Below are 56,960 nucleotides of genomic sequence, written 5' to 3'. Positions count from 1 at the left end.
GCGGGTCGGCCTCCAGCAGTTGCGCCAGCGCCAGCGCGCTGGCGCAGGAACGCTCCATACGCAGGGCGATGGTTTCGGCGCCGACCGCCAGGTGATGCGCCGCTTCCGGCCCGAGCGCGGCGCCGAAGTCGCGCAAGGCCTTGGCGCGGATCTGCGCAATGCCCCACTGCGGCGGCGCGAAGCGCTTGTAGGTTTCGTAAATGTTCGGATAGACGCTCCAGTCGTACAGCCCGGTATCGGTCAGGCTGCCGCCGAGCGCGATGCCGTGGCCGCCGATCGACTTGGTCAGCGCATTCACCACCAGCCCGGCGCCGACCGTCTTCGGCTGGAACAGATAGGGCGACGTCATCGTGTTGTCGACCACGTACAGGATGCCACGCGCGCGGCACAGCTCGCCGATGCGCCGCAGGTCGGCCACCTGGGTGCGCGGGTTGGCGATGGTTTCAACGAACACCAGGCGCGTTTGCGGCGTGATCGCCGCTTCCACCTGGGCGACATCGGTGGCATCGACCATCGACACGCTCGCGCCCTGGGCGCTGACGGTTTGCCACAGGCTGTTGGTATTGCCGAACAGGAAGGCCGACGACACCACGTGATCGCCCGCGCGCAGCAAGGCCAGGGCGACGGCGCCGATCGCCGCCATGCCGGTGGCGAAACAGATCGTGGCCAGGCCGCCCTCCATCTTGGTGATCTTGTCTTCCAGCGCCGAAACGGTCGGGTTGCCCTGCCGGCCGTAGCGGTAGCCGGGCTGCTTGCCCTGGAACACCGCCGCCAGTTCACGCGCATCCTGGTAGCCGAAGGTGACCGAGGTATGCACCGGCTTGTGCACCGAGCCATGCTCGATTTTCTTTTGCCGGTCGCTATGCAGGATGGTGGTGGTGAAACCGTAAGGCTGGGTGGTAGTCATCGTCGTCGGTATGAATGGACGCGCAAGAGGAAAGGCGGCAGGCGTGCTTCCGGTTGGTGGCGTTCGGGTTGGGTAGTGGATGCAGCCCGGCGTCGGGATCAGTCGACCTGCGCCAGGTTCAGGTTGAGTTGCGAACGCACCATGTCCTCGCTCTCCGGTTTCGGATTGTTGCGGGCGAATTCGATGCGGTCCAGGTATTCGGGTGAAATGTCGCCGGTCACGTAGCGGCCATCGAAACAGGAAGCCTCGAAGTTTTTCAGCGCCGGATTGACGTCCGAAATCGAGCGCTTCAGCGCTTCGATATCCTGGTACACCAGCGCGTCGGCGGTGATTTCGCGGCACACTTCATCGTCGCTGCGGCCGTGCGCGATCAGTTCGTTTCGGGTCGGCATGTCGATGCCATACACGTTCGGGTATTTCACCGGCGGCGCGGCCGAGGCGAAGATCACCTTGTTGGCGCCGGCGTCGCGCGCCATCTGCACGATTTCGCGGCTGGTGGTGCCGCGCACGATCGAATCGTCGATCAGCAGCACGTTCTTGCCCTTGAATTCGAGCCCGATCGCATTCAGTTTCTGCCGCACCGATTTCTTGCGCTGCGCCTGGCCGGGCATGATGAAGGTGCGGCCGATGTAGCGGTTCTTGATGAAGCCTTCGCGGTATTCCAGGTTCAGCTTGCCGGCCAGTTGCATCGCCGCCGGCCGCGACGAATCGGGAATCGGCATCACCACGTCGATCTCGCCGGTGGACAGTTCGCGCCGGATCTTGTCGGCCAGGTATTCGCCCATCTTCAGGCGCGTGGCGTAGACCGAGGCGCCGTCGATGATCGAATCCGGGCGCGCCAGGTAGACGTATTCGAAGGCGCACGGGTTGAGCGACGGATTGTCGGCGCATTGCTGATGATACAGCTTGCCCTCGGTATCGATGAAGATCGCTTCGCCCGGCAGCACGTCGCGCAGGAAGCGGAAACCCAGACCGTCCAGCGCCACCGATTCGCTGGCGACGATGTACTCGATGCCGCCCTCGGTATCGTTGAACCCGATGCACAGCGGCCGGATGCCGAACGGATCGCGGAACGCCAGCAAGCCGTAGCCGGCGATCTGCGCCACCACCGCATACGAGCCGCGCACCCGCCGGTGCAGGGCCGAGACCGCCTGGAACAGCGTCGACGGCTCCAGCGAATAGCCGGTGGTCGCCTGCTGGATTTCGTGCGCCAGCACGTTCAGCAGCACCTCGGTATCGGAATCGGTGTTGATGTGGCGGCGGTCGTTCTTGAACATCTCGATCTTGAGTTGTTCCCAGTTGGTCAGGTTGCCGTTGTGCGCCAGGATGATGCCGAACGGGGCATTCACGTAGAACGGCTGCGCTTCCTCGGCGCTGTCGGAACCGGCGGTCGGATAGCGCACCTGGCCGATGCCGGAATTGCCCGGCAGCGAACGCATATTGCGGGTGCGGAACACGTCGCGCACCAGGCCGTTGGCCTTGTGCATCGAAAATCCGTTGCCGTGGCTGGTGGCGATTCCGGCTGCATCCTGGCCGCGGTGCTGCAACAGCAGCAGCGCGTCATAGATCAGTTGATTGGCGGAATGATGGGAAAAAACGCCGACGATGCCACACATGGTGGACTCCTAAACTAAATGATGTGAAAACGCTTTAAAACTGGATACGCTGCGCAAACTCGCCCGGCAAGTACGGCTGCACGGTGCGCGCCGCCGTTTCCGCCAGCGGGGAAAACAACGCGTTGCGCCAGAAATCCTGCTGCGGAATCGCGGTCATGCCGCACAACAGCACCGTGGCCACCACGATCAGCACGCCGCGCGCCAGTCCGAACAGGCCGCCCAGACCGCGGTCGGCCAGCGTCAGCCCGCTGGCCTTGATGAGCGCATCGACCGCCAGCATCAGCAATCCCATCAGCAGGCGGCAGCCGATGAACAGCACGATGAAGGCGACGATCAGGCGCGTGGTGCCGCCGGGAATCATGTCCGGCAACAGGCGCGCCAACTCTTCGCCATAGGCGTTGGCGACCACGAAGGCGACGATCCAGCTCAGCAGCGACAATATTTCCTTCACCAGTCCGCGCACGGTGCTGATCAGCACCGAACAGACCAGCACGAACAACACCAGGTAATCGAAACTCGTCACCGTCAAAACAGGGCGCGGATGGCTGCCATGGCGCCGATCAGGCCGGCACCAGGGTGCCGCTCAAGCCCAGCTTGCCGAGCCGGGCGCGCATCTGCTCGGCTTCGTCCTTGCTGGCAAACGGGCCGACCCGGATGCGGATGCGCTCGCCCGACGCGGTGGCGACTTTTTGCGTGTAGGACGTAATGCCGGCATGCGTCAGCTTGCCGCGCAATTCGTTGACCTTGTCGGCCGACGCCAGCGCCGCCACCTGCACCACGAATTTGCCGGGCTTGGCGTCACCCGCCTTGGCGACAGCAGCCGGCGCATCGAATTTCCCTTCGAGGATCGCTTTGGCGCGCGCCGCCTCGTCCGCCCGCGGCACGGCCGGCGCATGGGGCGCAGCATGCGCTTCAGGCTTGTTCTCCGGCTTGGCGGCCGGTTTGGCCAGCGCCACCTGCGGCGCAGGCGCAGTCAGGGCGGCCTTTTCGACCGGCTTGACCGTCACCGGCGTGCTGACCTCCTCGCGCGCGGCAAGCGGGGCGGCGGCCACCACAACCGGCTTGACGGCCGGCGGTTCGATGATTTCTTCGGCCGCATCCAGGCCGTTGGACTTGGCCGGCGCTGCTGCGGGCAGCGGTGGCACGTCCGCCGGGGCCGGAGCCGGGGTCTTGTTTTTCGAGGGAATCTGGATCGAAATATCCTCGGCCAGCGGCTTCGGCTCCGAATCCAGGATCATCGGCAAACCGATCACCAGCGCCAGCACCAGCGCCACCGCGCCCACCAGGCGCCGGCGCGCGCGCTTCTTTTCGGGGAGGGCTGGATCAACCGGCTCGCGTTTGGCGGCGCTGCCGTTGCTGCCGCCACGTTTGGCGCGGCCGCGCGCCGCAGTGGACTCCTGTTCGGCGCGCGAGTAGAACTCATCGCCGCCAGCGGCGGATTCCGGCTTGCTTTTGCGGAAAAACGGAAACCAGCTCATGCGTTGTCGAAACAATCCGTCAATGGTGTTCCTCGGCACGACGCGCCTGCAGGACGCCGGCAACCGTCACGAATGAACCGAAGACCACAATTCTATCATTCTGCCCGGCACGCTTCCGCGCATCGGCGTAGGCCGCCGCCGGGTTTGCAAAGCGCGTGATCGAGACCTTGGCCTGCGGCTGGTCGCACGGCGTAACGCCGGCCGCCAGCAGTTCCTGCTCGATGGTTGCGGCCGAGGCGGCGCGCGGCAGCGGCAGATCGGTCACGCACCAGTGATCGATGCGATCCTTGAAGGCGGCGGCGATGCCGCGGATGTCCTTGTCCTGCATGGCGCCGAACACCGCGTAGGTGTAGGGGAAATAGCCCATGTTGTCGAGGCTCAGGGCCAGCGCCGCTGCCGCATGCGGATTGTGGGCGACGTCCAGGATCACCAGCGGCTGCCCCGGCAATACCTGGAAGCGTGCCGGCAGATCGACCATCACCAAACCGTTGCGCACCTCCTGGCCACTGACCGGCAGCCGCAGGCGCAGTGCTTCCAGCGCGGCCAGCGCAGCCGAGGCGTTCAGCAACTGGTTGGCGCCGCGCAGCGCCGGGAAATCGAGCGCGTTGCGGCGCTGGCCGCGGCCGCCGTAATTCCACTGCTGCTTGTCGCCGACATAATTGAAGTCGCGCGTGACTAGCCAGAGGTCGGCGCCGATCGCCTGCGCATGGTCGATCAGCGACTGCGGCGGCACCGGATCGCTGCAGATCGCCGCGCGGCCGGGGCGGAAGATGCCGGCCTTCTCGAAGCCGATCGCCTCGCGCGTATTGCCCAGATAGGCGGCGTGGTCGATGTCGACGCTGGTCACGATGGCGACATCGGCGTCGATCACGTTCACCGCGTCCAGCCGCCCGCCCAGGCCGACTTCCAGGATCACCGCATCCAGCTTGGCGTTGGCGAACAGCTTCAGCACCGCCAGCGTGGTGAATTCGAAATAGGTCAGCGAAACGTCGCCGCGCGCCGCCTCGACTTGCGCAAAAACGGTCATCAGCTCCTGATCGGACACCGACTCGCCGTCGATGCGCGCGCGTTCGTTGAAATCGAGCAGGTGCGGCGAGGTGTACAGGCCGACGCGGTAGCGCGCGCGCAGCAGGATCGACTCCAGGAACGCGCAGGTCGAGCCCTTGCCGTTGGTGCCGCCGACCGTGATCACCGGGCACTCGAAGCGGATGTCGAGCCGCTCTTTGACTTGCGCCACCCGCTCCAGACCGAGATCGATCGCGGTCGGATGCCGGGTTTCCAGAACCGCGAGCCATTCGGCCAGGGTGGCGGGGAGAACGGTGCTTGCTTGGGTTGGCATGATGGCTTTGCGTACTTCGGGTTCGGGTGGGGGCGCGCGGCGGCTTGTGCGCCGCGCGCGCTGCGGATCAGCGTATTTTCAGTGCTTCAGGTGATGGCGTCAGCCGCCTGGTTTTGCAGCAACGCCAAGAGGCGCGCAATTTCCTCGCGCATCTTGCGGCGGTCGACGATCATGTCGACCGCGCCCTTTTGCACCAGGAATTCGGCGCGCTGGAAACCTTCCGGCAACTTCTCGCGCACCGTGTTTTCGATCACGCGCGGGCCGGCAAAGCCGATCAGCGCCTTCGGCTCGGCGATCACGACGTCGCCCATGAAGGCGAACGAGGCGGATACCCCGCCCATGGTCGGATCGGTCAGGACGCTGATGAACGGCAGTTTCTTTTCCGACAGCCTGGTCAGCATCGCGGTGGTTTTCGCCATTTGCATCAGCGACAGCAAGCCTTCCTGCATGCGCGCGCCGCCGGTGGCGGTAATGCAGATGAACGGCACCTTCTGTTCCAGCGCGGTCTGCGCGCCGCGCACGAAACGCTCGCCGACCACCGAACCCATCGAGCCCCCCATGAATTCGAATTCGAAGCACGCCACCACCACCGGCAAGGTCATGATGGCGCCGCCCATGACCACCAGGGCGTCGGTTTCGCCGGTGGCTTCCATGGCCGCCTTCAACCGGTCCGGATACTTCTTGCTGTCCTTGAATTTGAGGGTGTCGACCGGCAGCGCGCTCTGGCCGATTTCATAGCGGCCGCCCTCGTCCAGCAAGGCGTCCAGGCGATCGCGCGCGCGAATCCGCATGTGGTGATTGCATTTGGGGCAGACGTGCTGATTCGATTCCAGGTCGGTGCGGTACAGCACCGCTTCGCAGGACGGGCACTTGACCCACAATCCTTCCGGAACCGATTTGCGCGTGCCGCCCGCTTCGCTGCGCTGAATGCGCGGCGGCAGTAGTTTTTCAAGCCAGCTCATGGTGCTCTCTTTCTGTTTTTTTGCCTGCCGAATTGTACAACGGGCGCTGTTTGCAGCGCCTGCCCCGGGCCGGCCGGACGGGCGGCCTGCTTCCGGCGCGGGCGGCGCTGCCGGCCCGCAAGCCGAGCCGCCGCGCCCTGTTTTTCAAAAACGGGGGTATATTCAAAAAATCGATATTTTATCTGCGAATTTCAGTTCTGATATCTGGAGTATATAAAACGATCTGGCTGCGCGGCGGGTATCCGGCTAGCGTTGCGGCTGGTCCAGCGCCTGGCGGATGGCTGCCAGGAAGCGCTGCGCCGCGGCCACCGCTTCGGCGCGCGGCGTGTTTTCCATTTCCTGGATGATGCGGCTGCCGATCACCACTGCGTCCGCCACCGCGGCGACCGCCTTGGCGGTAGCGGCATCGCGAATCCCGAAGCCGACGCCGATCGGCAGCGTGAGCTGCTGGCGGATGGTGGCGATCCGCTGCGCCACCTCGACGGTATCGATGTGGCCGGCGCCGGTCACACCCTTCAGCGACACGTAATACGTGAAACCGCTGCCAAGCCGCGCCACCTGGCCGATGCGCTCGGTGGTCGAGGTCGGCGCCAGCAGGAAGATCGGGTCCAGCCCGGCCTGCTGCATCAGCGCGGTGAATTCCTCGCATTCCTCGGGCGGGTAATCGACCACGATGGTGCCGTCCACGCCCGCCGCCTGCGCCGCCTGCACGAAGGCGGCCTGCCCCATGCGCTCGATCGGATTCGCATACCCCATCAAGACTATCGGCGTGATTGCATTGGTTTTGCGGAATTCGGCCACATACTCCAGAACATGGTGGAGGGTGACGCGGGCCGCCAGCGCCCGTTCGGAAGCGCGCTGGATCACCGGGCCTTCCGCCATCGGGTCGGAAAACGGCACTCCCAGTTCGAGGATGTCGGCGCCGCCGGCCACCAGCGCATGCATCAGCGGCACCGTCAGTTCCGGCGCCGGATCGCCGGCGGTAATGAAGGGAATCAAGCCTTTTTTATGGCTCGCCGCCAGCGCGGCGAAGGTAGTTTGGATTCGGGACATGGATTTTCTCGGGAAGGTGGAGGGTCGGCGCGAGCAGGAGAGCGCTGCGCCCTCTCCCGAGCCGCGCACCGCGCATTGGTTCAGACAGCTCGCCCGGCGCGCTGCGCCACCGTATGCATGTCCTTGTCGCCGCGCCCGGACAGGTTCACCAGGATGGTTTTATCCGCCGGCAGGGTCGCCGCCAGCTTGGCCGCGTGCGCCAGCGCATGGCTCGATTCCAGCGCCGGGATGATGCCTTCGATGCGGCAGCAGGTATTGAACGCGGCCAGCGCCTCGTCGTCGGTGATCGAGACGTACTGCGCGCGCCCGCTATCCTTCAGCCAGGCATGCTCGGGGCCGACGCCGGGATAGTCCAGCCCGGCCGAGACCGAATGCGTTTCGCTGATCTGGCCGTTCTCGTCCTGCAGCAGGTAGGTGCGGTTGCCGTGCAGGACGCCGGGCGAGCCGGCCAACAGCGAGGCCGAGTGCCGCCCGGTGGCGATGCCGTCGCCGGCCGCCTCCACCCCCACCAGTTGCACCTCGGGATAGTCGATGTACGGATAAAAAATCCCCATCGCGTTCGAGCCGCCGCCGATGCAGGCCACCACATAGTCCGGCTGGCCCCCGGTCATTTCCGGCATCTGCGTCAGGCATTCGGTGCCGATCACCGACTGGAAATCGCGCACCATCATCGGGTACGGATGCGGCCCGGCCACGGTGCCGATGATGTAGAAGGTGTTTTCGACGTTGGTGACCCAGTCGCGCATCGCTTCGTTCAGCGCGTCCTTCAGGGTCTTGGAGCCGGATTCGACCGGCACCACTTTCGCGCCCAAGAGCTCCATCCGGTACACGTTCTGCACCTGACGCTTGACGTCCTCGCTGCCCATGTAGACCACGCATTCCATGCCGAAGCGGGCGCAGATGGTGGCGGTGGCGACGCCGTGCTGGCCGGCGCCGGTCTCGGCAATCACGCGCGGCTTGCCCATGCGCTTGGCCAGCAGCGCCTGGCCGATCACGTTGTTGATCTTGTGGGCGCCGGTGTGGTTCAGGTCTTCGCGCTTGAAGTAGATCTGCGCGCCGCCCATCTGCTCCGACCAGCGCTTGGCGTGATACACCGGGCTGGGACGGCCGACGAAATGCTTCAGTTCGCGCTCGAATTCGGCCACGAATTCGGGGTCGCGCTGATAGCGCGCATAAGCGTTTTTCAGTTCGGTCAGCGCCGGCGTCAGAGTTTCGGCGACGAAGCTGCCGCCGTACGGGCCGAAATGGCCGCGCGCGTCCGGCAGCGCATAGTGGGCTGCCTGGCGCAGGGCGCTGGTGGCGAGCGGCTGGCGCTCGAACTGCTGTTCGAGCGGAGTGAATTGGGTCATGGTCATTTCCTGCTGGATTCGGTATCGGGAGCGATGCCGGCGTCCGCCTGCCGTACTGCCTCGACAAAGGCGCGGATCCGCTCGGCATCCTTGATGCCCTTGGCCTGTTCGACGCCGCTGCTGACGTCGACCGCGTAAGGGCGCACGCGGGTCACCGCGTCAATCGCGTTGTGTGCGCTCAAGCCACCACTTAAAACGACCCGAGGCGCGAGCTCTTCTGGGATGAGAGACCAATCGAATACCTTTCCACTGCCGCCATAGCCATCCGCATGGGCATCCAGCAACAAACCGGCAAACAGCGGGCTGGCGGCGCGATAGCTTCTCTCGCATTCTAGCAAATCCGGGAGGGCCCGCGTGCCGTCGATCCGTAGCGCGCGGATGAATGGCCGCCGCACGCGCTCGGCCAGCGCGCAGCACTGCTCCAGGCTTTCGTCGCCGTGGAATTGCAATAAGCCCAGCGGCGCCTGTGCCACGACCTGCGCCACTTGCTCGGCGTCGGCGTTGACGAACAAGCCGACGGCGGACACGAAGGGCGGCAGCCGCGCAATCAGTCGTGCCGCCGCCTGCGGCGCGACGTGGCGCGGGCTGCGCGGATAAAACACGAAACCGAGCGCATCGGCGCCAGCCGCCACCGCCGCGTCGACGTCTTGCGGCCGCGTCAGGCCGCAAATCTTGATCCGGGTGCGCGTCGTCATGCGCGGCATCCCGATGAATTGCCGCCACGACATCCGGATATTTCAGACTTCCTCATATACCCCTTGCCAACATAGTCGGATACGGGCGAATCAATTTCCGATTATCCATATACCCCAGTTTTTTTTCCGATTCCGCCTCAGCGCCCGGATAGCTCGAAATCCTCTTGCGGCAAACCCCATGCCGCATCGTAATCGACTTTCGCCAGGTATAGCCCATCCGGCATGAAGGTCGGCGCGGCGCGCGAGCGCTCGCGTTCCTGCAGCAGCTGGCGCAGCCATTCCGGCGGCCGCTTGCCACTGCCGACGAACACCAGCGAGCCGACGATGTTGCGCACCATGTGGTGCAGGAAGGCATTCGCGCGCAGCGTAAACACCAGGCTATGTCCCTGGCGCTCGATGCGTAGTTCATGCAGCGTGCGCACCGGCGACGCGGCCTGGCATTCGGAGGAGCGGAACGCCGAAAAATCATGGGTGCCAAGCAGATGGTTGGCCGCCTCCTGCATCGGTTCCACCGCCAGCGGCCGGAACACCCACCCAGCCCGGCCAGTCAGCAGGGGCGAGCGTACCGGGTGGTTGTACAGCAGGTAGCGGTAGGTGCGGTCGCGCGCGCTGAAGCGGGCGTGGAACGGCTTCGGCACCTCCGCTTCCAGACTGTGGGCCCAGCGCACCGCGATCGAGGGCGGCAGCATTGCATTCAAGCCGCGCACCCAGGAAAACGCTTCCCGCTCGATCGCGGTGTCGAAATGCACCACCTGCTCCAGCGCGTGCACGCCGCGATCGGTGCGGCCGGCGCAGGTGGTGGCAAGCGGCTGCTGCGTGAATTCGCGCAGCGCCTGCTCGAGCCGGTCTTGCACCGTATGGCGATCGGGCTGGGTTTGCCAGCCATGCCACTGGGCCCCGTCGTATTGGATGCCGAGAACGATTCGTTTCACTTCGCTTCCCGTTTCAAAAACCGCCCCTGAAATACAAAACGGGCGCCAGCATCATGCTGCGCCCGTTTCACGATTACTGCAGTGCTGGCGGCGGAGCGACGCCTCAGGCCAATTCGGCCAAGAGCGACTTGGCCCTTTCGGCTTGCTGCTGCGAGCCGCTCTTGACCACTTCGTCCAGCAATTCACGCGCCCCTTCGCGGTCGCCGATTTCCCGATAAGCCAGCGCCAGGTCCAGCTTGGTCGACATTTCGACGCTGTACGGATCGCCCCCCTCGGCTGCGCCATCATGGCCGAGATCGAGGTCGATCCCCTCCAGATCGAAAGCAGGAGAGGCCGCGACTGCGGGCGACGCCGACATTTCGGGCAACGCCTCCAGCTCGCTTTCCGCCACTTGCACGCTGTCCTCGGCAGGCGGCGGCAGATCGGCACCATTGTCGGTGCTCGCCATCGCGGGCGCTGCGTCCAGGTTGAAATCGATGACGCCGAAATCCAGGGCCGGCGCTTCAGCCGAGGGTGCTTCCGCGGTGACTTCCACTTGCGCAGGTATTTCCGCGGGCGCTGTTTCCATTTCCTTGCCGAAGTCGCCAAGATCGAAATCCAGATCGGCGATTGCCGTCTGCTCGACCGACGGCGCGGCCACGCTGGCAGCCGGTATCACCGGCGCGTCCTCGAACGGCTCCGGCTCGTGGCTTGGCGCCGCTTCCGGCAGATCGGGCTCGGGCATGACTGAATGCGGCTGGGTGGCGGCCAGCAAGGCATCCAGATCGAGTTCTTCCAGCGGCTCGGTCGGCGCGATCATCACCGCCGCCTTGGCCACCGCCTCGTCGTCCAGTTTGCCGCCGGCGTACAGCGGATTGGTCGGATCGATGGTCAGCCCCAGCGTTGCTGCCTGCCTCCATTCGTCGCCTGCGCCCTTGGTCATCGCGTACAACTCGCTGGCCAGCAATTCGAAGGCGCGCAGGTCCTTGCGATTGGCATAGATTTCCAGCAGCTTCAGGCGCACCGGATTGCGCTCGGGCTGGGTGCGCAGGGCTTCCTTGAGGATTTCTTCGGCCTGGGCATCGCGGCCATAGGCGATATAGACATCGGCTTCGGCTACCGGATCGACTTCATTGGTGTCCAGATGGCTGGCCGAAGGCGAATAGCTGGAATTGAACACGCTGTTGTTGGTATCGACACTCTGGCCGCCGGTTGAACCGAACAGCGAATTCGCCTTCAGGCTGGAATCGGCCAGGATGCTGTCGGAAAACGACTTCTGCTTTTTCTTGCGCGAGCTATAGATGCCGAACGCACCCAGCGCCACCAGCAGCAAGCCGGCTCCCGGCAGCAACAGCGCGTTGTCCAGCAGGCTGTCGATGAAGCTCGGCTCTTCCACCACCGGCGCTGGCGCTGGAGGCCGCTTGGCTGGCACCGCCGGCTTCTCGGCGCTGGCAACTGCCGCGCTGGCGCCAGCAGGGACCGGTTCCTGTTGGGCACTGTCCTTGTCCGCAGCGGCCGGCTGCGCCGCCGGCGCTTCGACTGCCGCCGCTGCGGCGGGCGCAGCGCCGGCACTGGTGGCGACGGCTTGCTGCTGGCCAGCCAGGCTCTTGTTCTTGATTTCCAGCAGCTTTTGCAGGTCGGCCAGATTTTTTTCCAGTTCCTGAACGCGGGCGTTGGCGTCGGCCAGCGCCTTGTCCTTGGCAATCAGGTCTTCCGTGCTGGCGGCGGCCGGGCCACCGGCGCTGCCGCCGCCCCCCACCTTCGACAGCGTCAGCTTGTCTTTTGCCTCGCCGGCGGCGCCCGCCGGTTCTTGCACCGTACTGGTGACCTTGCCGGCAGCGCTCTGCCGGGATGCGGCCGCCGGCTTGGCAGGGCCGGCTGCAACCTGGCCCGCCAGCCGGTTGCGGTATTCATTGAAATCCCTGGTCTGCGCCACCACGATGCTTCTTGCTTCGGCCGGCGCCACATCGGCGGCGGCCTGCGCATCCGGCACCGACAGCACCTGCCCGCTGCGCAGTCGATTCATGTTGTTGCCGACGAAGGCTTCCGGGTTGGCCTGATACAACACCACCAGCATCTGGTCCAGCGACACGCCGGCCGGCTTGAACTGGTGCGCGATCGCGGCCAGCGAATCGCCTTTCTTGACTTCGTAGCTACGGGCCTGGCCAGTGCCGCCATCCGCCGGCACGGCGTTTTCCGGCACCGCTTTACGAACCGCCGGCGGCACGCTGGCCAATGGCGTAACGGCTTCCGTGCGCGGCGTCTGCACCGCAACTGGCGCCGCCGTCTGCACTGGCTGTGTCATGCGCAAATCCGCCGGGTCCAGCAGGAATGTGTATTCGCGCACCAGATGCGAGCCACCGCCGGAGAGCTCCAGCAGCATGTCGATAAATGGCTCATTCATCGGTTGCGCCGATGTGACGCGGATGATCGGCCCGCTGCCACGCTGTTCAATCACAAAGCGCAACGACAGCAGCGCCGGGTTGAAATCGATATTGGCCTGACGGAACGCCGCCTGCGAGGCCAGCTTCGCCGTCAGCGTCCCCACCTCATCCTTCGACACCGAGTTCATCTCGATCTCGGCGCGCAGCGGCTGGCCAAGCGAGGACAGCACCGTCAACTTGCCCAATCCCGCCGCATCGGCACCGGAGATCAGGATCAACGCCGAGGCAACCGTAACGCTCAGCGCTTTCAGGTTACTGGCGAGCTGCCTGGAGGATTTGTTTGAACGCATGTTGGGTGACATAGATAGGCATTCCCGGCAGTGCCATGGGCACCGACGCCTCCTCTATATTTATCGTTGTGGCAGGAACTTTCAAAATATCATCAGGAACTTAGGTGCGCAAGCGCAACTATCTTCTCAACATCTGCAAAACTCGCCATTCAGCCCCGTAACAGGCCAATATGGCGAGCTTTTGTTGCGATTTGACAACGAGCGACAAACGCGCCAGCGCCTGCCGCTCGCCGCACTCAGTGTTCCAGCACGATACGCAGCATGCGGCGCAGCGGTTCGGCGGCGCCCCACAGCAGCTGGTCGCCAACGGTAAACGCCGACAGATAATCGTTGCCCATCTGCATCTTGCGCAGGCGTCCGACCGGGATTTCGAGCGTGCCGGTGACCGCGGCCGGGGTCAGATCGCGCATCGAGGCCTCGCGGTTGTTCGGCACCACCTTGGCCCATTGATTGCCGGCCGCCAGCATGTCGCTGATTTCGTCCAGCGGCACGTCTTTTTTCAGCTTGATGGTCAAGGCCTGCGAATGGCAGCGCATGGCGCCGATGCGCACGCACAAACCGTCGACCGGGATCACGGCCGGGGCAGCGGCGCCGAAGGTGGCACCGCGACCGAGAATCTTGTTGGTTTCGGCGCCAGCCTTCCATTCCTCGCGCGAAACGCCATTGCCGAGGTCCTTATCGATCCACGGGATCAGGTTCCCCGCCAGCGGCACGCCGAACTGGCGCGTTTCGTCGGCGCTCAGCGCATGCTGTTTGGCCAGCACCTTGCGGTCGATTTCCAGGATCGCGGAAGCTGGATCATCCAGCAGCGCCCTGACTTCGGCATTGATGGTGCCGAACTGGGTCAGCAACTCGCGCATGTGCTGGGCGCCGCCGCCGGAGGCGGCCTGGTAGGTCATTGAGCTCATCCATTCGACCAGGTCGTGCTGGAACAGGCCGGACAGGCCCATCAGCATGCACGACACCGTGCAGTTGCCGCCGATGTAGTTCTTCACGCCGCGCTTGAGCGCGTCCTGGATCACGTCGGCGTTCACCGGGTCGAGCACGATGATCGCATCGTCCTTCATGCGCAGGGTCGAGGCGGCGTCGATCCAGTAGCCGCTCCAGCCGGCGCCGCGCAGTTTCGGGAACACCTCGCTGGTGTAGTCGCCGCCCTGGCAACTGATGATGATGTCGCACTTCTTCAGCGCGGCGATGTCGTTGGCGTCCTGCAGCGTGCTTTCGTTGCGGGCCTCCGCCGGCGCCTTGCCGCCGGCATTCGAAGTCGAAAAGAAGACCGGTTCGATCTCGTCGAAATCGCCCTCTTCGCGCATGCGCTGCATCAGGACCGAACCCACCATGCCGCGCCAACCAACCAATCCAACCAGCTTCATCATGCTTCCTTCAAGATAGAAAAACCAATGCCGGCCCGTTATTTTCGACGGGCGGGCATCACCGACTCACATACTCCAATAGCCGGCAATCAATTACGGGCGAAAAATGGCGTTTTTTACGTCATACTCCGCCATTTTTAAATCTACTGGGCGCTCGGCCTGGCTATTGCAGCGCTTTCAAGACCGCAGCGCCCATATCCTTGGTGCCGACGCGTGTGGTTCCGGCTTCGTAGATATCCGGCGTGCGCAAGCCCTGCGCCAGCACCGCCTTGACCGCCGCCTCGATGCGGTCGGCCTGATCGGCCTTGTTCAACGAATAGCGCAGCATCATCGCCGCCGACAGGATGGTCGCCAGCGGATTGGCCACGCCCTTGCCGGCGATGTCCGGCGCCGAGCCGTGCGACGGCTCGTACAAACCCTTGTTGTTGGCATCCAGCGAGGCCGACGGCAGCATCCCGATTGAACCGGTCAGCATGGCGGCGGCATCGGACAGGATGTCGCCGAACATGTTGCCGGTCACCATCACGTCGAACTTCTTCGGCGCCCGCACCAGTTGCATCGCGGCGTTGTCGACGTACATATGGTCGAGTTCGACGTCTGGATATTCCTGATGGACGTCGGTGACGATATCTTTCCAGAACTGGAAGGTTTCCAGCACGTTGGCCTTGTCGACCGAAGTCAGGCGCTTGCCGCGCTTTTGCGCCGCCTGGAAGGCGACGTGGGCGATGCGGCGGATTTCCGGCTCGGCGTAGCGCATGGTGTCGAAGCCTTCGCGCGTGCCCTTGAACGGGCCGTCCGGGCATACTCTTACACCGCGCGGCTGGCCGAAATAGATGTCGCCGGTCAGTTCGCGGATGATCAGGATATCGAGGCCGGACACGACTTCCGGCTTCAGCGTTGAGGCGCCGGCCAGTTCCGGATACAGGATCGCCGGCCGCAGGTTGGCGAACAGGTTTAAGTTCTTGCGCAGGCCGAGGATCGCCTGTTCCGGCCGCAGCGCGCGTTCCAGGTTGTCGTATTTCCAGTCGCCGACCGCACCGAACAGCACGGCGTCGGCTTCCTTGGCCAGCTTGAGCGTCGCTTCCGGCAGCGGGTGGCCGTGCGCGGCGTAGCCGGCGCCGCCGACCGGCGCGGTTTCCATCTCGAATTTTTCGCCCAGCGCGTTCAGGACGGCCACCGCCTGCTCGACGATTTCAGGGCCGATGCCGTCGCCCGGCAGGATTGCTATTTTCATGTGTTTCTTCAATCAGTTGGAGACAGAGTAACGTCTGCCCCGCAATGCGTTAAATGGTATTAGCCAGCCACGGATACTGCGCCAGATGACGTTCCTCGAAGGCGCGGATCTTGTCGGCCTGGCGCAAGGTCAGGCCGATGTCGTCCAGTCCGTTCAGCAGGCAGTACTTGCGGAATTCGCCGATCTCGAACGGATAGCTCAGGCTGCCGTTGGCGCTGCCGACGGTCTGCCGTTCCAAATCGACAGTCAGGCGAAAACCGGGAAAGGCCTTGACCTCGTTGAACAGATGATCGACCTCAGCTTCCGCCAGAACGATCGGCAGCAGGCCGTTCTTGTAGCAGTTATTGAAGAAGATATCGGCGAAACTCGGCGCGATCACGGCCCGAAAACCATACTGCTGCAACGCCCACGGCGCATGCTCGCGCGACGAGCCGCAGCCGAAATTCTTGCGCGCCAGGAGGATCGAGGCGCCCTGATAGCGCGCCTGGTTCAGCACGAAGTCCGGATTCAGCGGCCGCCGCGAATTGTCCATGCCCGGCTCGCCGTGATCCAGGTAACGCCATTCGTCGAACAGGTTGGGGCCGAAGCCGGTGCGCTTGATCGACTTCAGAAACTGCTTCGGAATGATCGCATCGGTATCGACATTCGCGCGGTCGAGCGGCGCAACCAGGCCATCGTGTACGGTAAATTTATCCATGATCTCAATCGTTGCCGCCGCCCGTCCGGCTGGGCGAGCGGCGTTGCTGCATCTTGTTTTCAGAACTCTGTTACTTGGCGGCTTTTTCCACTGCGTTGCCGGCCTTCTGCACGTCCTTGCCCATCCCTTGTATCGTGTTGCAGGCGCCAAGCGTCATCATCGCCACCATCGCCGCCGCCAGAACCAATAATTTTTTCATTTTTTCCTCCGCTGTTATTTATGTAAGGCTCAATCAACGCAAATCACGCACATCGACAAAATGGCCGGCAATGCCCGCCGCCGCCGCCATCGCCGGCGACACCAGGTGGGTGCGGCCGCCCTGCCCCTGGCGGCCCTCGAAATTACGGTTCGAGGTCGAGGCGCAGCGCTCGCCCGGCTCCAGCCGATCGGCATTCATTGCCAGGCACATCGAGCACCCCGGTTCGCGCCATTCAAAGCCGGCCTCCTTGAAAATCCGGTCCAGACCTTCGCGCTCGGCCTGCTCCTTGACCAGGCCGGAACCCGGCACCACCATCGCCAGCTTGACGTTCGAGGCGCGCTGGCGGCCGCGTACCACGGCAGCGGCCGCACGCAAATCCTCGATGCGTGAATTGGTGCAGGAGCCGATGAAGACCTTGTCGATGCGGATATCGGTGACCGCCGTGTTCGGCTTCAATCCCATGTAAACCAGCGCCCGCTCCATCCCTTCGCGCTTGGTGGCATCTTTTTCCTTGTCCGGATCGGGCACCCGGCCGTCGACCGCGACCACCATTTCCGGTGACGTGCCCCAGGTGACCTGCGGCCTGATCTCGGCGGCGTTCAGCGTCACCACCAGGTCGAAGCGTGCGCCGGGGTCCGAATGCAGCGTGCGCCAGTATTCAAGCGCGCGCTGCCAATGCGGCCCGACCGGCGCGTACGGCCGGCCCTGGACGTAATGGATGGTGGTGTCGTCGACCGCGATCATGCCGGCGCGCGCGCCCGCTTCGATCGCCATGTTGCACACCGTCATGCGGCCTTCCATCGACAGCGCGCGGATCGCCGAACCGGCGAATTCGATCGCATAGCCGGTGCCGCCGGCGGTGCCGATCTTGCCGATCACGGCCAGCACGATGTCTTTCGCGGTGACGCCGGGCGGAATCGCGCCGTCCACCTGCACCAGCATAGTCTTGGATTTCTTGGCGAGCAGGGTTTGCGTTGCCAGCACATGCTCGACTTCGGAGGTGCCGATGCCGTGCGCCAGGCAGCCGAACGCGCCGTGCGTCGAAGTATGCGAATCGCCGCACACCACCGTCATGCCGGGCAGCGTCGCGCCCTGCTCGGGGCCGATCACGTGGACGATGCCCTGGCGCTTGTCGGCCATGTTGAAATAGGTGAAACCATATTCCCTGGTGTTGGCGTCCAGCGTTTCCACCTGCAGCCGCGAGACCGGGTCGGCAATCCCTCGCGAACGATCGGTGGTCGGCACGTTGTGGTCGGCCACCGCCAGGTTGGCGGCGGTACGCCACGGCTTGCGACCATGCAGCTTCAGGCCCTCGAAGGCCTGCGGGCTGGTCACTTCATGTACCAGGTGGCGGTCGATGTACAGGATCGTGGTGCCGTCCTCTTCGCTATGCACCGCGTGCGCGTCCCACAGTTTTTCGTAAAGCGTTTTTAACATGATCCGAATGGCGCGCAAGCGCCCTAGCCCTTCAAAGTGAATTTTGATTATGCCATATTTGTGCGTTGCAATACGGCACTGCGAGCGGGTCGCCGGGCGCCCGCCGCGCTAGCGATTCTTGCGCGCCTGCTCGTACAGCGGCAGCACGCGCTGCGAGTACACGCCCAGGTCCGCCATCCGGTCTTCGCGCGCCGGGTGGGTGGACAGGAATTTGAGCGGCTCGCTGCCGCCGACCTGGCCCATTTTCTGCCATAGCGTGATCGCCGCGCGCGGGTCGTAGCCGGCACGTGCCGCCAGTTCAACCCCGATGCGGTCGGCCTCGGTTTCATGCGCGCGCGAATTGGGCAGGCCGACCAGGCCCATGTACGCATACTGCGCCCCCTGCTGGGCCGCGTCGCCAACGCCCAGGATCGCCGAGCCGATCGAAATCAGGCTGCCAGCCACCATCTGCTCGGAGGCACGTTCGCGCGCGTGTTCGCGCAATGCATGGGCGATTTCATGGCCCATCACCGCCGCCAGTTCATCGTCGGTGATTTTCAGTTTTTCGATCAAGCCGGTATAGACCGCGATTTTCCCGCCCGGCATGCACCAGGCATTGATTTCACCCGAGGACAGCACGTTGACTTCCCATTTCCACTGGCGCGCATCGGGCCGGAAGGCGCCGCTTTGCGCAATCAGCCGGTTCGCCACCGCACGCACCCGGCCAACCTGGGCGGCGTTGCGGTTCAACTCCCCCTTCTTGCCAGCCTCAGCGATCACCTGTGCATATTCCTGGCGCGCCTCCTGATCGATTTCCTGGGCGGAAATCGCCATCCGCTGCTGGCGCTCGATGCCCACCGCCCCGCCTTGCGTGGTCTGCACCGATTCGCAGGAAACCAGCGCCAGTGCCGCGCTCAGCAGCAGGCAGCGCTTTAGCCATGATGTCGTGGCGATGTTCATGTCGACTCCTGTATGAATTGCCGAGGAATGGTGCGAAAAGATTGCGCCGCCAGCCACCCGGCGGCGCGGGCACCGCCTCAGCCGGCCGTGCCGCTGCCGATCTGCGGCGTCGCCACCCGCATGTCGCCGCACTGCGCGCGCTGGCGCAGTGCGTGATCGATCAGCACCAGCGCCAGCATCGCCTCGGCGATCGGCGTGGCGCGAATGCCGACGCAAGGGTCGTGGCGGCCGAACGTCTCCACCATGACCGGGGCGCCGTTCTTGTCGATCGAATGGCGCGGCGTGCGGATGCTGGAAGTCGGCTTGATCGCCAATGCCACCGTAATCTCCTGACCGGTAGAAATTCCGCCCAGGATGCCGCCGGCATGGTTCGAGGCAAAGCCCTGCGGCGTCAGTTCGTCGCCATGTTCCGAGCCTTTTTGCACAACCGATCTGAAGCCGGCGCCAATTTCCACGCCCTTGACGGCGTTGATGCCCATCATTGCGTGCGCGATGTCGGCATCCAGCCGGTCGTAGATCGGCTCGCCCCAGCCTGCCGGAACGTTTTGCGCCACCACTTCGACGCGCGCGCCACATGAGTCGCCGGCCCGGCGCAATGCATCCATGTATTCCTCAAGTTGGGGAATCACGCTGGCATTGGCGGCGAAAAACGGATTCCCACGCACGTGCTGCCAGCCCTCGAATGGGATCGCGATCTCGCCCAACTGGCTCATGCAGCCCTTGAAGCTGGTGCCGTACTGCTGCCGCAGCCACTTCTTGGCGATCGCGCCGGCGCCTACCAGCGGCGCCGTCAGGCGCGCCGACGAGCGGCCGCCGCCGCGCGGGTCGCGGATGCCGTACTTGTGCCAATAGGTGTAGTCGGCATGGCCGGGGCGGAAGGTTTCGGCGATATTGCCGTAGTCCTTGCTGCGCTGGTCTTCGTTGCGGATCAGGAGTGCGATTGGCGTACCGGTGGTCTTGCCTTCATACACGCCTGACAGGATTTCGACGGTGTCGGATTCCTGCCGCTGCGTGACGTGGCGCGAGGTGCCGGGCTTTCTCAGATCAAGATCGGGCTGGATGTCGGCGGCGGACAGCTCCATGCCGGGCGGGCAGCCATCCACCACGCAGCCGATGGCCGGGCCGTGGGATTCGCCGAAAGTGGTGACGGTGAAAAGCTTGCCGAGGGTATTGCCGGACATGGGAGGAAAGTGAAAAGCTGAAAGGCTTTCATTCTACCAGCGGTGCTGCGCCCGATGAACCGCATGAATCGGCGCGAGCAGGTCCAGCGGATCGCGCCTGCCAATTGACGGTACCGCCCTGGCCGATGCCGGACCGGCCGCCGCCCGCTTTGCAGGACATTTCGATCTGGCAATGTATCCGCCAGGCATTGACGCTCCTGGCGGATGGCGCGGTCGGGTCAGCCGACCTGCTGCGCCAGCGCCAGCCCGCTCAGCCAGGCGTTTTCCACCCGCCCAGCGCCTTCCAGCCCGGCGTCAAACCAGTCGCCGCAGGCCCCGATGCGCCGTTGTGCCTGCCACAGACAGGCGCCGGCCAGCGGTTGCTCGGCACGTGCGAAGCGCCAGCGCTGAATCGCCGCATACACCGGCTGCACCGTGCGCCCGGTGGCTTCCTGGAACGCCTTCTGCAGCTTGTCGCGCGCCCGTTCCGGCTCATCCTCCAGATGCTCGAGGCTCCAGGCCGGCATTGCCTGCGCCACCCAGTGCTCGCCGGGCCGCCGCTGCGGTTTCGAGGTGTCGCGCGCGATCCAGCCGAGGCGGGAGCCATGCACCCAGGCGCCGTCGTATGGCAGATCGAGCGTCTCCTGGAATGCCAGCGCCAGCGCCCAGCAGGGTGCCAGGCGTGCCTTGGCGGCCTGTTGCGCCAACGCCGGCAAGACTTGCAGCAAGGGCGCCGCCTGCTCGGCCGGCAAGGCCACGATCACGGCGTCGAACGGACCGGCGCTGGCGGCGATCGGCACGCTGTCGCATTGCAGCTTGAGCAGCCAGGCATCGCCATCGGCTTCGATGGCCGTGACCCGCTGTTCGCGCCGCACGTCGAGTTCCCGCGCCAGTTGTCCGCATAGCGCATCCATCCCGGGCACGGCAACCCAGCGCTGACGCCGGCCTCCGGCCTTTTCTATGCGGCCGGCTTCCAGCTTTGCCAGGCGACCCTGCCAGCGCTCCAGCCAGCCTGCTTGGCGCCAGGCTGCCACCTGCTTTTTGAAGGCGGCACTGCTGGCGGTGAAGTATTGCGCGCCGAGATCGAAGCCGCCCAGTTCGGTCGCACGCGTGTACATGCGGCCGCCGCAATCCGGGTTTTTTTCATAGACCGTGACGCAGTGTCCGCGCTGCTGCAGGCGGGTGGCGCAGACGAGGCCGGCAAGACCGGCGCCGACGATGGCGATATGCATGGGAATCCTTTCTGATGCCGGCGCCGTGGCCGGCGAATTCGAAGCAGGAAAACGCAGTCATGAAAAAGCCGTTCGTGGCGATGCCAGGAACGGCTTGCGGCGCCGCATGCAACGACGATTACTCGTCGCCTTCGGCGGGCCAGTCGCGGATATAGGCTTTCAGCATCTTGTTCTCGAAGCCCTGCGCTTCCAGTACCGCCTTGGCGACGTCGTAGAACGACATGACGCCGAGCAACACCTTGGCCTCCATCACCGGCACGTAGCGCGCGTGCCGCTCCAGCATGATGCGGCGCACCTCGTTCAGGTCGGTGTCGGGCGTGACGGTAATCGGCGCATCGTCCATCTGCTTGCGCACGGTGCCGTTGCCAAGCGACCCGTGATTGGCATGGATGGTCTTGATCACCTCGCGGAAGGTCAGCATGCCGACCAACTCGCCATACTCCATCACCACCAGCGAACCGATGTCCTTTTCCGCCATCGTGTTGACCGCCTCGGCAATTGGCGTGTCCGGCGTCACGGTGTACAGGATATTGCCTTTGACTTTGAGGATTTCCGAAGCTTTCATGAGTCCGCCTTGGTGGTTGGGAGGTAGGTACGTGTCGAATGTAGCGCAAGGGCCGCGAAAAATCCAGCAGCTGCGGCCGCACCGGGACGGCGGCATTCAGTGCTACGATTCCGGCACCCGGACAAAGGAGGCATACCCGATCATGAGCGGTCCCAATTACCTCGGTTTCGACACGCTGTCGCTGCACGCCGGCGCCGCGCCCGACCCCACTACCGGCGCCCGCGCCACGCCGATTTACCTGACCACCTCGTTCGTCTTCAGGAATTCCGACCACGCCGCTTCGCTGTTCAACATGGAGCGCTCCGGCCACGTCTATTCGCGCATTTCGAATCCGACCAACGCCGTGCTGGAGGAACGCATCGCCGCTCTGGAAGGCGGGGTCGCCGGCATCGCGGTCGCCAGCGGCCAGGCGGCCTTCCATCTTGGACTGGCCACCATCGCCGGCGCCGGCTCGCACGTGGTGGCCTCGCGCGCGATCTATGGCGGTTCGCAAAACCTGCTGGCCTATACCATGAAGCGCTTCGGCATCGACACCACCTTCGTCGATCCGCGCGACCTCGACGCCTGGCGCAACGCGATCCGGCCGAATACCAAGGTCTTGTTCGCCGAAAATCTGGGCAATCCAGGATTGGACGTGCTGGACATCCCGAATGTGTCGGCCATTGCGCATGAGCATTATCTGCCGCTGATGGTCGACGCCACCTTCACCACGCCCTACCTGCAGCGGCCGTTCGAGCATGGCGCCGACCTGATTTGCCACGCCGCCACCAAGTTCCTGTGCGGCCACGGCACCGCGATGGGTGGCCTGCTGGTCGACGGCGGCAGCTTCGACTGGCAACAGGCCTATGAAAAGACCGGCAATTTCGCCGAACTATGCGAGCCGTACGACGGCTTCCACGGCATGGTGTTCGCCGAAGAATCCTCGGTGGCGCCGTTCTCGCTGCGCGCGCGGCGCGAAGGGGTGCGCGATTTCGGCGCGGCGCTGAGCCCGCACAACGCATTTGCCATCCTGCAGGGGATCGAGACGCTCGGCTTGCGCATGGACCGGCACGTCGCCAATACGCGCAAGGTGGTCGAATTCCTCGCAGCCCACCCGGCGGTGGAAGCAGTTTCCTACCCGGAGCTGGAATCGCATCCCGACCACAAGCTGGCGCAAAAGCTGCTGCCGAAAGGCTGCGGCGCGGTGTTTTCGTTCAGCATCAAGGGCGACCGCGCGGCCGGCGCCCGCTTCGTCGAGGCGCTCAACATCTTTTCGCACCTGGCCAATGTCGGCGACGCCAAGTCGCTGGTGATCCACCCGGCCTCGACCACCCATTTCCGCGTGCCGAGCGAGCAACTGGCGGCGGCCGGCATCGGCGAAGGCACGATGCGGCTGTCGATCGGACTGGAAGATGCGGACGATCTGATCGAAGACCTGGCGCGCGGGCTGAAAGCGTCGCAGCGCAACGAACGCAAGGGAGCCTGAGATGCTGCTGAATGTTCACGGCCACGACGCCTATTGCTATACCGGCGGCAAACCCTTCGATCCGAAACTGCCGACCGCGGTGTTCATCCACGGCGCGCAAAACGACCATTCGGTCTGGGTGTTACAGACCCGCTATTTCGCCCACCACGGCTTCGGCGTGCTGGCGCTTGACCTGCCCGGCCATGGCCGCAGCCAGGGCGCGCCGCTGGCCAGCGTCGAAGCGATGGCGGACTGGCTGCTGGCCCTGCTGGACGCGGCCGGTGTCGAACGCGCGACCCTGATCGGCCACAGCATGGGTTCGCTGATTGCGCTGGAGACTGCGTTCCGCGCGCCGCAGCGGGTGGCGCGGCTGGCGCTGGTCGGCACCGCGTATCCGATGAAGGTGTCCGACACCTTGCTGGACGCCTCCCGCGACAACGAAATCGCCGCGATCGACATGGTCAACATCTGGTCGCATTCGACAATTGCGCCGAAACCTTCCAGCCCGGCGCCGGGTTTCTACGTCATGGGCGGCAGCCGGCGCCTGATGCAATATGTGTCGCGGCACAGTCCGGAAAAAGTGTTTTTCACCGATTTTTCGGCCTGCAATGCCTACCAGAACGGCGCCGCGGCTGCGGCCGGCGTGGCTTGTCCGACGCTATTTTTGCTGGGCAAGCGCGACCTGATGACGCCGCCGAAAGCGGCGTTGGCGCTGGCCGGCGCAATCGCGCAGGCGGAGGTGGTGCCAATCGATGGCTGCGGCCATGCGCTGATGGCGGAACAACCCGACCAAGTGCTCGACGCGCTGTATCGGTTTGCGAAAAATTAGCGGAGTATATTCAAAGAGCCAATATTTTATGCCCGGGATAGACCAACGACACAGGGAGTATCCGAGCAAAGCGAGATTTCCTAGGCGCGCGCGACTTGGCCCTCGGCCTCGGCGGCTGAGCGCGGCCCCTTGTCGGCCGCTGTGAAACAGCTTCTGAGGCTGGCCGTTAATCCCTGCTCCACCGCCTGCCCGACGCTGCCAGCCAGCGCGCCACCGGCGTTGGTATCGAACACGAACATGCGGTAGACGTCGGCCACCGTCAATTGATCGGGGTTGGCCAGCAGCACCCAGCGCTCCAGGCCGGCATGCGGCCGCTGCCGCAATTTCCAGCGCCGGTGCCACTCTGCTGCGCGCGGCGGTTCGGGACGGACCTTGCCAACCCAGCCTGCTTCCAGCATGCGCTGCAGCAGGGTTTCGGACTCATCGAAGCCGAGCCGGGTCAGATCCCGAATACGGTTGCCGTTGACGACTGCGGAGGCCTCCTGCATCCGGGCCTTGAACAGCACCTTCAGGATCGCCATCGCGTCGACGAAGGCGCTGCCGGGTTTCGCCACATGCCACCAGCGTTCGTACTTGACCACCGGCAAGGCCGCCGTCAGCAGCGCGCCGCACAGCGTGATCATCCAGAACAGGTAAACCCAGATCAGGAAGATCGGCACCGCGGCGATCGCGCCATAGACGACGGTATAGGTCGGGAATTTCGTCACGTATACGGCAAAGCCGCGCTTCGCTAATTCCAGCGCCACCCCGGCCAGCAAGCCGCCCCACAGCGCGTCGCGCCAGTCCACCGGCCGATTCGGCACCGCCAGGTACAGCAGCATGAAGGCGGCGGTGGTCAGCAGCACCGAGGCCAGCGTATAGAACAGCGCGCCGAGCAAGGGCACCTGATGCACGACGCTGTTGGCCGTGCCGAACAAATAGGCGGTCACGGAAAACGAGGCGCCGAGCGCCAACGGTCCGAGCGTGATGATGGCCCAGTACAGCAACATGCGCTGCAGGAACGGGCGGCTGCTCTTGACGCGCCAGATCTGGTTGAAAACGCGCTCGATGGTGGACATCATCAAGACCGCGGTGATGATCAGGGTGATCCCGCCCACCGCCGACAGCCGCGCCGACTTGGCGGCGAACTGATTCAGGTAATCCATGATGGTGGCCGCCACGCCCTGCGGCATCAGGCTCTGGATCAGGTAGGTATCGAGCGCGGCGCGAAAGGTCGAGAACAGCGGGAAAGCGGTAAAGATCGCGAACGCCACCGTCAGCATCGGCACGATGGCAAACACCACCGTGAAGGTCAGGCTGCCGGCGACTTGCGGCAATTGCTCCTCGCTCAACCGGCGCCCGGCGAAGCGCAACAAGTCGCGCGCTTCGCCAAAGGAAAAGCCGCGCACACGTGACGAAAAGGATCGGGACATGGGTTGTTCGGTCAGGCTGGACGGGCCGCCGCGATGACTTGGCCGCAAGCAAAGCGCCCTATAATATCAAGCATGAATAACAACCACCTTACCATACTGGTTCTGTATTACTCGCGCCACGGTGCTACCCGCAAGCTGGCCGAATTCATTGCGCAGGGAATCGAGAGCGTACCGCGCAGCGACGCCCGCCTGCGCACGGTGCCGCCGGTATCCACCGTAACCGAAGCCAGCGCACCGGCGATTCCCACCGAAGGCGCGCCCTATGTCGAACTGCAGGATCTTGAAGAATGCGCCGGCATCGCGCTCGGCTCCCCCACCCGCTTTGGCAACATGGCGGCGCCGATGAAATACTTCTGGGACGGCACCAGCACCGACTGGCTGGCCGGCACGCTGGCCGGCAAACCGGCCTGCGTCTTCACTTCGACCGGTAGCCTGCACGGCGGCCAGGAAACCACGCTGTTGTCGATGATGCTGCCGCTCATGCATCACGGCATGCTGTTGCTCGGCATCCCCTACACCCAGCCGCAACTGATGACCACCACCAGCGGCGGCACGCCATATGGTGCCAGCCACTGGGCCGGACTCGAAGGCGCGCAGCCGATTTCCGACGATAGCCGCAGCCTGGCGATCGGGCTCGGGCGCCGGCTGGCGCACACCGCGCACAAACTGTGCGGCGTTCAATGAAATCCACGCGGCAGAAGGCTTACCACTACGGCGCCACCGGCAGCCTGCTGGCGCTGATCGCGCTGTGCGTCGCCTGGGAACTGGTGCTGGCGCCATTGCGCCCGGGCGGCTCATGGCTGGTGCTGAAGGTCGTGCCGCTGCTGCTGCCACTGCGTGGCGTACTGAAACGTGATCTCTACACCATGCAATGGTCGTCAATGCTGATTTTGCTATATCTGGCCGAAGGCGTGGTGCGTGCCACCAGCGACCGTTCCGCCATCTCGATGACGCTGGGCTGGATTGAAACCGCGCTGGTCTGCATCTATTTTTTGTGCATCATCCTGTATCTGAAACCACATAAACAAGCCGCCAAAAAACTGGCGAAACAAGCAATCGAAAAAGCCTCCCGATGAACGATTTCCTGAACCAATGCCGGCAGTCGCTGGGCGCCGCCCACGTACTGACCGCAGCCGCCGATACCGAACCCTTCCTGACCGACTGGCGCCGCCGTTTCAGCGGCCGGGCGCTGGCGGTACTGAAACCCGGCACCACCGCCGAAGTAGCGGCGATCGTGAAGTTATGCAACCAGTTCCGGGTGCCGATCGTGCCGCAAGGCGGCAACACCGGGCTGGTGCTGGGTAGCGTGCCGGATGCCAGCGGCAATGCGGTCGTGCTGTCGCTGACCCGCTTGAATCAGGTGCGCGCAATCGACACTGTCAACAATACGATCACCGTCGAAGCCGGCTGTATCCTGCAACATGTGCAGGAGGCAGCCACCGGCGCCGGCCGCCTGTTCCCGCTCTCGCTGGCGGCCGAAGGCAGTTGCACCCTGGGCGGCAACCTCTCGACCAATGCCGGCGGCACCGGTGTGCTGCGCTACGGCAACACGCGCGAGCTGTGCCTCGGGTTGGAGGTGGTGACGCCGCAAGGGGAAATCTGGAGCAGCCTGCGCGGCCTGCGCAAGGACAACACCGGCTACGATCTGCGCGATCTGTTCATCGGCGCCGAAGGCACGCTCGGCGTCATCACGGCGGCGGTGCTGAAGCTGTTCCCGCAACCGAAGGCGCAAATGACCGCGCTCGCGGCCATGCGCAGCGCGGACGATGCGCTGCAGCTCCTGACGCTGGCACAGGCGCAATGCGGCGCGGCGTTGACCGGCTTCGAACTGATGTCGGAACTCTGCCTGCAACTGGTGGCCAAGCACTTCCCGCAAATTCGCCAGCCGTTCGCCCAGAGTCATCCGCAAACCGTGCTGCTGGAACTGTCGGACAGCGAATCCGAAGAACACGCGAATGCGCTGCTGGAAAACGTGATCACGCAGGCGCTGGAGCAAGGCATCATCGAAGACGCCGTCGTCGCCGTCTCGATCGCGCAATCGGAAACCTTGTGGCAGCTGCGCGAACACATTCCGCTGGCGCAGGCGGAGGAAGGCAAGAACATCAAGCACGATATTTCGGTACCGATTTCGCGCATCGGCGAGTTCATTCGCGTCACCGACGTGCTGCTGCAGCAGAGTTTTCCCGAAGTGCGCATGGTGACCTTCGGCCACCTCGGCGACGGCAACCTGCATTACAACGTATCGCCGCCCGAAAATACCCCGGGCGATGCCCTGCTGGCGCAGCAAGCCGGAATCAACCGCGTGGTGTATGACAGCGTCGAACGGTTTGGCGGCTCGATTTCGGCCGAACATGGCGTCGGCGCGCTGAAACGCGAGGAAATCCGCCATTTCAAATCCGCGGTCGAAATCGGCCTGATGCAAACCATCAAGCACGCACTCGACCCGCTGAACTTGATGAACCCAGGCAAGCTTATCTGAACCAATCAGGGGAGTGACCCATGTCGAAATTGCTGCTGCTGATCGCTTTACTCCCGGCTGTTTGCACACCGGCATTTGCGATCTACAGATGCGACGCCGGCGGCACGACATCGTATAGCGACGCGCCTTGCCCGGGCGGCAAGCTGGTCGCCGCTCCACATACCCAGCCGTCAGCGGCGGACGCGCAACAGGCGCAACGGCAATTGACAGAGAAAAAGGAACAGCTTCAGCGCCTGGAAAACGAACGCCAACGGCAGGAAGCCGCCGAAGACCGGCAGCAACGCCAGCGCGCCCGCGCCGCTGCCGCCCAGCGAAAAAAATGCGCCGCATCGGCACTGCGGGTGCAATGGGCGGAACAGGACGCCAGGCAGGCGGCGGGAAAGTCGGTGCCGAAGGCCGCGCAAAAAGCGCGTCGCGCGGCGGAAAAACACGAGCTGGAATGCGGCAAATAGAAAGCTGGCCTGCCCAGCAGGAATCGAACCTGCGACCCCAAGCTTAGAAGGCTTGTGCTCTATCCAACTGAGCTATGGGCAGTTCGTCGACATGAGTCGCAAGAATAATTTCGACTCATCCGGCAGAAATGAAAAACGGGCTGTCAGCGACAGCCCGTCTGAAAGTGGTCGGAGTACAAGGATTCGAACCTTGGACCCCCTGGTCCCAAACCAGGTGCGCTACCGGGCTGCGCCACACTCCGAGACCGAGCATCATACCGGGCTAATCCCCGGCGGTCAATGTATTGCTCGGATTAACGCTATCGACCAGTTGCTCAGGCGCTGACCTGGTCGGCAATCCGGCGCGCCATCGCCTGCGCGGTGTCGGCGTTCTGCGCCTCCACCATGACCCGGATCAACGGCTCGGTGCCGGAGGCGCGGATCAGCACGCGGCCAGCATCGCCCAACTCCCGCTCCGCCCGCTCCTTTTCCGCCAGCAACGCCGGGCTCTGTTGCCAGTCAAAGCCCGGTGCGACCCGGACGTTGACCAGGCTTTGCGGGTACAGCAGCATGTCTTCGGTGCATTGCGCCAGGCTCTTGCCGGCGCGCTTCAAGGCGGACAATACTTGTAGCGCGGAAATAATGCCGTCCCCGGTGGTGTGCTTGTCGAGGCACAGCAGATGGCCGGAACCTTCCCCGCCCAACACCCAGCCACGCTGCTGCAACAACTCCAGCACGTAGCGGTCACCTACCTTGGCGCGCGCAAATTCGACCTTCATCCGGCGCAACGCGACTTCCAGCGCCATGTTGGTCATCAGCGTACCCACCACGCCACGTAGCGGTGCGGTCGCCATGCGATCCTTGACCATCACGTACAGCAGTTCGTCGCCGTTGTAGATTCGGCCATTGGCATCGACCATCAACAGGCGGTCGGCGTCGCCGTCCAATCCAATGCCGAGATCGGCATGGTTGGCGCGCACCGCCAGCGCCAGCGCTTGGGGCGCGGTGGCGCCAAAGCCGTCATTGATATTCAGGCCGTTCGGCTGGTTGCCGATCGCGATGACTTCCGCCCCCAGCTCGTGAAATACGTGCGGCGCGATGTGATAGGCAGCGCCATGCGCGCAGTCGACCACGATGGTCAAGCCGCGCAAATCGAATTCGGTCGGAAAGGTGCTTTTGCAAAATTCGATGTAGCGCCCGGCGGCGTCGTCCAGCCGTTTCGCCTTGCCCAGTTTTTCCGAGGTCACGCAGGACATCGGCGCATCCAGCTCGTTTTCGATCGCTGCTTCCACCGCGTCCGGCAACTTGTTGCCCTGGGCGGAAAAAAACTTGATGCCGTTGTCGTCGAAGGGATTATGCGAGGCGGAAATCACCACGCCGGCCGACAGCCGCAGCGCCCGTGTCAGATAGGCAACCGCAGGCGTCGGCATCGGCCCGGCCAGCATCACGTCCACGCCGGCCGCGGCCAGCCCGGCCTGCAACGCCGCTTCCAGCATGTAGCCGGAAATGCGCGTGTCCTTGCCGATCAGGACCGTCGGTCGCATGTTTGCTGCTTCCGCCTGCGCCAGCACCTTGCCCGCGGCGGAGCCGAGTTTCATCACGAAATCGGGCGTGATCGGCATGCTGCCGACACGGCCACGTATGCCATCCGTACCAAAGTATTTGCGCGCCATCATTCCTCAGGATTGTTGTTGTTCAGTCGTTTGCCGCGTGCCAGACTTTCAGCGCATCGACCGTTTCGGCGACATCGTGCACCCGCAGAATGCGTGCGCCATTCGCGGCGGCCACCAAGGCCAGCGCCAAGCTGCCCGCCAGGCGGTCCGGCACCGCTTTTCCGGTGATGCCTGCCAGCATCGATTTGCGCGACAGGCCGGCCAACAAAGGCAGCCCCAGCGCTTGCTGAATTTGATCGATATTTTTTAGCAACGCGACATTATGCGTCAAGGTCTTGCCGAAGCCGAAACCGGGGTCGATGCAGAGCCGTTCGCGGGCGACTCCGGCAGCTTCCAGTTGTGCCACGCACTGCTGCAGAAAATCGGTCACTTCGCGCACCACGTCCTGGTAGTGCGGCTCTTCCTGCATCGTTTGCGGATCGCGCAGCATGTGCATGACGCATAGGCCGCAGTCGCTGTCGCGCACCGCTTCCAGTGCACCGGCGGCGCGCAAGCCGTTGATGTCGTTGATCATGTCCGCCCCGGCGGCAATCGCCTCGCGCATCACTTCCGGCTTGTAGGTGTCGATCGAGAGCGGCTTGCCGCAGTCGCGCAGCGCATACACCACCGGCAATACGCGCCGTAATTCTTCCGCCAGCGGCAGCGGCGCGGCACCGGGCCGGCTCGATTCGCCGCCGATATCGATGATGTCCACGCCATCGGCGATCATCTGCTCCGCGCGTTCCAGCGCCGACTCCAGCGAATCGAAGCGGCCACCGTCGGAAAACGAATCCGGGGTCACGTTCAGAATCCCCATCACCAGCGGGGATTTTTTCTGATCGAGGGGCAGGCGATAGCGCCCGCACTGAAAATCCTGTGTCATTGAGATTTCTGCAAAGAAAAAGGGCGAGGATCGCTCCTCACCCTTCTATCGGTCATGGTGGAATCAGCTCAGCATCAAAGCCATCTCAGGCCGGTGCGGTAGCTGTCGGGGAAACACCGCCGGCGGTACCGTCGGAGGACGGTTTCTTGGCCGGCACGCCGGCTTTCGGCGGACGCGGCTCGTTGCCTTCCATGATGTCGTTGATCTGATCGGCATCAATGGTTTCCCATTCCAGCAGCGTCTTGGCCATCATTTCGACTTTGTCGCGGTTTTCTTCCAGCAACTTGCGCGACAACGCATATTGCGTGTCGAGAATGCTGCGGATTTCGGCATCCACCTTCTGCTGCGTCGCTTCCGAAATGGTCTTGGAGACGCCACCGAAATAGCCCTCGTTCTGACTATCTTCGTAGACCATAGTACCGAGCGCATCCGACATGCCGTAACGCGTCACCATTGCCCGCGCCAGCTTGGTCGCGCGCTCGAAGTCGTTGGAGGCGCCGGTCGACATCTGATGCATGAAAATTTCTTCCGCGATGCGGCCGCCGAACAGGATCGCGATTTCTTCCAGCATCTTGTCCTTGTACATGTTGACGCGGTCGTGTTCCGGCAACTGCCAGGTCAGGCCGAGCGCAAACCCGCGCGGCATGATCGTGACCTTGTGCACCGGATCGGCCTTCGGCAACAGCTTGGCCACCACCGCGTGGCCGGACTCGTGGTAGGCGGTGTTGCGGCGCTCTTCTTCGCGCATGACGGCCGACTTGCGTTCCGGACCCATCACGATCTTGTCCTTGGCATCCTCGAAATCCTGCATCTCGACCAGACGCTTGCTGCGGCGCGCGGCGAACAGTGCCGCCTCGTTGACCAGGTTGGCCAGGTCGGCGCCGGAAAAGCCGGGGGTGCCGCGTGCCAGAATATCGGCCTTGACGTCGGGTGCGATCGGCACCTTGCGCATGTGCACGTACAGGATCTGCTCGCGGCCGCGGATGTCGGGTAGGCCCACCATCACCTGGCGGTCGAAACGGCCTGGGCGCAGCAGCGCCTTGTCGAGCACGTCGGCGCGGTTGGTGGCGGCGATCACGATCACGCCGGAATTCGGCTCGAAACCGTCCATCTCGACCAGCAACTGGTTCAGGGTCTGCTCGCGCTCGTCGTTACCGCCGCCCATGCCGGCGCCGCGGTGGCGGCCGACGGCGTCGATTTCATCGATGAAGACGATGCAGGGAGAATGCTTCTTGGCGTTTTCGAACATGTCGCGCACGCGCGAAGCGCCGACGCCCACAAACATTTCGACAAAGTCGGAGCCGGAAATCGTGAAGAACGGCACCTTCGCCTCGCCGGCAATGGCGCGCGCCAACAAGGTTTTACCGGTTCCTGGAGGGCCGACCAGCAGCACCCCACGCGGAATGCGGCCGCCGAGCTTCTGAAATTTGGTCGGGTCGCGCAGGAAATCGACCAACTCGTTGACTTCTTCCTTGGCCTCGTCGCAGCCGGCGACGTCGGCGAAGGTGACGGTGTTGGCGTTCTCATCCAGCATGCGCGCCTTCGACTTGCCGAACGAGAAGGCGCCGCCCTTGCCGCCGCCCTGCATCTGGCGCATGAAGAACACCCAGACGCCGATCAACAGCAGCATCGGGAACCAGGAAATGAAGACTTGCGACAGGAAGGATTGCTCTTCCGGCTGTTTGACGTCGAACTTGACGTCGTTATTGATCAGGTCGCCGATCAGGCCACGATCCAGATAGGTTGCCGCTGTCTTGATTTTTTTACCATCGGTGGTAGTGGCGACGATGCTGCGATCCTCGATCGTCGCTTCCTTGATCCGCTTGGCATGCACGTCATCGAGGAAATCCGAATAGGCGACCGGCGTGGCGCCCGTGCTCAGTCCGCGACTGTCAAACTGCTTGAAAACGGTGAAAAGCACCAGTGCGATCACCACCCAGACCGCGGTTTTGGAAAACATGTTGTTCACTCGAACTCCTTGGACGCGGCGCGCCTCATGCCAATCTACAGGTTGATTCTACTCGGAAAAATGGGGGCTTACTAGGCGCCATATGTGGCTAACACCCTGAAAAAACAAGGATTAGACGTCACAATTCCGGCTTTTTAGTGTCCTTCCCAGCAGGAAAACCTCGGAAGACTTGTCGCGGCTGGCTTTGGGCTTCTTGGCCACCACGGTTTGAAAGGTGTTTTTGAAATTTTCGACGATCTGGCTATAGCCGGAACCATTGAAGCATTTGACGAGCAGCGCTCCGGAAGGTTTCATCTGAGTGGCCGCAAATTCGATTGCCAAATCAATCAGATGTTCGACCCGGGCCGCATCCGCAACCGCGATGCCGGACAGATTCGGCGCCATGTCGGACAGCACCAGGTCCACCTGGCGCCCGGCCAGCACCGTTTCCAGTTGTTGCAACACCGACTGCTCGCGGAAATCGCCTTGGATAAAGTGGACATCGGCGATCGGCTCCATCGGCAGCAGGTCGAGGCCGATGATCAAGCCGTAAATCCCGCCGCCTTGCTGCCCTGACAGTTTATGGCGCGCGTATTGTGCCCAACTGCCCGGCGCGCAGCCGAAATCGACGATAACCTGGCCGGGCCGGATCAGCTTTTCGCTCTCATCGATTTCCTTCAGCTTATAGGCGGCGCGCGCGCGATAGCCATCCTTCTGCGCCTGCTTCACGTAAGGATCGTTGATGTGGTCGTGCAACCAGTTTTTGTTTAATTTGTTCTTTGCCATTCGCGTAGAATACAGTCTCTTCAAAGCCGGGGTGGCGCGTCCGGAAAGCGCTCCGGCGCCCGGGCCCGCTCAGCCTCCAACCTACTTGTCCAATACCATGAACCTCACTCCCGCCGAACGCAGCGCATTCCGTGCCGAAGCACATGCCCTGAATCCGGTCGTCATCATCGGCGAGGCCGGCCTGACGCCGTCCGTGCTGAAGGAAATCGATGCCAGCCTGAACGCCCACGGGCTGATCAAGATCCGCGTGTTCGGCGACGACCGTGAAGCGCGCATCGGCATCTACGACACCATCTGCGGCAAGCTGGGCGCCGCGCCGGTGCAGCATATCGGCAAGCTGCTGGTGGTGTACCGGCCGCCCGTCGAGCAACCGAAGGCGCGCAGCGAAAAAAGGGGCAAAGGCATGCGCGAAGTAACGATCGTCAAGCCCACCGCCTCGGGCACCAAGCGCCCGACGGTGACCAAGGTCATGGTCAAAGGTAACGAGCGAGTCACTGCCGGCGGCTCGATCAAGCGCGCCAAGCCGCGCCAGAAAAGCACTAAAAAATCTGCACTCGGTAGCAATTGAGCAACTCTTTGTCACCCAATCCTGAACATACTGTCCGGTGCATTTTATAAACCATAAATAATACCGGCGGAAATAGGCAATTTTTCAACATACTCCCGGTATTTGAAACCGGATTATCTGATTCGCCAGATCAGAGCGACGCCAAGCAGGCTCTGAAACAGATACAGCAGGCTGGCAATCCCATGCAGCATGCCAAACCGGCTTCTGGCGGCCCCGCTCAGCACCCCGCCGGCCGCGGCCGTATCGCGCAATTCCGCCATCAGCGGCTGCAAACCGAAATAACCAATCAGCGTACACAGCAGCATCGCCGCCACGATCGCCATTGGGATGCGATGGCCTGCAGCGGCACCGTCGCGGCGGCGGCTGGCCGCCAGCAGCGCCAATAGCAGCAGCGCGCAGGCTATCCCCAGCCAGGCTTCGACCCGGAACAGGCTGCCGGCAATGCGGCCGGCTTGCAGCGGATCAGGCAAGGTGGCAAACAGCGTCGGCGCCACCAGATAACCGATGGTCCAGGCGCTGCCGACCCAGAGCGTGGCGACCAGCAAGCGCAGGCGAAACAGCATCAGAGCTGGCCTCGATCAGATATAGCGCACCTCCAGCACCTCGTATTCGCGAATGCCGGACGGTGCCTGCACCTCCACCACGTCGCCGGCGTACTTGCCGATCAGCGCGCGCGCAATCGGCGAAGTCACCGATACCTTGGATTCCTTGATGTCTGCTTCATCGATGCCGACGATCTGGTAGGTCACCTTATTGCCCGATTCCAGATCTTCCAGGTCCACGGTGGATGCGAACACGACGCGGCCATCGGCTTCCAGCGCCGCCGGGTCGATGATTTGCGCCGCGCCCAGCTTGCCTTCCAGATCGGCAATGCGGCCTTCGATGAAGCTCTGGCGTTCCTTGGCTGCCTCGTACTCGGCGTTTTCCGACAGGTCGCCCTGCGCGCGCGCCTCGGCGATCGCATTGATGACCGCCGGCCGTTCTTTGGTTTTCAGGCGAATCAGTTCTTCCTTTAAAAGTTCTGCTCCGCGTTTGGTAAGGGGGACTGTACTCATGTGCTTTATCCGCTCAAAGAAATACAGAGGCCACACACGTACCGGCAAATCCGGCACCATGTGTGACCTCTGTAATGGGGGTTCGACTGTGGGCTTAGTGTAAAGTTTTATGCAGTCCTTGTAAATCGTAGACCTGCAAACCCTCCAGATGGTGCATGCCCTCCACCGCCGCTTCGGCGCCGGCGATGGTGGTGTAATAGGTCACACGCGCGGCAAGTGCCGAAACGCGGATCGCGCGCGAATCGGAGATGGCGCTGCGCTTTTCTTCGACCGTATTGATCACCAGCGCAATTTCCTCGTTCTTGATCATGTCGACGATGTGCGGACGTCCTTCCGCGACCTTGTTGACGGTGGCCACAACGATGCCGGCGGCAGCAATCGCAGCCGCCGTGCCCTTGGTGGCGACAATCGAGAAACCGAGTTCGACCAGGTCATGCGCAATCTGCACCGCGCGCGCCTTGTCGCTATTTTTGACGCTCAGAAATACCTTGCCCGACTGCGGCAAGCGCACGCCTGCGCCCAGTTGCGACTTGACGAACGCCTCGCCGAACGTCATGCCGACTCCCATCACTTCGCCGGTCGATTTCATTTCCGGCCCGAGAATAGTATCGACACCCGGGAATTTAACGAACGGGAACACCGCTTCCTTGACGCTGAAATACGGGGGCACCACTTCGTGCGTGATGCCCTGGCTATCGAGCGACTGCCCGACCATGCAGCGCGCGGCGATCTTGGCCAATTGCAGGCCGGTCGCCTTGGACACGAACGGCACCGTGCGCGAGGCGCGTGGGTTGACCTCCAGCACATAGACCACGTCCTGCATTTTGCCCTCGACTTCCCGTTCCTGGATCGCGAACTGCACGTTCATCAGGCCCACCACGTTCAGGCCCTTGGCCATGGCTGCGGTCTGGCGCTTCAATTCCTCGATGGTCGCCTGTGAGAGCGAATACGGCGGCAGCGAGCAAGCCGAATCGCCGGAATGCACGCCGGCCTGTTCGATATGTTCCATCACACCGCCGATGAAGGTGCGCGTGCCGTCCGACAGACAATCGACGTCGACCTCGATCGCGTCGTTCAGGAAGCGGTCCAGCAGCACCGGCGAATCGTGCGACACCTTGACCGCTTCGCGCATGTAGCGCTCGAGGTCGCGCTGCTCGTGGACGATTTCCATCGCCCGTCCGCCCAGCACATACGACGGCCGCACCACCAGCGGGTAGCCGATTTCCTGCGCCAGGCGCAAGGCTTCTTCCTCGGTGCGCGCGGTACGGTTCGGCGGCTGGCGCAGGCCGAGGTCGTTCAGCAGATGCTGGAAGCGCTCGCGGTCTTCGGCGGCGTCGATCATGTCGGGCGAGGTGCCGATGATCGGCACACCGTTGGCTTCCAGATCGAGCGCGAGTTTCAACGGGGTCTGGCCACCGTATTGCACGATCACGCCGAACGGCTTTTCCTTGTCGACGATTTCCAGCACGTCTTCCAGCGTCAGCGGCTCGAAATACAGGCGGTCCGAGGTGTCGTAGTCGGTCGAGACCGTCTCCGGATTGCAGTTGACCATGATGGTTTCATAGCCGTCTTCGCGCATCGCCAGCGCCGCGTGCACGCAGCAGTAATCGAATTCGATGCCCTGGCCGATCCGGTTCGGGCCGCCCCCCAGCACCATGATCTTCTTCCTGTCGGTCGGCCGCGATTCGCATTCTTCCTCGTAGGTCGAATACATGTAGGCGGTGTTGGTCGCGAATTCGCCGGCGCAGGTATCGACCCGCTTGTATACCGGGCGGATATTCAGCGCATGGCGCTTCGCCCGCACCGCGGCATCGGTGGTCCTCAACAGCTTGGCCAAGCGGCGGTCGGCAAAACCTTTCTGCTTCAGGCGGAACAAGGTGTCCTTGTCCAGGCCGTCGAGCGTCTGGCCGGCTTCCAGCCACAGTTCGATGTCGACGATTTCCTTGATCTGCGCCAGGAACCACGGGTCGATGTGGGTCAGTTCCTGCACTTCCTCCAGCGTGAAACCCTGGGCGAAGGCGTCACCGACATACCAGATGCGGTCCGGCCCCGGCTCACCGAGTTCTTCCTCGATGGTTTCACGGTCGGTGGTCTTTTCGTTCATGCCGTCGACGCCGACTTCCAGTCCGCGCAGCGCCTTCTGGAACGATTCCTGGAAGGTGCGGCCGATCGCCATCACTTCGCCGACCGATTTCATCTGCGTAGTCAGATGGCTGTCCGCCTGCGGGAATTTCTCGAATGCGAAGCGTGGCACCTTGGTGACCACATAATCGATCGAGGGCTCGAACGAGGCGGGCGTGGCGCCGCCGGTGATTTCGTTGCGCAGTTCGTCCAGCGTGAAGCCGACCGCCAGCTTGGCGGCGATCTTGGCGATCGGGAAGCCGGTCGCCTTGGACGCCAGCGCCGACGAACGCGAGACGCGCGGATTCATTTCGATCACGATCATGCGGCCGTCGGCCGGATTGACCGCGAACTGCACGTTGGAGCCGCCGGTGTCGACGCCGATCTCGCGCAAGACCGCGATCGAGGCGTTGCGCATGATCTGGTACTCCTTGTCGGTCAGCGTCTGCGCCGGCGCCACCGTGATCGAGTCGCCGGTATGCACGCCCATCGGGTCGAGGTTTTCAATCGAGCAGACGATGATGCAGTTATCGGCCTTGTCGCGCACCACCTCCATCTCGAATTCCTTCCAGCCAATCAGCGATTCCTCGATCAGCAATTCCGAAGTCGGCGAGGCTTCCAGACCGCGCTTGCAGATGGCGTCGAACTCTTCCGGGTTGTAGGCAATGCCGCCGCCGGTGCCGCCCATCGTGAAGGAGGGGCGGATGATGACCGGGAAACCGAATTCCTTCTGCACCGCCCACGACTCGTCCATCGAGTGCGCCACGCCGGAGCGCGCCGAATTGAGGCCGATCCTGGTCATCGCCTCCTTGAACTTGGAGCGGTCTTCCGCCTTGTCGATCGCTTCCGGCGAGGCGCCGATCAGCTCGACGCCGTATTTTTTCAGCACGCCGTTGTTGTGCAGATCGAGCGCGCAATTCAATGCGGTCTGACCACCCATGGTGGGCAGGATCGCATCCGGCTTTTCCTTGGCGATGATGCGCTCCACCACTTGCCAGGTGATCGGCTCGATGTAGGTCACATCCGCCATTTCCGGGTCGGTCATGATGGTGGCCGGGTTGCTGTTGACCAGGATCACCTTGAAACCTTCCTCGCGCAGGGCCTTGCAGGCCTGGGCGCCGGAATAGTCGAATTCGCAGGCCTGGCCGATGATGATCGGGCCGGCGCCGATGATGAGGATGCTCTTGATGTCGGTACGCTTAGGCATTCTTGTTGTTCTCCGCTGTCGTCTGCTGATTTGCCTGCTGGTTTTTTGCTTGTTGCATGAGATTGATGAAGCGATCGAACAGGAGGCCGATGTCACTCGGGCCGGGCGAGGCTTCCGGATGGCCCTGGAAGCAGAACGCCGGCCGGTCGGTGCGGGCAAAGCCCTGCAGCGAGCCGTCGAACAGCGACACGTGCGTGACCCGACAATTGGCCGGCAGCGTATCGATATCGACCGCGAAGCCGTGGTTTTGCGAGGTGATCAGCACCTGCTTGCTGTCCAGATCCTGCACCGGATGGTTGGCGCCGTGATGACCGAACTTCATCTTCATGGTCTTCGCGCCCGAGGCCAGCGCCATGATCTGGTGGCCGAGGCAGATGCCGAAGGTCGGCAAGCCGCGCTCGATCAATTCACGGGTCGCCGCCACCGCGTAGTCGCAAGGCTCGGGGTCGCCCGGCCCGTTGGACAGGAATATCCCGTCCGGATGCAGCGCCAGCACCTCCGCTGCCGAGGTTTGCGCCGGCAATACGGTGACCTTGCAGCCGCGCGTGGTCAACATGCGCAGGATGTTGGCCTTGACCCCATAGTCGAATGCGACCACGTGATACTTGGGCGCGGCCTGCTGGCCGTAGCCGCTGCCCAGCTTCCATTCGGTTTCGGTCCAGTCGTAGCCCTTGCTGGCCGTGACCACCTTGGCTAGATCCATGCCGGCCAGGCCGGGGAAGGATTTCGCCAGTTCCAGCGCCTTCTTGCGGGTGGCGTCGAGGTCGCCCTCATCGGTGACGATGGCGCCGCTCTGCGCGCCTTTTTCGCGCAGGATGCGGGTCAGCTTGCGGGTGTCGATGCCGGCGATGCCGACCACGTTTTCGGCTTTCAAATAATCCGACAGGGTCTGGGTGGCGCGGAAATTCGATACCCGCAACGGCAAATCCTTGATCACCAGGCCGGCGGCATGAATCCTGCCGGCTTCGATGTCCTCCGGATTGATGCCGGTATTGCCGATATGCGGATAAGTCAGCGTCACGATCTGACGGCTATAGCTGGGGTCAGTGAGAATTTCCTGATAACCGGTCATCGCGGTATTGAATACCACTTCGCCGATCGTGTGACCGGGGGCGCCGATGGAAAAACCCTGGAACAAGGTGCCATCCGCAAGCGCAAGAATGGCGGGAACTGTATTGCCGGGGAAAAATGGCAGCAAGGTAACTCCTGAGATGGTTACCGCCGCTGCGCCGCGCCCGGACGCCCGCCATGGCGCCCGAAATTCGGGAAATGCCAGGGTGCTTTGTGAGTCTTTCCGGGACGAATTGAAGAGGGTATGCGCTACGGCGGCTAAAATTAGCTAAACCGTGCAAGTATAGCGGAAAACGCCCTTTCCGGCAAACTCGCGGGCACACCGGAAGGTGAAACTGGCCAGCCGCCAAGGCGGCGCTGGCCGCTTGTGTTACAGGTTGAGCGCCGCGATGCCGGCTTTGGCGATTTGCACGTCTTCGGACGACTTGACGCCGGAAACCCCGACCGCGCCAACGCATTGCGCGCCGGCCATGATCGGCACGCCGCCTTCCAGCATGCCTTCCAGGGTCCGCACGGAAAGGAAGGATACCCGGCCATTGTTGATCATGTCTTCGTACACCTTGGATTCACGCCGCCCGAGCGCCGCGGTCCTGGCCTTGGCTGGCGCGATCTCGGTCGAAATTGGCGCTGCACCGTCCAGCCGCTGCAGCCACAACAAGTGGCCGCCGTCGTCCACTACCGAAATCGTGACCGCCCAATTGTTGGCATTTGCTTCTGCTTCCGCGGCGGCGGCAATTTTCCGCACGTCGTCGATGGTCAATATCTGTTTTGCTTGCATGTTGGCTCCCGTGAATACCAGGTGCGATTGTACGCCAGCGGCGGCGCTTTGCCGATCGCTAACGCGCTGCATCGAGCGCGGCTTCGTTGCGCACGCTGATCACGCCGAAAATGCCACGCTGCAACCCCAGTCCGGCGCGACGCTTGGCAAGGGCGCACAACTCGTCCAGTGGCGAGGTACGAGCACCATTTTCCGCCAGACACACCAATCCGCAACTGGCGACCAGCGTCGCCGATTCGGCGTCGTCCAGCCTAGCCCGGGTAATCGCATCGCAGATCCGCTGCGCAAATCCGTGCGCGGCGTCGGCGCCGATACCGGTTGTGGCCAGCGTGAATTCGGCACTACCGGTCCTTGCCACACAGTCGCTCTGGCGCACCGAACTCTGCAGGAGCTGACCGATGGCTTGAATGGCGGCAGGCGTCGGCGCCACGCCCGCTTGCTCGCCCTTGCCTTGAACGCAAACATTCAACAACACAAAATTCTTGTCATGCTGCGTCGCGTAGGCCAGCATGGCGTCGGCCGCCGCCATAAAGGTTGTTATGGATGAGGTTGTTGGCGACTCAAAATCCGCCGGCAGGCGACGCGCCAGCACCTCCAGTCCGCGCTCCAGCTCCTGGCGGGTGCTGACCAGTTGCGACAGCGCATCCAGCCGTGACAGCAACTGTGCCGTGGCGATGCCTTTGGTAATCAGTTCGGTCGCGCCCGCCGCCTTGGCCCGGTCGCGCTCCTGTTGTTCGTCACTGCCGGAAATCACGATCACCGGGATGTCGCGAATACGGCCGATTTTCGAGTCGCGTATGCGTTGCAGCAAGCCGTAACCATCCAGCCGCGGCATGGTCAAATCGGTAATCACGACGCGGATCGCGGGGTCGATCAGCAGGGTTTCCCACGCCTGTTCGCCATCCAGCGCCTCGCGAAACTCGAACAGACCCTGGATGTGCTTGATCAGCGTGGCACGGACGATGCGGGAGTCGTCCGCAATCAGAATGCGTGGTTTGATTCGAAGCTCCAAGCTAGGGTCAGACTGCATGCCGTGATGCCTTTGAGAAAGTTTTTGCAAGCATACCTGCCTCGGCCAAATTTTGACAGCCCCGGTTGAATACCGTACATTGTCACGATCCTTGCAGCAATTATGTAACAATGACAACAAAAAAAACCGTTGTTCCTGCCCGTTTATTTGCCGCCGCCAGCATCTTGGCCGCCAGCCTGTGGCTGACCGGCAATGCGTTTGGCGGTGAGACCCCGCCCCCTCCGGAGCCGGTCACCGCACTGGCCCGCCTGCATGGCCTGACCAATGAGCTGACCGATCGCGCCTCCGAACTGGCGCTGCGGGCCGTCGACATGCTCGGCATCCGTTACAAGTATGGCAGCAGTGCACCCGAGCAAGGGCTCGACTGCAGCGGCTTGGTGCAATACGTGTTCAAGGAAGCCTGGGGCAAGGATTTGCCGCGCACATCAGCCGAGATCAGCCGCGTCGGCGAGCGCATCGATGTCAAGGAATTGCAGCCCGGCGATCTTGTGTTCTACAACACCCTGCGGCGCGGCTTTTCGCATGTCGGCATTTACTTGGGCGACAGCAAGTTCATCCACGCGCCGTCCGCCGGCGGCAAGGTACGGATCGAAAGCATGAATTTGAGTTACTGGAAGAAGCGCTTCAATGGCGCGCGCCGCATCCAGGACACGGACCAATGACCACCGGCAACAGCGCTCCAACTCATCGATCGAACCGCATTCATTGCGGTTTTTTTGTGCGCGCCTCTTCCAGTTTTTGCCGGATTGCCGGCAACGCCGCCAACGCCGCCTGCTCGCCAGCCAGGATCGCCAGGTTGCGACTGTCGAAGTCGCTGCCCCTCATCGCCCCCAGGCGCGGCTGGAGCACGACATCGGCCTCCTTCAGCTCATACTGGTTGATGCTTTGCCCCATGATGGTGAACGTCTGCAGCAGCATATCGACCGTGCTGGTACTGGCCGATTGCATCTCCGGCTGCGCCGAAATGTTGACCGCAATCACGAAATCAGCCCCCATCTGGCGCGCGAAACGCACCGGCACCGGCGACACCAAGCCGCCGTCGACATATTGGCGGGTGCCGATCCGGACCGGCTGGAAGACGCCCGGCACCGCCGACGAAGCGCGTACTGCGATCCCGGTATTGCCGCGCTGGAACAACACCGGTTGGCCGCTGTTGAGGTCGGTGGCGACCGCACCGAATGGGATTTTCAGCTTTTCCAGCGGCACGTTGTGGACCGTCTTGTTGATGTAATTCTGGATCGCCTCGCCCTTGATGACGCCAGTCACCTTGGCGAACAAGGGCACCGACCAGTCGGAGATCGCCGCCTCGTCCATCTCCAGCGCCAGCTTGTTCAGGGCGAAGCCGTTGTTGCCGGCCGCATACAGCGCGCCAACCACGCTGCCGGCACTGGTGCCGACCACGATATCGGGCACGATGCCCTGCGCTTCCAGGGCCTTGATCACGCCGATATGCGCGAAGCCGCGCGCCGCGCCGCCGCCCAGGGCCAGCGCCAGCTTGACCGGGCGCGGCTGGTTTGGCGCGGCCGACGCGGGCGGCGGCGCCACGCTGCTGCAGCCGCTCAGGGTGAAGAACAATGTGCAAAGGATGGACAGCGGGAGCAAGCGGCGCAGGAGCATGGGGGCATCGACGGCGGCACGCCATTCGGGACTCGGCGCCGCCAGGATCAAAAGCGGCATTATGCGGCAAAAAATACTGCGGCCCGGATCGATATAACTGGCGGCCCATCCGGGATCATATACCCCAAGACAAAGCCAGCCATCCCGCCAGTAAAACATACGTTTTTACAACATACTCCCATCATCCACAAAAAAGAGCGCCAGGCCGCCCGCTTCGGGGGCCGATTCAATGCGGCGTATCGGCGTCCACCAAGCTGGCGCGCGCAAACCGGATCGTGAAGGTGCTGCCCTGTCCCGGCTCGGATTCGATTGCCAGCGTGGCGTGATGGCGCAGCAGCACGTGCTTGACGATTGCCAGCCCGAGTCCGGTACCCTGCGTCTCGCGCGAGCGGCTTTTGTCGATGCGGTAGAAGCGCTCGGTCAGGCGCACCATGTGCTCGGCGCGGATGCCGATGCCGGTGTCCTGCACCGAAAATTGCGGGCCGCTATCGGCCATCCGCCAGTGCAGGTGGATGCTGCCGCCAGCCGGGGTATAGCGCACCGCGTTCGATACCAGGTTGCCGAAGGCGCTGCGCAGTTCGTCGGCACTACCCTTGATGTCGGGCGCGTCGGCCGTCAGCGACAGCGTATGGCGCCCGCCCGATAAGGCCTTGCCTTCGTTCAGAACCTGCTCCAGCAACGCGCCGATATTCACCCGCTCCGGCCGCATCGGATAGTCGATCGATTCCAGCCGCGTCAGGGTCAGCATGTCGTCCACCAGATGCTGCATGCGCTGGCCCTGCTCGTTCATCAGCTTCAAATGCGCCAGCCGCACCTGCGGATCGAGATTCGGCTGGGCGCAGGCGATTTCCAGGAAGCCGTTGATGACGGTCAGCGGCGTGCGCAATTCGTGCGAGGCGTTGGCGATGAAATCGCGCCGCATGCGCTCGATCCGCTCCGATTCGGTGGCGTCATGGGTGACCAGGATCTGGCGCCGGCTCTCGAACGGAATGATCTGCACGATCAGCTTGCGTTCGCGCAGCGACAAGGTCAATGGCTGCTCGTAGCGGCCGAGAATCACGTAATCGATGAAATCGGGATGGCGGATCAGGTTGGTCACGCGCATGCCGCGATCGCGTTCCAGGGAAAGGCCCAGATGCGCTTCCGCGGCCGGGTTGCACCACTCGAGAAACAGCACGTCGTCCATGATGGTGACGCCATCCGGCAGCAGCGTCATCGCCTGCCGGAAGCGCGCCAGCCACTCGGCCAGTTCGCTGCGGTTTTTTTCATCGTCGCGCCGCAGCTTGTACATCTTGGCGAAGATATCGGTCCAGGCGCCCCAACCGTCCGGCAGCCGCTGGTCCGGATTGTCAAGCCAGCCGTTCAGCCGATACAGATACTGCAGTTGCACCGCCAGCATCGCGCACAGCGCCAGCAGGCCGGCGGCGAGCGCCGGCAGCGGCCCCAGGAAGAACCAGAGCAGCACGATCCCGGCCAGCACCAGCGACAGGCGCAGCGCGGCCGGTACCCAGAACAGCAAGAGCGGATTCATATGCGTGATTTCACCATGGCATCCATGCCAGCCTCATTTTTCCGACAACATGTAGCCGACGCTGCGCACCGTCTTGATCAGCTTGCCGGCTTCCTTCAAGGCCTTGCGCAGGCGCAGCACATGGACGTCGACCGTGCGCTCCTCGATCACCACGTGATCGCCCCACACCTTGTCCAGCAACTGGCTTCGGGAGAATACCCGATCCGGATGCGCCATGAAGAACTTCAACAACCGGAATTCGGCATGGCCGATCTCTATCTTCTGATCCTGGACGCTGACCGCAAAGCCAACCGGGTCGAGCGTGACGCCGCCGGCGCTCATCAGGCTCTCGCCCAGCTCCGGGGTTTTGCGGCGCAGCAGCGCCTTGATGCGGGACACCAGTTCGCGCGGCGAAAACGGCTTGGTGACGTAGTCATCGGCGCCATTGTCGAGCCCGGCAATCTTGTCTTCCTCCATGCTTTTCGCGGTCAGCATGATCACCGGCACATGCTGGAACTGGCGATCGGCGCGGATCCGCGACAGCAGGCGCAAGCCGCTCTGGTCGGGCAGCATCCAGTCGAGCAGGATCAGTTGCGGCAGGCGCTGCTGCAGACAATCCCAGGCGTCGGCGGCGTTGCCGACCACGCTGATGTTCCAGTTCGCCTCTCTCAGGGTGAAACTCACCAGTTCGACGATAGCGGGCTCGTCTTCGACAATCAGGATCGTGGTCTTGTCACTGGCCATGAGGTATCTGCTCGGTCCCTTCGGCGCTGGGTTGTTCGGCGCGGGCGGCCAGGAAACCGGAGTGCCGGATGTCGGTCCCGCCCACGATGTAGATCACATATTCGGCGATATTGGTGGCGTGATCGCCGATCCGCTCGATCGCCTTGGCCACCCACAAGGTATCCAGCGCGCCGGAAATGGTGCGCGGGTCTTCCATCATGAAGGTGATCAGGTTGCGCATGATGGAGCCGAATTCATGGTCGATCACGTCGTCGTGGGCGATGATCTCGGTCGCCAATTTTTGATCCAGGCGCGCGAACGCATCCAGCGCATCGTGCAGCATGTCGCCGGCGTTGTTGCCGATCACGCGCACAGTGTCGTAGTGATTGATGGTGGTGCCACCCCGTTCCGCCATGGTCTTGGCGGCGCGCGCGATCTTGGTCGCCTCGTCGCCGATGCGTTCCAGGTCGGTGATCACCTTGATGGTGGCCATCACGGTACGCAAGTCGTTGGCCGCCGGCTGGCGCTTGACGATCAACTGGCTGCAGGTATCGTCCAGTGTGACTTCCAGCCGATTCACGGTTTCGTCGATCTCGATCACGTGCTGCGCCTGTGCGAGGTCGCCGGTGCGGAACGCCGCCAGCGCCTCGCGCAACTGGTTTTCAACCAGGCCGCCCATCAGCAGTACCTTGGAGCGAATCGCTTCCAGGTCCAGATCGTATTGTTTTGAAGAGTGTTCGCCGTTCATCCGCGCGCTCCTGTTGTCTGAAGAATGGTTGTGCCTAGCCGAAGCGGCCGGTGATGTAATCCTGCGTCTCCTTTTTCGCCGGATTCATGAAGATCTGGTCGGTGCCGCCGAATTCGACCAACTCGCCCAGGTACATGTAGGCAGTGTAGTCCGAACAGCGCGCCGCCTGCTGCATGTTGTGGGTGACGATGGCGATGGTGTAATCCTCCTTCAACTCGCTGATCAGTTCCTCGATCTTGGCGGTCGAAATCGGATCCAGCGCCGAAGTCGGCTCGTCCAGCAGCAGCACATCTGGCTTCACCGCGACGCCGCGCGCGATGCACAGCCGCTGCTGCTGGCCGCCCGACAGCGACAGGCCGCTCTTATGCAGTTTGTCCTTCACTTCGCCCCACAGCGCGCCCTTGTTCAAGGCCCACTCGACCCGCTCATCCATCTCGCCCTTGGAGAGGTTCTCATACAGGCGCACGCCGAAGGCGATGTTGTCGTAGACCGACATCGGAAACGGCGTCGGCTTCTGGAACACCATGCCGATCTTGGCGCGCAGCATGTTGACGTCCAGCCCCGGCTCCAGGACATTGCGGCCGTGGTAAATAATCTTTCCTTCCGCGCGCTGGCCCGGGTACAGGTCGTACATGCGGTTGAGCGTGCGCAATAGCGTCGATTTTCCGCAACCGGACGGGCCGATGAAGGCGGTTACCTTTTTTTCGTGAATGTTCAGGTTGATATTTTTCAGGCCCTGAAAAGTGCCATAGAAAAAATTCAGGCCGGAAATCTCGATCGTGGTCTTGAGGCTTGCGCCGGTATGAACTGGATTGGTCATGGCAATCGTTATCCAACTAGTGTTGAGTTTTTTGCTGCAGCAGTGTGCGCGACAGGATGTTCAGGCCGAGCACGCTGAAGGTCACCAGCAATGCCCCACCCCAGGCCAGCGCGCGCCAGTTGTCGTATGGGCTCATGGCGAACTGGTAGATCACCACCGGCAGGTTGGCCATCGGCGCGTTCATGTTGGCGCTGAAAAACTGATTGTTCAGCGCGGTAAATAGCAAGGGCGCAGTTTCACCCGAGATGCGCGCCACTGCCAGCAGCACGCCAGTCATGACGCCGGCCCGCACTGCGCGCAGGCGCACCATGGTGGCCACCTTCCAGCGCGGCGCACCGAGCGCGAAGGCCGCTTCGCGCAGGCTGGTCGGCACCAGGTTCAGCATGTTATCGGTGGTGCGCACCACTACCGGCACCGCGATCAGCGCGATCGCGAAACTGCCGGCCCAGCCGGAAAAATGTTTGGCCTGGGCGACATAGATCGCATACACGAACAAGCCGATCACGATCGACGGCGCCGACAGCATGATGTCGGTCACGAAACGGGTAAGCTGCGCCAGCCGGCTTTCCTGGCCGTACTCGGCCAGATACATGCCGGCGAAAATCCCGATCGGGGTGCTGACCGCAGTCGCCACGCCCACCATCAGCAGGCTGCCGACGATCGCGTTCAACAAGCCGCCGCCCTCGCTGCCGGGGGCTGGAGTGGTCTGGCTGAAGATTGCCGGGTTGATCGCGCCGGCACCCTTGACCAGCAAGGTAAACAATATCCACATCAGGAAGAATATGCCGGCGGCCATCGCCAGGAACGACAGCGCGATGCCGACCCGGTGCGTCCACAGGCGGCGGCGATAAACGGAATTCAAGTGAGGATTCATGGATGACTGCATCATTTTTTTCCTTCCTTGCGAGCCATGCCCAGTAACATCAGCTTGGCGGCCGACAAGACGATGAAGGTGATCACGAACAGGATCAGCCCCAGCGCAAACAGCGACGAGACGTGCAAGGCCGAATCGGCTTCGGCGAATTCGTTGGCCAGGGTGGAGGCAATGCTGTTGCCGGCGGCGAACAGCGACCACGACAACTGATGCGCATTGCCGATCACGAAGGTGATCGCCATGGTCTCGCCTAGCGCCCGGCCCAGCCCAAGCATGACGCCGCCAACCACGCCAATCCTGGTGTAGGGCAGCACCACCTTGCGTACCACTTCCCATTTGGTGCAGCCCAGCGCATACGCCGATTCCTTCAGTACCGGCGGCACGATTTCAAACACGTCGCGCATTACCGAGGCGATGAAGGGCACGATCATGATCGCCAGGATGAGGCCGGCGGCCAGCACGCCGATACCCATCATCGGCCCTTTGAACAAGGCGCCGATGAACGGCAATTGGCCCAGTGTCTGCGCCAGCAGAGGCTGCACATGATCGGCGAAAAACGGTGCAAACACGAACAGCCCCCACATGCCGTAGATGATGCTGGGGACGCCGGCCAGCAATTCCACCGCAGTTCCCAGCGGGCGCTTCAGCCACGGCGGGCAGATCTCGGTCAGGAACAGCGCAATGCCGAAGCTCACCGGAAAGGCGATCAGGAGCGCGATCAGCGAAGTGACCAGGGTGCCGGTGATGGCAATCAGCGCGCCATACTTGTCGTTTACCGGATCCCACTCGACGGCGGTGACGAAACCCGGGCCGAATTCGCGGAAGGCCGGCCAGGCGCCAACGATCAGCGAAACGATGATGCCGGCCAGCACCAGCAATACCGCCAGGGCAAAGCCGAGCGTCAGCTTGTGAAACAGGAAATCCTGCCAGCGCTGGTGGCGCATGGTGGCGGCCAGCGCCTTGTCCGCCAGTCCGGCGGCGCTGTCTTGGTCGGGTTCGGTGGTGGGCATCGCGACAGAAGGAACGGTAGCATTCATGGATATCGGCGCTTACAGAACGGGATACGCGGGCCGCGCCATCCGCCCATTCAACATGGCGCGGCAGGCAGCGGCCCGCGGTCAGGATACAGGCAATAAGTCGATTTTTACCAGATTGCCTTGCCGGAACCGTCAACCAGTTCTTTTTTCCAGGCATCCTGCACCAGCTTGACTACTGCGGCCGGCATGGCCACGTAATCCAGATCGGAAGCCATCTTGTCGCCGTTCTTGTAAGCCCAGTCGAAGAACTTCAGGACTTCCTTGCCCTTGGCCGCATCCGCCTGCGCCTTGTGCATCAGGATGAACGAGGCGCTGGTCATCGGCCAGCTGCCCTTGCCCGGCTGGTCGGTCAGCACCACGCCGAAGCCTGGAGCCTTGGCCCAATCGGCGCCGGCAGCCGCAGCCTTGAAGGAATCCTCGTCCGGCTGCACCACCTGGCCGTCGCGGTTCTTCAACTGGGTGTGGGCAATCTTGTTTTTCTTGGCGTAGGCATACTCGACATAGCCAATCGAATTCTTGATGCGCTGCACGTTGGCGGCGACGCCTTCATTGCCCTTGCCGCCCACTCCGACCGGCCACTTGACCGCGGTGCCGGCGCCAACCGTGCTCTTGAAGTCGGCATTGACCTTCGACAGGTAGTCGGTGAACACGAACGAGGTGCCGGAACCGTCGGCGCGGTGCACCACGGTGATATCGGCGGCGGACAACTTCATGCCCGGATTCAGGCTGGCGATTTCCTGCGCATTCCATTTGGTGATCTTGCCCAGGTAGATGCCTGCCAGCACATCGCCGGTCAGCTTCAACTGGCCGGGAGCGATGCCTTCCAGGTTGACGATCGGCACCACGCCACCCATGATGGCGGGAAACTGGATCAACCCCTCAGCGTTCAGGTCTTCCGCTTTCAACGGCATGTCGGATGCCCCAAAATCGACGGTCTTGGCCTTGATCTGCTTGATACCACCGCCGGAACCGATCGACTGGTAGTTCAGGCCGACGTTGCTGGCAGCCTTGTAGGCTTCAGCCCATTTGGCGTAAATTGGGTACGGGAACGTGGCGCCGGCACCGGTAATGTCGGCCGCATGGGCACCAGCAAAGGCTATCGAAGCTACTGCCGCGACGGCGGCGGATTTGAAGAATTGATTCAGTCGCATGAGTGCTCCCTGAGTTGACGAAGTAGAACAAGGCAGACTGTAGCGACTAAATATGACGGGTTTATGACATATCAAGCTTCGCTCGAATAATGCTCCAATCCGCGATTTTCCTGTCATCAAGTTGTCACACGGACTCCCTAGACTATGGTCAAAACGTCAAAACTCGGGATGTTGCGCATGATCCACAAGATGAGTTCAGGCAATTGGGCGCTGGTCGATGCCGCCCGCGACGGCGCCTTGCTGAACCGCGAATTATCGCAACTGGCCTTCAACCGGCGGGTTCTGGCGCAGGCGGTGGACAAGAACGTGCCGCTGTTGGAGCGGCTGCGTTACTTGTGCATCGTCAGCAGCAACCTGGATGAGTTCTTCGAAGTGCGCATCGCCAGTCTGCTGGCGCTAAACAAGATCGACGGCGAGCCCGAATCGCCGCGGCAAGCCGAGACGCTGAAACGGACCAATGATGAATGCCATCAGATTGTCGCCCTGCACTACGCGATCCTGAACGACGAAATTCTGCCGCAACTGTCGGCCCGCGGCATCCACCTGTTGCGCCACGAGGATCGTAACGAGGCGCAGCGCGCCTGGGTCAAGGCGTATTTCGAGCAGCAGGTGCGACCGCTGTTGACGCCAATCGGGCTGGATCCGTCGCACCCGTTTCCGCAAGTCGTCAACAAGAGCCTGAATTTCATCGTCGAGCTATCCGGCAAGGATGCGTTCGGACGCGACACCTCGATCGCCATTGTCAAGGCGCCACGGGTATTGCCGCGCGTCATTCAGTTGCCGCCGGAACTGTCGAAAAAAGGCATGGCATTCTGCCTGCTGACCTCGGTGATTCACGCCCACATCGCCGACCTGTTCAGCGGCCGCGAGGTGATGGCCTATTCGCAATTCCGCGTCACCCGCAACAGCGATCTGTGGGTCGACGAAGAAGAAGTCAAGAATTTGCGCCAGGCGCTGCAAAGCGAATTGCAGAGCCGCCAGTTCGGCGTCGCGGTGCGGCTGGAGGTGAGCGCCAATTGCCCGGCACATCTGGCGCGCTTCCTGCTCGACCAGTTCGCCATCGACGATAGCCGTCTGTACGCAGTCAACGGCCCGGTCAACATGGTGCGGCTGGCGGAACTGATCGACCTGGCAAGCCGGCCGGAACTGCGCTTCCCGCCCTTCGTGCCGGGTTTCCCGGCACAGGCGGCGACGGCTGACCTGTTCGCGCTGCTGCAAAAGAAGGATTTGATGCTGCATCATCCATTCCAGTCGTTCCAGCCAGTGGTCGATTTCATCCGCGCCGCCGCCCACGACGGCAATGTGGTTGCGATCAAGCAAACCATTTATCGAACCGGTATGAATTCGGATCTGATGGAAGCGCTGATCGCCGCCGCTCAGCGTGGCAAGGAGGTGACCGTGATTGTCGAGTTGATGGCACGCTTCGACGAGGAAGCCAACATCAACTGGGCCGACCGCCTGGAAAGCGCCGGTGCCCAGGTGGTGTACGGTGTGGTCGGCCTGAAAACCCATGCCAAGATGGCGCTGGTGATCCGGCGCGAAGAAGGCTGCCTGCGCTCCTACGCGCATCTTGGCACTGGCAACTATCATCCGACCACCACCAAGCTGTACACCGATTTCGGCCTGCTGACCGCGCACTCCGGGCTGACCGCGGACGTCAATGAAGTGTTCCTGCACCTGACCAGCCTGGGCAAGCCGAAAAAGCTCGATCATCTTTGGCTGGCGCCGTTTGCGCTGCAGAAGGAAGTCATCCGTGCCATCCGCAATGAAGCCAGGCATGCGCGCGAAGGCCGTCGGGGCCACATCATCGCCAAGATGAATGCGCTGCTGGACGAGTCGGTGATCCGCGCGTTGTACGCGGCCTCGGCCGACGGCGTCAAGATCGACCTGATCGTGCGCGGCGCCTGCGCGCTGCGGCCGGGCGTACCGGGGTTGTCGGAAAACATCCGGGTGCGCTCGATCATCGGCCGCTTCCTGGAACACACGCGCATCTACTACTTCCGCAACGATCTCGCCCACGACGTTTACCTGGCCAGTGCCGACTGGATGAACCGCAACCTGTTCCGCCGGGTCGAAGTTGCATTCCCGGTACTGGACAAGGCCATGAAAAAGCGCGTGATCAGCGAAGGATTGAGTCCCTATCTGCGCGACAACACCAACACCTGGGTACTTGATTCCAACGGCCAGTATCACCGCCGCAAGCTGCGCAATGGCCAGGCACGTTATAGCGCCCAGCAAGCGCTGATGCAGTTGCTGGGCGCACGCCCGGCGGACGCGCTGAAATGAGCATGGAACTGATCCTGTGGCGGCACGCGGAAGCCGAAGTCGGGGCACCGGATGCAGGCCGGGTTCTTACCGCGAAAGGCCGCAAGCAGGCGGCCAGGATGGCCGAATGGCTGGACCGCAAGCTACCCGGCAGTTGCCGCGTCCTGGTCAGCCCCGCCGTGCGCTGCGTGCAAACCGCCGAGGCGCTCCAGCGCAAGTTCAAAGTTCATCCCGAACTGGCGCCCGGCGCCACGCCGCAGCAATTACTCGCGGCCGCCGGCTGGCCCGACGGCCGCGAGTCAGTGTTGTTGATCGGCCATCAACCGGCGCTGGGCCGGCTCGCAGCCCTGCTGATCAGTGGCCAGACCCAGGACTGGACCATCCGCAAGGCCGGCATCTGGTGGATCGGCCAGCACGACCCGGACGATGATGGCGGCAATTATCTGCGCGCAGTACTCACACCGGAACTGGCGGCGAAGTGAGTCGGCTGCGACTTGGCACGCAATGCATTCCAGGCCCAGGGCTTATCATGCGGCCTTACCTTCGTGCCGGTACGCACTATGATCGATTTGCGAAATATTGAAACCTTCTTTTGGGTGGCGACGCTGGGCAGTTTCCGCGCCGCTGCCGAAAAGCTGAACACTACCCAACCTTCCATTTCACAGCGCATTGCGCTGCTGGAAAGCGGACTTGGCGTGCGCCTGTTCGAACGGCGCGCGCGTGGCGTCAACATGACGGCGAAGGGACAGGAATTGCTCTCTTACGCCGAACGCATGCTGCACGTGCGGCACGAAATGGTGCAGGCCGCGCAGGAGCAGCATGCGATGAGTGGCACCTTGCGCATCGGCGTGGCCGAAACCATCGTACAAACCTGGCTGCCGATCCTGATCGAACAGATCCATGTCAAATATCCCGCGCTGGTGCTGGAAATCGAGGTCGATACCACCCAGGCCCTGCGCGCGCATCTGCTGTCGCGCGAGATCCATGTCGCCTTCCTGATGGGGCCGGTGCTGGACCCGCGCATCGAAAATGTGCCGCTCTGCAAGTATCCGCTGGCGTGGGTCGCCAGTCCCTTGCTGAAACTGGGCAAGGAACCCCTGTCGCTGTCGCAAGTGGCCGCCAAACCGATCATTACCTATCCCTCCAGCAGCATTCCCTATCTGATCGTGCGCGGCATGCTCCTGCGTGCCGGCGTGACCGCTCCGCGCATGTATGGCAGTGCCTCGATGTCGATGATCGCGCGCATGATGCAGGATTGCATTGGCGTCAGCGTCATCACGCCGGTGTTTCTCGGCGAGGAACTGGCACAGGGTAAGCTGCGCATCCTGAACGTGAAGGCCGAAGCCTTGCCCGAACTGGCATTTACCGCCAGCTGGCTGGCCGGCCCCGACAGCCACATGGCGCAAGTGATTTCGGAAATGGCGCAGCGCATTGCCGCACAGTACGGCAGTGAAGGCTCTTGCCAGACTTAAGAATTTCTTATATCTCGCATCGGAACAGATGATTGGACGATGCTTTCCCTCCCATGTTGCAATGCGCCCTGATGAAGGAGCAATAGGCGATCCTGCTCGCTGCGCATCGTTTCCCCAATCCTGGCCCAGCCGCCCCGCTCGATCGGCGGCCGGTCCGCTTGTTCTTGTCCGATCCCAAGGAGACTGAAAAATGAAGAAGTCCTTCGTGTTTGCAGCCGCTGCCGCGGCCATGCTACTGACCGGCGCGGTTCACGCGCAAGAATTGCCCAAGACCCATGTCAAGGTCGTCGGCGGCTTGAGCAACCTGGCGCCCTACAACGACTATGAAAAGCCGTTCTGGACCAAGACCATTCCGGAATTGTCCAAGGGGCGCGTCACCGCCGATATCAAGGGCTTCAACGAAATGGGCCTGAAGGGACCGGAGCTGCTGCGCCTGATGTCGCAAGGCGTGATCGAGTTCGGCACCGCGACCTTGTCCTACTTCGCCACCGACAACCCGATCAATGAAGCGGTGGACCTGGCCGGCCTGGCGCCGGACGCCAAGACCGCGCGCGAAATCGTCGACACCTTCGAACCCGTCTACGCCAAGCACTACGGCCAGGGCTCCAACATCAAGCTGCTCGGCATCTCGACCTATCCGGCGCAAGTCCTGTTCTGCAACGCCGAGATCAAGGGCTTGGCCGACATCAAGGGCAAGAAGGTCCGCATCAGCAGCCGTACCCAGGCCGATTTCGTCGAAGCGCTGGGCGGCGCCAGCGTCACCATGGCTTTCGGCGAAGTAGTGCCGGCGCTGCAGAACAAGGTGGTCGATTGCGCCATCACCGGCACGCTGTCGGGCTATTCGGCCAAATGGTACGAAGTCTCGACCCACCTGGTGGCGCTGCCGGTCAACTGGAACCCGCAAATCCACGCGGTAAACCAGAAGGCATGGGACAAGCTCGATCCCAAGGTGCGCACCCTGATCGAGACCAACATCGGCAAGATGGTGGACGACATCTGGGATGCCGCTGCCAAGCAAACCCAGGAAGGCTACGACTGCAACACCGGCGCCGCCGCCTGCACGCAGCCGGTCAAGGGCAAGATGGTATTGGTCCAGACTTCCGACGCCGACCGTCAGTTGCTGAAGAAGGTCTTGCAGGAATCTGTGGTGCCGAAGTGGGCGGCGCGCTGCTCGGCCTCCTGCGTGCAAAGCTTCAACGACACCATCGGCAAGAAACTGGGCATCACCGCCAAGAAGTAAGGTCAGGACGGCAGGCCCCTCATCGCCGGGGCCTGTCCGGCAAGGCGCGCTCCCTTCCCCGCGCGCCTTGATATTCGAAAGGTTTTTCTCCCATGACACCCACCACACCCTCCCAACGCTTCGCCGCGCTGGGGGCGCTGTACCGCCGCGCCGAAAGCCTGTCGCATGGCGCGATCTGGTTCGGCGGCGCCCTCACCCTGGCCAGCGTCCTGCTCATTTGCTTCGACGTCCTCGCGCGCAAATTCTTCGGCTTCACTACCGGCGGCGCCGATGAATTGTCGGGCTATGCCTTCGCCATCAGCACTTCCTGGGCGCTGGCGTTCGCCACCCTGCAGCGCGCCAATGTGCGCGTCGATGTGATTTACCAAAAACTCCCGGTGCGCGTCTCCGCCGTGCTCGACTGGATTTCGCTGGTCGCGCTGGGCGTGTTCATTGCGTATCTGACCTACTACGCCTGGGGTGTCGCCGCGACGTCCTGGGCCCATAACTCCGCCTCCAACACGCCGCTGGGTACGCCGCTATGGATACCGCAAAGCCTGTGGACGCTCGGTCTGGTGTGGATGTGCATCGTGCTGGCGCTGATGCTGCTGCGCGCCTCGGTGGCGCTGGTCACTGGCGACCTGGAAACGGTCAAGGCGGTGTGCGGGTTGCGCTCCTCCGTCGAGGAAGCCGAAGAAGAAGCCGCCGCGGGCGAGCGCATTGTGGAAAGGGAACGGGCATGATCGCCACCGCGTTGATATTACTGTTGGCCCTGATCGGGCTCAGCATTCCGGTCGGCGCCGCCCTCGGCGTGCTCGGCCTCATCCTGGACCCGCTGTTCTCGATGCTGCCGCTGACGCGCGCCATCGGCGAACTGGCCTGGGGCACCAGCACCGAATTCCTGCTGGTGGCGATTCCGCTGTTCATCCTGCTGGGTGAAGTCCTGCTGCGCGCCGGTTTCGCCGAGCGCATGTACAGCGCCATGAGCCTGTGGCTGTCGTGGCTGCCGGGCGGCTTGATGCATGCAAACATCGGCGCCTCGACGCTGTTTTCCGCGACCTCGGGCTCCAGCGTGGCGACCGCCGCCACCGTCGGCACCGTTGCCCTGCCGCAGATCAAGCGCTACGGCTACAACGAGCCGCTATTCCTCGGCAGCCTGGCCGCCGGCGGCACGCTCGGCATCCTGATCCCGCCATCGATCAACCTGGTGATCTATGGCGTGCTGACCAATTCCTCGGTACCCAAGCTGTATCTGGCGGGAATCATTCCGGGCTTTGCGCTGGCCGCGCTGTTCATGCTGACGGTGGCCATCGCCTGCCTCGCCAAACCGTCCTGGGGCGGCCACAAGATCAAGGCATCCTGGGGCGAGCGCTTCGCCAGCCTGGTGCACCTGCTGCCGCCGCTGGGCATCTTCCTGCTGGTGGTGGGTTCGATCTATGCCGGCCTGGCGACGCCGACCGAAGCCGCCGCGCTGGGCGTGTTCGGCGCACTGATCCTGGCGGCATGGCATCGGCGCCTGACGCTGTCGATGCTGCGCGAAGCGATCGAAGGCACCATGCGTTCGACCGCCATGATCATGCTGATCATCCTCGCCTCGTCCTTTCTTAACTTCGTGATGGCGGCCACCGGCCTGACCACGGCGCTGACCAATTCCATCAGCGGCCTGGGCCTGTCGCCGGGATGGATGCTGCTGATCCTGGTGATCTTCTACCTGGTGCTGGGCTGCTTCATGGAGACCCTATCGATGATGATCACGACGATTCCAATCGTCGCGCCGATCATGATCGGCCTGGGCTACGACCCGATCTGGCTCGGCATCGTCATCATCGTGCTGGTGGAAGCCGCGCTCATCACGCCGCCGGTCGGGTTGAACCTGTTCGTGGTGCAAAGCCTGCGCAAGGCCGGTTCGATGAACGCCGTGATCATCGGCAGCCTGCCCTTCGTGTTTGC

General features: G+C 63.0%; 53 protein-coding genes and 2 tRNA genes (2 of these 55 cut by a window edge). 14 read left to right on the top strand and 41 right to left on the bottom strand.

The genetic code is table 11. From position 1 onward, the window contains the following. From ACK2VC_RS15270 to ACK2VC_RS15175, 20 genes are all read right to left on the bottom strand, one after another. Window positions 1-907 carry the 5' portion of a cystathionine gamma-synthase family protein gene (locus ACK2VC_RS15270; RefSeq protein ID WP_486731234.1) on the bottom strand. 335 nt of this gene lie to the left of the window's left edge, so 907 of the gene's 1,242 nt are visible here — the first part of the coding sequence; it begins with the start codon at window positions 905-907; the stop codon falls past the left edge of the window. A 98-nt stretch (window positions 908-1,005) separates the two neighbouring features. Continuing rightward, the gene (gene purF, locus ACK2VC_RS15265) at window positions 1,006-2,523 is read right to left on the bottom strand and encodes an amidophosphoribosyltransferase (protein WP_486731233.1); all 1,518 of its coding nucleotides are present in this window, start codon (window positions 2,521-2,523) and stop codon (window positions 1,006-1,008) included. 34 nt (window positions 2,524-2,557) lie between these two features. Then, complete coding sequence (locus ACK2VC_RS15260) at window positions 2,558-3,046, bottom strand: CvpA family protein (protein ID WP_486731232.1); 489 nt, start codon at window positions 3,044-3,046, stop codon at window positions 2,558-2,560. 37 nt (window positions 3,047-3,083) lie between these two features. Further along, window positions 3,084-4,001, bottom strand: a complete 918-nt coding sequence (locus ACK2VC_RS15255; protein ID WP_486731231.1) for an SPOR domain-containing protein — start codon at window positions 3,999-4,001, stop codon at window positions 3,084-3,086. 19 nt (window positions 4,002-4,020) lie between these two features. Further along, window positions 4,021-5,340, bottom strand: coding sequence for a bifunctional tetrahydrofolate synthase/dihydrofolate synthase (gene folC / locus ACK2VC_RS15250; RefSeq protein ID WP_486731230.1), 1,320 nt, complete (start codon window positions 5,338-5,340; stop codon window positions 4,021-4,023). A gap of 86 nt (window positions 5,341-5,426) precedes the next feature. After that, on the bottom strand, window positions 5,427-6,302 hold the full coding sequence (accD, locus tag ACK2VC_RS15245; RefSeq protein WP_486731229.1) for an acetyl-CoA carboxylase, carboxyltransferase subunit beta: 876 nt from the start codon (window positions 6,300-6,302) through the stop codon (window positions 5,427-5,429). Between the two features lie 246 nt (window positions 6,303-6,548). Beyond that, window positions 6,549-7,355 (bottom strand): tryptophan synthase subunit alpha, encoded by an 807-nt coding sequence (gene trpA, locus ACK2VC_RS15240; protein WP_486731228.1) that lies wholly within the window; start codon window positions 7,353-7,355, stop codon window positions 6,549-6,551. An 80-nt stretch (window positions 7,356-7,435) separates the two neighbouring features. Beyond that, complete coding sequence (trpB, locus tag ACK2VC_RS15235) at window positions 7,436-8,704, bottom strand: tryptophan synthase subunit beta (protein WP_486731227.1); 1,269 nt, start codon at window positions 8,702-8,704, stop codon at window positions 7,436-7,438. A 2-nt stretch (window positions 8,705-8,706) separates the two neighbouring features. Next, complete coding sequence (locus ACK2VC_RS15230) at window positions 8,707-9,399, bottom strand: phosphoribosylanthranilate isomerase (protein ID WP_486731226.1); 693 nt, start codon at window positions 9,397-9,399, stop codon at window positions 8,707-8,709. Between the two features lie 137 nt (window positions 9,400-9,536). Further along, window positions 9,537-10,331 carry a tRNA pseudouridine(38-40) synthase TruA gene (gene truA, locus ACK2VC_RS15225; RefSeq protein WP_486731225.1) on the bottom strand — a complete coding sequence of 265 codons (795 nt, stop codon included), beginning with the start codon at window positions 10,329-10,331 and terminating at the stop codon, window positions 9,537-9,539. A 103-nt stretch (window positions 10,332-10,434) separates the two neighbouring features. Further along, window positions 10,435-13,044 (bottom strand): motility hub landmark protein FimV, encoded by a 2,610-nt coding sequence (locus tag ACK2VC_RS15220; protein WP_486731224.1) that lies wholly within the window; start codon window positions 13,042-13,044, stop codon window positions 10,435-10,437. A gap of 236 nt (window positions 13,045-13,280) precedes the next feature. Further along, window positions 13,281-14,417 carry an aspartate-semialdehyde dehydrogenase gene (gene asd, locus ACK2VC_RS15215; protein WP_486733257.1) on the bottom strand — a complete coding sequence of 379 codons (1,137 nt, stop codon included), beginning with the start codon at window positions 14,415-14,417 and terminating at the stop codon, window positions 13,281-13,283. A 163-nt stretch (window positions 14,418-14,580) separates the two neighbouring features. Next, entirely contained in the window at window positions 14,581-15,651 is a 1,071-nt protein-coding gene (leuB, locus tag ACK2VC_RS15210; RefSeq protein WP_486731223.1) for a 3-isopropylmalate dehydrogenase, read from the bottom strand. A gap of 49 nt (window positions 15,652-15,700) precedes the next feature. After that, window positions 15,701-16,348: a 3-isopropylmalate dehydratase small subunit gene (leuD, locus tag ACK2VC_RS15205; RefSeq protein ID WP_486731222.1), complete on the bottom strand. Its 648-nt coding sequence runs from the start codon at window positions 16,346-16,348 to the stop codon at window positions 15,701-15,703. Window positions 16,349-16,418: 70 nt separating this feature from the next. Next, window positions 16,419-16,547, bottom strand: coding sequence for an entericidin A/B family lipoprotein (locus ACK2VC_RS15200; protein WP_486731221.1), 129 nt, complete (start codon window positions 16,545-16,547; stop codon window positions 16,419-16,421). 33 nt (window positions 16,548-16,580) lie between these two features. Then, complete coding sequence (leuC, locus tag ACK2VC_RS15195; RefSeq protein WP_486731220.1) at window positions 16,581-17,984, bottom strand: 3-isopropylmalate dehydratase large subunit; 1,404 nt, start codon at window positions 17,982-17,984, stop codon at window positions 16,581-16,583. A 108-nt stretch (window positions 17,985-18,092) separates the two neighbouring features. Continuing rightward, window positions 18,093-18,923, bottom strand: coding sequence for a M48 family metallopeptidase (locus ACK2VC_RS15190; RefSeq protein ID WP_486731219.1), 831 nt, complete (start codon window positions 18,921-18,923; stop codon window positions 18,093-18,095). Between the two features lie 77 nt (window positions 18,924-19,000). Then, window positions 19,001-20,104: a chorismate synthase gene (gene aroC / locus ACK2VC_RS15185; RefSeq protein WP_486731218.1), complete on the bottom strand. Its 1,104-nt coding sequence runs from the start codon at window positions 20,102-20,104 to the stop codon at window positions 19,001-19,003. 218 nt (window positions 20,105-20,322) lie between these two features. Then, on the bottom strand, window positions 20,323-21,315 hold the full coding sequence (locus tag ACK2VC_RS15180) for an NAD(P)/FAD-dependent oxidoreductase (protein ID WP_486731217.1): 993 nt from the start codon (window positions 21,313-21,315) through the stop codon (window positions 20,323-20,325). 118 nt (window positions 21,316-21,433) lie between these two features. Next, window positions 21,434-21,880, bottom strand: a complete 447-nt coding sequence (locus tag ACK2VC_RS15175; protein ID WP_486731216.1) for a CBS domain-containing protein — start codon at window positions 21,878-21,880, stop codon at window positions 21,434-21,436. Between the two features lie 142 nt (window positions 21,881-22,022). Between ACK2VC_RS15175 and ACK2VC_RS15170 the strand changes: the two genes are divergently transcribed. Then, window positions 22,023-23,345, top strand: a complete 1,323-nt coding sequence (locus ACK2VC_RS15170) for an O-acetylhomoserine aminocarboxypropyltransferase (protein ID WP_486731215.1) — start codon at window positions 22,023-22,025, stop codon at window positions 23,343-23,345. Between the two features lies 1 nt (window position 23,346). After that, entirely contained in the window at window positions 23,347-24,153 is an 807-nt protein-coding gene (locus tag ACK2VC_RS15165) for an alpha/beta fold hydrolase (protein ID WP_486731214.1), read from the top strand. Between the two features lie 80 nt (window positions 24,154-24,233). Here the strand turns inward: ACK2VC_RS15165 and ACK2VC_RS15160 are convergent, their stop codons facing one another. Beyond that, window positions 24,234-25,565 carry a YihY family inner membrane protein gene (locus tag ACK2VC_RS15160; RefSeq protein WP_486731213.1) on the bottom strand — a complete coding sequence of 444 codons (1,332 nt, stop codon included), beginning with the start codon at window positions 25,563-25,565 and terminating at the stop codon, window positions 24,234-24,236. 72 nt (window positions 25,566-25,637) lie between these two features. Here ACK2VC_RS15160 and wrbA point away from each other — a divergent pair, with 72 nt between their 5' ends. Genes wrbA through ACK2VC_RS15140 form a run of 4 tightly spaced genes read left to right on the top strand, consistent with a single transcriptional unit; the run spans window position 25,638 to window position 28,496 of the window. Continuing rightward, entirely contained in the window at window positions 25,638-26,249 is a 612-nt protein-coding gene (wrbA, locus tag ACK2VC_RS15155) for an NAD(P)H:quinone oxidoreductase (protein ID WP_486731212.1), read from the top strand. Continuing rightward, on the top strand, window positions 26,246-26,641 hold the full coding sequence (locus ACK2VC_RS15150) for a DUF2069 domain-containing protein (protein ID WP_486731211.1): 396 nt from the start codon (window positions 26,246-26,248) through the stop codon (window positions 26,639-26,641). Before wrbA ends, ACK2VC_RS15150 begins: the two co-directional genes overlap by 4 nt. Beyond that, the gene (locus ACK2VC_RS15145) at window positions 26,638-28,044 is read left to right on the top strand and encodes an FAD-binding oxidoreductase (protein ID WP_486731210.1); all 1,407 of its coding nucleotides are present in this window, start codon (window positions 26,638-26,640) and stop codon (window positions 28,042-28,044) included. Before ACK2VC_RS15150 ends, ACK2VC_RS15145 begins: the two co-directional genes overlap by 4 nt. 20 nt (window positions 28,045-28,064) lie before the next feature. Further along, window positions 28,065-28,496, top strand: coding sequence for a DUF4124 domain-containing protein (locus tag ACK2VC_RS15140; protein ID WP_486731209.1), 432 nt, complete (start codon window positions 28,065-28,067; stop codon window positions 28,494-28,496). A 5-nt stretch (window positions 28,497-28,501) separates the two neighbouring features. On the opposite strand, the gene ACK2VC_RS15135 is transcribed toward ACK2VC_RS15140, so the two are convergent. From ACK2VC_RS15135 to ACK2VC_RS15110, 6 genes are all read right to left on the bottom strand, one after another. Further along, window positions 28,502-28,578: transfer RNA gene (locus tag ACK2VC_RS15135), tRNA-Arg, on the bottom strand. A gap of 83 nt (window positions 28,579-28,661) precedes the next feature. Then, window positions 28,662-28,738: transfer RNA gene (locus ACK2VC_RS15130), tRNA-Pro, on the bottom strand. A 72-nt stretch (window positions 28,739-28,810) separates the two neighbouring features. Beyond that, entirely contained in the window at window positions 28,811-30,148 is a 1,338-nt protein-coding gene (glmM, locus tag ACK2VC_RS15125; protein WP_486733256.1) for a phosphoglucosamine mutase, read from the bottom strand. A 22-nt stretch (window positions 30,149-30,170) separates the two neighbouring features. Further along, window positions 30,171-31,010, bottom strand: a complete 840-nt coding sequence (gene folP, locus ACK2VC_RS15120) for a dihydropteroate synthase (protein WP_486731208.1) — start codon at window positions 31,008-31,010, stop codon at window positions 30,171-30,173. An 85-nt stretch (window positions 31,011-31,095) separates the two neighbouring features. After that, a complete protein-coding gene (ftsH, locus tag ACK2VC_RS15115) occupies window positions 31,096-32,979 on the bottom strand; it encodes an ATP-dependent zinc metalloprotease FtsH (protein ID WP_486731207.1) in 1,884 nt (627 codons plus the stop codon). Window positions 32,980-33,090: 111 nt separating this feature from the next. Beyond that, window positions 33,091-33,744, bottom strand: a complete 654-nt coding sequence (locus ACK2VC_RS15110; protein WP_486731206.1) for an RlmE family RNA methyltransferase — start codon at window positions 33,742-33,744, stop codon at window positions 33,091-33,093. 97 nt (window positions 33,745-33,841) lie between these two features. On the opposite strand from ACK2VC_RS15110, the gene ACK2VC_RS15105 reads away from it, so the two are divergent. Further along, a complete protein-coding gene (locus ACK2VC_RS15105) occupies window positions 33,842-34,312 on the top strand; it encodes a YhbY family RNA-binding protein (protein ID WP_486731205.1) in 471 nt (156 codons plus the stop codon). A 113-nt stretch (window positions 34,313-34,425) separates the two neighbouring features. Here the strand turns inward: ACK2VC_RS15105 and ACK2VC_RS15100 are convergent, their stop codons facing one another. The 6 genes from ACK2VC_RS15100 to ACK2VC_RS15075 all read right to left on the bottom strand — a co-directional run bounded on the left by ACK2VC_RS15100 (window position 34,426) and on the right by ACK2VC_RS15075 (window position 41,556). Further along, window positions 34,426-34,875 (bottom strand): DUF4149 domain-containing protein, encoded by a 450-nt coding sequence (locus tag ACK2VC_RS15100; RefSeq protein ID WP_486731204.1) that lies wholly within the window; start codon window positions 34,873-34,875, stop codon window positions 34,426-34,428. A gap of 15 nt (window positions 34,876-34,890) precedes the next feature. After that, window positions 34,891-35,367 (bottom strand): transcription elongation factor GreA, encoded by a 477-nt coding sequence (gene greA, locus ACK2VC_RS15095; RefSeq protein WP_486731203.1) that lies wholly within the window; start codon window positions 35,365-35,367, stop codon window positions 34,891-34,893. Between the two features lie 94 nt (window positions 35,368-35,461). Further along, window positions 35,462-38,695, bottom strand: a complete 3,234-nt coding sequence (gene carB / locus ACK2VC_RS15090; protein ID WP_486731202.1) for a carbamoyl-phosphate synthase large subunit — start codon at window positions 38,693-38,695, stop codon at window positions 35,462-35,464. Continuing rightward, entirely contained in the window at window positions 38,688-39,893 is a 1,206-nt protein-coding gene (gene carA, locus ACK2VC_RS15085) for a glutamine-hydrolyzing carbamoyl-phosphate synthase small subunit (RefSeq protein ID WP_486731201.1), read from the bottom strand. The genes carB and carA overlap by 8 nt, the downstream gene beginning before the upstream one ends. 243 nt (window positions 39,894-40,136) lie before the next feature. Further along, window positions 40,137-40,544 (bottom strand): GlcG/HbpS family heme-binding protein, encoded by a 408-nt coding sequence (locus tag ACK2VC_RS15080; RefSeq protein ID WP_486731200.1) that lies wholly within the window; start codon window positions 40,542-40,544, stop codon window positions 40,137-40,139. A 58-nt stretch (window positions 40,545-40,602) separates the two neighbouring features. Further along, window positions 40,603-41,556, bottom strand: coding sequence for a response regulator (locus ACK2VC_RS15075; RefSeq protein WP_486731199.1), 954 nt, complete (start codon window positions 41,554-41,556; stop codon window positions 40,603-40,605). Window positions 41,557-41,684: 128 nt separating this feature from the next. Here ACK2VC_RS15075 and ACK2VC_RS15070 point away from each other — a divergent pair, with 128 nt between their 5' ends. Beyond that, window positions 41,685-42,236, top strand: a complete 552-nt coding sequence (locus tag ACK2VC_RS15070; protein WP_486731198.1) for a C40 family peptidase — start codon at window positions 41,685-41,687, stop codon at window positions 42,234-42,236. A gap of 40 nt (window positions 42,237-42,276) precedes the next feature. Here the strand turns inward: ACK2VC_RS15070 and ACK2VC_RS15065 are convergent, their stop codons facing one another. The 8 genes from ACK2VC_RS15065 to pstS all read right to left on the bottom strand — a co-directional run bounded on the left by ACK2VC_RS15065 (window position 42,277) and on the right by pstS (window position 50,054). After that, on the bottom strand, window positions 42,277-43,191 hold the full coding sequence (locus ACK2VC_RS15065; RefSeq protein ID WP_486733255.1) for a patatin-like phospholipase family protein: 915 nt from the start codon (window positions 43,189-43,191) through the stop codon (window positions 42,277-42,279). 226 nt (window positions 43,192-43,417) lie between these two features. Further along, window positions 43,418-44,722, bottom strand: coding sequence for a phosphate regulon sensor histidine kinase PhoR (phoR, locus tag ACK2VC_RS15060; protein ID WP_486731197.1), 1,305 nt, complete (start codon window positions 44,720-44,722; stop codon window positions 43,418-43,420). A gap of 33 nt (window positions 44,723-44,755) precedes the next feature. Then, complete coding sequence (gene phoB, locus ACK2VC_RS15055) at window positions 44,756-45,445, bottom strand: phosphate regulon transcriptional regulator PhoB (RefSeq protein ID WP_486731196.1); 690 nt, start codon at window positions 45,443-45,445, stop codon at window positions 44,756-44,758. After that, window positions 45,435-46,172, bottom strand: a complete 738-nt coding sequence (gene phoU, locus ACK2VC_RS15050) for a phosphate signaling complex protein PhoU (RefSeq protein WP_486731195.1) — start codon at window positions 46,170-46,172, stop codon at window positions 45,435-45,437. Before phoU ends, phoB begins: the two co-directional genes overlap by 11 nt. Before the next feature lie 34 nt (window positions 46,173-46,206). Then, a complete protein-coding gene (gene pstB / locus ACK2VC_RS15045) occupies window positions 46,207-46,992 on the bottom strand; it encodes a phosphate ABC transporter ATP-binding protein PstB (protein WP_486731194.1) in 786 nt (261 codons plus the stop codon). 16 nt (window positions 46,993-47,008) lie between these two features. Then, on the bottom strand, window positions 47,009-47,866 hold the full coding sequence (gene pstA, locus ACK2VC_RS15040; RefSeq protein ID WP_486731193.1) for a phosphate ABC transporter permease PstA: 858 nt from the start codon (window positions 47,864-47,866) through the stop codon (window positions 47,009-47,011). A gap of 11 nt (window positions 47,867-47,877) precedes the next feature. Then, on the bottom strand, window positions 47,878-48,876 hold the full coding sequence (gene pstC / locus ACK2VC_RS15035) for a phosphate ABC transporter permease subunit PstC (RefSeq protein ID WP_486733254.1): 999 nt from the start codon (window positions 48,874-48,876) through the stop codon (window positions 47,878-47,880). Window positions 48,877-49,010: 134 nt separating this feature from the next. Next, window positions 49,011-50,054 (bottom strand): phosphate ABC transporter substrate-binding protein PstS, encoded by a 1,044-nt coding sequence (gene pstS, locus ACK2VC_RS15030; RefSeq protein ID WP_486731192.1) that lies wholly within the window; start codon window positions 50,052-50,054, stop codon window positions 49,011-49,013. A gap of 189 nt (window positions 50,055-50,243) precedes the next feature. On the opposite strand from pstS, the gene ppk1 reads away from it, so the two are divergent. The 6 genes from ppk1 to ACK2VC_RS15000 form a co-directional block, all read left to right on the top strand. Continuing rightward, entirely contained in the window at window positions 50,244-52,340 is a 2,097-nt protein-coding gene (gene ppk1 / locus ACK2VC_RS15025; RefSeq protein WP_486731191.1) for a polyphosphate kinase 1, read from the top strand. Window positions 52,341-52,342: 2 nt separating this feature from the next. Then, window positions 52,343-52,801: a phosphohistidine phosphatase SixA gene (sixA, locus tag ACK2VC_RS15020; RefSeq protein ID WP_486731190.1), complete on the top strand. Its 459-nt coding sequence runs from the start codon at window positions 52,343-52,345 to the stop codon at window positions 52,799-52,801. A 78-nt stretch (window positions 52,802-52,879) separates the two neighbouring features. Continuing rightward, a complete protein-coding gene (locus ACK2VC_RS15015) occupies window positions 52,880-53,791 on the top strand; it encodes a LysR family transcriptional regulator (protein WP_486731189.1) in 912 nt (303 codons plus the stop codon). Window positions 53,792-53,981: 190 nt separating this feature from the next. After that, window positions 53,982-55,031: a TRAP transporter substrate-binding protein gene (locus ACK2VC_RS15010; protein ID WP_486731188.1), complete on the top strand. Its 1,050-nt coding sequence runs from the start codon at window positions 53,982-53,984 to the stop codon at window positions 55,029-55,031. 92 nt (window positions 55,032-55,123) lie between these two features. After that, window positions 55,124-55,753, top strand: coding sequence for a TRAP transporter small permease subunit (locus ACK2VC_RS15005; RefSeq protein ID WP_486731187.1), 630 nt, complete (start codon window positions 55,124-55,126; stop codon window positions 55,751-55,753). Continuing rightward, window positions 55,750-56,960, top strand: partial view of a TRAP transporter large permease gene (locus tag ACK2VC_RS15000; RefSeq protein WP_486731186.1) — the 5' portion only. It continues 73 nt past the right edge of the window; 1,211 of the gene's 1,284 nt are visible here — the first part of the coding sequence; the start codon lies at window positions 55,750-55,752; the stop codon falls past the right edge of the window. The genes ACK2VC_RS15005 and ACK2VC_RS15000 overlap by 4 nt, the downstream gene beginning before the upstream one ends.

Source organism: Herbaspirillum sp. WTB6 (assembly GCF_057457785.1).
The sequence above is the reverse complement of the archived record's forward strand: the minus strand, read 5'-3'. Positions and strand labels throughout refer to the sequence as shown.

Coding starts and splice junctions, on each gene's coding strand:
- purF (WP_486731233.1), bottom strand. CDS start 2,523: ATGTGTGGCATCGTCGGCGTTTTTTCCCATCATTCCGCCAATCAACTG.
- ACK2VC_RS15255 (WP_486731231.1), bottom strand. CDS start 4,001: ATGAGCTGGTTTCCGTTTTTCCGCAAAAGCAAGCCGGAATCCGCCGCT.
- folC (WP_486731230.1), bottom strand. CDS start 5,340: ATGCCAACCCAAGCAAGCACCGTTCTCCCCGCCACCCTGGCCGAATGG.
- accD (WP_486731229.1), bottom strand. CDS start 6,302: ATGAGCTGGCTTGAAAAACTACTGCCGCCGCGCATTCAGCGCAGCGAA.
- trpA (WP_486731228.1), bottom strand. CDS start 7,355: ATGTCCCGAATCCAAACTACCTTCGCCGCGCTGGCGGCGAGCCATAAA.
- trpB (WP_486731227.1), bottom strand. CDS start 8,704: ATGACCCAATTCACTCCGCTCGAACAGCAGTTCGAGCGCCAGCCGCTC.
- ACK2VC_RS15230 (WP_486731226.1), bottom strand. CDS start 9,399: ATGACGACGCGCACCCGGATCAAGATTTGCGGCCTGACGCGGCCGCAA.
- ACK2VC_RS15220 (WP_486731224.1), bottom strand. CDS start 13,044: ATGCGTTCAAACAAATCCTCCAGGCAGCTCGCCAGTAACCTGAAAGCG.
- asd (WP_486733257.1), bottom strand. CDS start 14,417: ATGAAGCTGGTTGGATTGGTTGGTTGGCGCGGCATGGTGGGTTCGGTC.
- leuB (WP_486731223.1), bottom strand. CDS start 15,651: ATGAAAATAGCAATCCTGCCGGGCGACGGCATCGGCCCTGAAATCGTC.
- leuD (WP_486731222.1), bottom strand. CDS start 16,348: ATGGATAAATTTACCGTACACGATGGCCTGGTTGCGCCGCTCGACCGC.
- ACK2VC_RS15200 (WP_486731221.1), bottom strand. CDS start 16,547: ATGAAAAAATTATTGGTTCTGGCGGCGGCGATGGTGGCGATGATGACG.
- leuC (WP_486731220.1), bottom strand. CDS start 17,984: ATGTTAAAAACGCTTTACGAAAAACTGTGGGACGCGCACGCGGTGCAT.
- ACK2VC_RS15190 (WP_486731219.1), bottom strand. CDS start 18,923: ATGAACATCGCCACGACATCATGGCTAAAGCGCTGCCTGCTGCTGAGC.
- aroC (WP_486731218.1), bottom strand. CDS start 20,104: ATGTCCGGCAATACCCTCGGCAAGCTTTTCACCGTCACCACTTTCGGC.
- ACK2VC_RS15180 (WP_486731217.1), bottom strand. CDS start 21,315: ATGCATATCGCCATCGTCGGCGCCGGTCTTGCCGGCCTCGTCTGCGCC.
- ACK2VC_RS15175 (WP_486731216.1), bottom strand. CDS start 21,880: ATGAAAGCTTCGGAAATCCTCAAAGTCAAAGGCAATATCCTGTACACC.
- ACK2VC_RS15170 (WP_486731215.1), top strand. CDS start 22,023: ATGAGCGGTCCCAATTACCTCGGTTTCGACACGCTGTCGCTGCACGCC.
- ACK2VC_RS15165 (WP_486731214.1), top strand. CDS start 23,347: ATGCTGCTGAATGTTCACGGCCACGACGCCTATTGCTATACCGGCGGC.
- ACK2VC_RS15160 (WP_486731213.1), bottom strand. CDS start 25,565: ATGTCCCGATCCTTTTCGTCACGTGTGCGCGGCTTTTCCTTTGGCGAA.
- wrbA (WP_486731212.1), top strand. CDS start 25,638: ATGAATAACAACCACCTTACCATACTGGTTCTGTATTACTCGCGCCAC.
- ACK2VC_RS15150 (WP_486731211.1), top strand. CDS start 26,246: ATGAAATCCACGCGGCAGAAGGCTTACCACTACGGCGCCACCGGCAGC.
- ACK2VC_RS15145 (WP_486731210.1), top strand. CDS start 26,638: ATGAACGATTTCCTGAACCAATGCCGGCAGTCGCTGGGCGCCGCCCAC.
- ACK2VC_RS15140 (WP_486731209.1), top strand. CDS start 28,065: ATGTCGAAATTGCTGCTGCTGATCGCTTTACTCCCGGCTGTTTGCACA.
- glmM (WP_486733256.1), bottom strand. CDS start 30,148: ATGGCGCGCAAATACTTTGGTACGGATGGCATACGTGGCCGTGTCGGC.
- folP (WP_486731208.1), bottom strand. CDS start 31,010: ATGACACAGGATTTTCAGTGCGGGCGCTATCGCCTGCCCCTCGATCAG.
- ACK2VC_RS15110 (WP_486731206.1), bottom strand. CDS start 33,744: ATGGCAAAGAACAAATTAAACAAAAACTGGTTGCACGACCACATCAAC.
- ACK2VC_RS15105 (WP_486731205.1), top strand. CDS start 33,842: ATGAACCTCACTCCCGCCGAACGCAGCGCATTCCGTGCCGAAGCACAT.
- ACK2VC_RS15100 (WP_486731204.1), bottom strand. CDS start 34,875: ATGCTGTTTCGCCTGCGCTTGCTGGTCGCCACGCTCTGGGTCGGCAGC.
- greA (WP_486731203.1), bottom strand. CDS start 35,367: ATGAGTACAGTCCCCCTTACCAAACGCGGAGCAGAACTTTTAAAGGAA.
- carB (WP_486731202.1), bottom strand. CDS start 38,695: ATGCCTAAGCGTACCGACATCAAGAGCATCCTCATCATCGGCGCCGGC.
- ACK2VC_RS15080 (WP_486731200.1), bottom strand. CDS start 40,544: ATGCAAGCAAAACAGATATTGACCATCGACGACGTGCGGAAAATTGCC.
- ACK2VC_RS15070 (WP_486731198.1), top strand. CDS start 41,685: ATGACAACAAAAAAAACCGTTGTTCCTGCCCGTTTATTTGCCGCCGCC.
- ACK2VC_RS15065 (WP_486733255.1), bottom strand. CDS start 43,191: ATGCTCCTGCGCCGCTTGCTCCCGCTGTCCATCCTTTGCACATTGTTC.
- phoR (WP_486731197.1), bottom strand. CDS start 44,722: ATGAATCCGCTCTTGCTGTTCTGGGTACCGGCCGCGCTGCGCCTGTCG.
- phoB (WP_486731196.1), bottom strand. CDS start 45,445: ATGGCCAGTGACAAGACCACGATCCTGATTGTCGAAGACGAGCCCGCT.
- phoU (WP_486731195.1), bottom strand. CDS start 46,172: ATGAACGGCGAACACTCTTCAAAACAATACGATCTGGACCTGGAAGCG.
- pstB (WP_486731194.1), bottom strand. CDS start 46,992: ATGACCAATCCAGTTCATACCGGCGCAAGCCTCAAGACCACGATCGAG.
- pstA (WP_486731193.1), bottom strand. CDS start 47,866: ATGAATCCTCACTTGAATTCCGTTTATCGCCGCCGCCTGTGGACGCAC.
- pstC (WP_486733254.1), bottom strand. CDS start 48,876: ATGCCCACCACCGAACCCGACCAAGACAGCGCCGCCGGACTGGCGGAC.
- pstS (WP_486731192.1), bottom strand. CDS start 50,054: ATGCGACTGAATCAATTCTTCAAATCCGCCGCCGTCGCGGCAGTAGCT.
- ppk1 (WP_486731191.1), top strand. CDS start 50,244: ATGAGTTCAGGCAATTGGGCGCTGGTCGATGCCGCCCGCGACGGCGCC.
- sixA (WP_486731190.1), top strand. CDS start 52,343: ATGGAACTGATCCTGTGGCGGCACGCGGAAGCCGAAGTCGGGGCACCG.
- ACK2VC_RS15015 (WP_486731189.1), top strand. CDS start 52,880: ATGATCGATTTGCGAAATATTGAAACCTTCTTTTGGGTGGCGACGCTG.
- ACK2VC_RS15010 (WP_486731188.1), top strand. CDS start 53,982: ATGAAGAAGTCCTTCGTGTTTGCAGCCGCTGCCGCGGCCATGCTACTG.
- ACK2VC_RS15005 (WP_486731187.1), top strand. CDS start 55,124: ATGACACCCACCACACCCTCCCAACGCTTCGCCGCGCTGGGGGCGCTG.